The sequence below is a fragment of the Mesorhizobium sp. CNPSo 4689 genome, from assembly GCF_057784325.1.
This window is the reverse complement of the sequence record NZ_JBWLUZ010000017.1, coordinates 1-57,671: the sequence shown is the minus strand read 5'-3', so window position 1 is coordinate 57,671 and position 57,671 is coordinate 1. Positions and strand designations below refer to the sequence as shown.

At 64.6% G+C, this 57,671-nt stretch carries 48 protein-coding genes and 1 pseudogene (1 of these 49 running past the window's edge); 30 read left to right on the top strand and 19 right to left on the bottom strand.

Annotation, left to right across the window (positions count from 1 at the left end; translation table 11 throughout):
- A protein-coding gene (locus AC04SI_RS20790; RefSeq protein ID WP_404275916.1) for a hypothetical protein crosses the window boundary here: on the top strand, positions 1-769 show its 3' portion. The gene continues 245 nt to the left of window position 1, outside the view; 769 of the gene's 1,014 nt are visible here — the last part of the coding sequence; its start codon lies beyond the left edge, outside the window; its stop codon occupies positions 767-769.
- On the opposite strand, the gene AC04SI_RS20785 is transcribed toward AC04SI_RS20790, so the two are convergent.
- Complete coding sequence (locus AC04SI_RS20785) at positions 766-1,479, bottom strand: response regulator (protein WP_404275914.1); 714 nt, start codon at positions 1,477-1,479, stop codon at positions 766-768. The genes AC04SI_RS20790 and AC04SI_RS20785 overlap by 4 nt on opposite strands.
- Positions 1,476-4,028: a hybrid sensor histidine kinase/response regulator gene (locus AC04SI_RS20780; protein WP_404275912.1), complete on the bottom strand. Its 2,553-nt coding sequence runs from the start codon at positions 4,026-4,028 to the stop codon at positions 1,476-1,478. Before AC04SI_RS20780 ends, AC04SI_RS20785 begins: the two co-directional genes overlap by 4 nt.
- Here AC04SI_RS20780 and AC04SI_RS20775 point away from each other — a divergent pair.
- Both AC04SI_RS20775 and AC04SI_RS20770 read left to right on the top strand, forming a co-directional pair.
- The gene (locus AC04SI_RS20775; protein ID WP_404275911.1) at positions 4,027-4,329 is read left to right on the top strand and encodes a hypothetical protein; all 303 of its coding nucleotides are present in this window, start codon (positions 4,027-4,029) and stop codon (positions 4,327-4,329) included. The genes AC04SI_RS20780 and AC04SI_RS20775 overlap by 2 nt on opposite strands.
- A gap of 56 nt (positions 4,330-4,385) precedes the next feature.
- Positions 4,386-5,087: a response regulator transcription factor gene (locus AC04SI_RS20770; RefSeq protein ID WP_404275910.1), complete on the top strand. Its 702-nt coding sequence runs from the start codon at positions 4,386-4,388 to the stop codon at positions 5,085-5,087.
- 82 nt (positions 5,088-5,169) lie between these two features.
- Here the strand turns inward: AC04SI_RS20770 and AC04SI_RS20765 are convergent, their stop codons facing one another.
- Entirely contained in the window at positions 5,170-6,327 is a 1,158-nt protein-coding gene (locus AC04SI_RS20765; RefSeq protein ID WP_488474801.1) for an outer membrane protein, read from the bottom strand.
- Positions 6,328-6,781: 454 nt separating this feature from the next.
- Between AC04SI_RS20765 and AC04SI_RS20760 the strand changes: the two genes are divergently transcribed.
- The 6 genes from AC04SI_RS20760 to AC04SI_RS20735 all read left to right on the top strand — a co-directional run bounded on the left by AC04SI_RS20760 (position 6,782) and on the right by AC04SI_RS20735 (position 14,459).
- Complete coding sequence (locus AC04SI_RS20760; RefSeq protein WP_404275908.1) at positions 6,782-9,220, top strand: hybrid sensor histidine kinase/response regulator; 2,439 nt, start codon at positions 6,782-6,784, stop codon at positions 9,218-9,220.
- 5 nt (positions 9,221-9,225) lie between these two features.
- Entirely contained in the window at positions 9,226-9,606 is a 381-nt protein-coding gene (locus tag AC04SI_RS20755) for a response regulator (RefSeq protein ID WP_404275906.1), read from the top strand.
- A 254-nt stretch (positions 9,607-9,860) separates the two neighbouring features.
- Positions 9,861-10,253: a response regulator transcription factor gene (locus AC04SI_RS20750; RefSeq protein ID WP_404275904.1), complete on the top strand. Its 393-nt coding sequence runs from the start codon at positions 9,861-9,863 to the stop codon at positions 10,251-10,253.
- Positions 10,253-11,995 (top strand): YaiO family outer membrane beta-barrel protein, encoded by a 1,743-nt coding sequence (locus AC04SI_RS20745; protein ID WP_404275902.1) that lies wholly within the window; start codon positions 10,253-10,255, stop codon positions 11,993-11,995. Before AC04SI_RS20750 ends, AC04SI_RS20745 begins: the two co-directional genes overlap by 1 nt.
- A gap of 2 nt (positions 11,996-11,997) precedes the next feature.
- Positions 11,998-13,035 (top strand): HEAT repeat domain-containing protein, encoded by a 1,038-nt coding sequence (locus AC04SI_RS20740; protein ID WP_404275900.1) that lies wholly within the window; start codon positions 11,998-12,000, stop codon positions 13,033-13,035.
- Positions 13,035-14,459: a glycosyltransferase family 2 protein gene (locus AC04SI_RS20735; RefSeq protein WP_404275899.1), complete on the top strand. Its 1,425-nt coding sequence runs from the start codon at positions 13,035-13,037 to the stop codon at positions 14,457-14,459. Before AC04SI_RS20740 ends, AC04SI_RS20735 begins: the two co-directional genes overlap by 1 nt.
- A 23-nt stretch (positions 14,460-14,482) precedes the next feature.
- Here AC04SI_RS20735 and AC04SI_RS20730 read toward each other — a convergent pair whose 3' ends face one another.
- Positions 14,483-14,875, bottom strand: coding sequence for an Hpt domain-containing protein (locus AC04SI_RS20730; protein ID WP_404275897.1), 393 nt, complete (start codon positions 14,873-14,875; stop codon positions 14,483-14,485).
- Positions 14,872-15,414, bottom strand: a complete 543-nt coding sequence (locus tag AC04SI_RS20725) for a dihydrofolate reductase family protein (RefSeq protein ID WP_404275896.1) — start codon at positions 15,412-15,414, stop codon at positions 14,872-14,874. The genes AC04SI_RS20730 and AC04SI_RS20725 overlap by 4 nt, the downstream gene beginning before the upstream one ends.
- Positions 15,415-15,960: 546 nt before the next feature.
- Between AC04SI_RS20725 and AC04SI_RS20720 the strand changes: the two genes are divergently transcribed.
- The 6 genes from AC04SI_RS20720 (at position 15,961) to AC04SI_RS20695 (ending at position 26,303) form a co-directional block, all read left to right on the top strand.
- Positions 15,961-19,317, top strand: coding sequence for an adenylate/guanylate cyclase domain-containing protein (locus AC04SI_RS20720; protein ID WP_404275894.1), 3,357 nt, complete (start codon positions 15,961-15,963; stop codon positions 19,315-19,317).
- Positions 19,318-19,775: 458 nt separating this feature from the next.
- Positions 19,776-20,825 carry a LacI family DNA-binding transcriptional regulator gene (locus AC04SI_RS20715; RefSeq protein ID WP_488474800.1) on the top strand — a complete coding sequence of 350 codons (1,050 nt, stop codon included), beginning with the start codon at positions 19,776-19,778 and terminating at the stop codon, positions 20,823-20,825.
- A 73-nt stretch (positions 20,826-20,898) separates the two neighbouring features.
- Positions 20,899-22,140, top strand: coding sequence for an ABC transporter substrate-binding protein (locus tag AC04SI_RS20710; protein WP_488474799.1), 1,242 nt, complete (start codon positions 20,899-20,901; stop codon positions 22,138-22,140).
- Between the two features lie 347 nt (positions 22,141-22,487).
- The gene (locus AC04SI_RS20705; protein WP_404275890.1) at positions 22,488-23,414 is read left to right on the top strand and encodes a carbohydrate ABC transporter permease; all 927 of its coding nucleotides are present in this window, start codon (positions 22,488-22,490) and stop codon (positions 23,412-23,414) included.
- Complete coding sequence (locus tag AC04SI_RS20700) at positions 23,414-24,271, top strand: carbohydrate ABC transporter permease (protein ID WP_006205735.1); 858 nt, start codon at positions 23,414-23,416, stop codon at positions 24,269-24,271. The genes AC04SI_RS20705 and AC04SI_RS20700 overlap by 1 nt, the downstream gene beginning before the upstream one ends.
- Positions 24,272-24,299: 28 nt before the next feature.
- On the top strand, positions 24,300-26,303 hold the full coding sequence (locus AC04SI_RS20695; protein WP_488474798.1) for a glycoside hydrolase family 127 protein: 2,004 nt from the start codon (positions 24,300-24,302) through the stop codon (positions 26,301-26,303).
- A 9-nt stretch (positions 26,304-26,312) separates the two neighbouring features.
- Here the strand turns inward: AC04SI_RS20695 and AC04SI_RS20690 are convergent, their stop codons facing one another.
- The 4 genes from AC04SI_RS20690 to AC04SI_RS20675 all read right to left on the bottom strand — a co-directional run bounded on the left by AC04SI_RS20690 (position 26,313) and on the right by AC04SI_RS20675 (position 30,531).
- Positions 26,313-27,113: an endonuclease/exonuclease/phosphatase family protein gene (locus tag AC04SI_RS20690; protein WP_404275888.1), complete on the bottom strand. Its 801-nt coding sequence runs from the start codon at positions 27,111-27,113 to the stop codon at positions 26,313-26,315.
- A 37-nt stretch (positions 27,114-27,150) separates the two neighbouring features.
- Positions 27,151-28,611, bottom strand: coding sequence for a phospholipase D-like domain-containing protein (locus tag AC04SI_RS20685; protein WP_404275886.1), 1,461 nt, complete (start codon positions 28,609-28,611; stop codon positions 27,151-27,153).
- An 81-nt stretch (positions 28,612-28,692) separates the two neighbouring features.
- A complete protein-coding gene (locus tag AC04SI_RS20680) occupies positions 28,693-29,484 on the bottom strand; it encodes a DUF1194 domain-containing protein (RefSeq protein ID WP_404275885.1) in 792 nt (263 codons plus the stop codon).
- Between the two features lie 54 nt (positions 29,485-29,538).
- Positions 29,539-30,531: a DMT family transporter gene (locus AC04SI_RS20675; RefSeq protein WP_488474819.1), complete on the bottom strand. Its 993-nt coding sequence runs from the start codon at positions 30,529-30,531 to the stop codon at positions 29,539-29,541.
- Between the two features lie 161 nt (positions 30,532-30,692).
- On the opposite strand from AC04SI_RS20675, the gene AC04SI_RS20670 reads away from it, so the two are divergent.
- Positions 30,693-32,666, top strand: coding sequence for a BTAD domain-containing putative transcriptional regulator (locus tag AC04SI_RS20670; protein WP_404275883.1), 1,974 nt, complete (start codon positions 30,693-30,695; stop codon positions 32,664-32,666).
- 91 nt (positions 32,667-32,757) lie between these two features.
- Here the strand turns inward: AC04SI_RS20670 and efp are convergent, their stop codons facing one another.
- Complete coding sequence (gene efp / locus AC04SI_RS20665; RefSeq protein ID WP_404275882.1) at positions 32,758-33,327, bottom strand: elongation factor P; 570 nt, start codon at positions 33,325-33,327, stop codon at positions 32,758-32,760.
- A 140-nt stretch (positions 33,328-33,467) separates the two neighbouring features.
- On the opposite strand from efp, the gene epmA reads away from it, so the two are divergent.
- Positions 33,468-34,508 (top strand): EF-P lysine aminoacylase EpmA, encoded by a 1,041-nt coding sequence (epmA, locus tag AC04SI_RS20660; protein ID WP_404275880.1) that lies wholly within the window; start codon positions 33,468-33,470, stop codon positions 34,506-34,508.
- Between the two features lie 6 nt (positions 34,509-34,514).
- Here the strand turns inward: epmA and AC04SI_RS20655 are convergent, their stop codons facing one another.
- Genes AC04SI_RS20655 through AC04SI_RS20640 form a run of 4 tightly spaced genes read right to left on the bottom strand, consistent with a single transcriptional unit; the run spans position 34,515 to position 38,867 of the window.
- A complete protein-coding gene (locus AC04SI_RS20655) occupies positions 34,515-35,342 on the bottom strand; it encodes an ABC transporter permease (protein ID WP_404275879.1) in 828 nt (275 codons plus the stop codon).
- 12 nt (positions 35,343-35,354) lie between these two features.
- Entirely contained in the window at positions 35,355-36,635 is a 1,281-nt protein-coding gene (locus AC04SI_RS20650; protein WP_404275877.1) for an ABC transporter permease, read from the bottom strand.
- A gap of 6 nt (positions 36,636-36,641) precedes the next feature.
- Positions 36,642-37,694: an ABC transporter substrate-binding protein gene (locus AC04SI_RS20645; protein ID WP_006204043.1), complete on the bottom strand. Its 1,053-nt coding sequence runs from the start codon at positions 37,692-37,694 to the stop codon at positions 36,642-36,644.
- Positions 37,695-37,700: 6 nt separating this feature from the next.
- Positions 37,701-38,867 (bottom strand): ABC transporter ATP-binding protein, encoded by a 1,167-nt coding sequence (locus tag AC04SI_RS20640; RefSeq protein ID WP_404275875.1) that lies wholly within the window; start codon positions 38,865-38,867, stop codon positions 37,701-37,703.
- 305 nt (positions 38,868-39,172) lie between these two features.
- On the opposite strand from AC04SI_RS20640, the gene AC04SI_RS20635 reads away from it, so the two are divergent.
- The 8 genes from AC04SI_RS20635 (at position 39,173) to lpxK (ending at position 47,604) form a co-directional block, all read left to right on the top strand.
- The gene (locus AC04SI_RS20635; protein WP_488474797.1) at positions 39,173-40,561 is read left to right on the top strand and encodes an aminotransferase-like domain-containing protein; all 1,389 of its coding nucleotides are present in this window, start codon (positions 39,173-39,175) and stop codon (positions 40,559-40,561) included.
- 10 nt (positions 40,562-40,571) lie between these two features.
- Positions 40,572-41,816, top strand: coding sequence for an NAD(P)/FAD-dependent oxidoreductase (locus AC04SI_RS20630; protein ID WP_488474796.1), 1,245 nt, complete (start codon positions 40,572-40,574; stop codon positions 41,814-41,816).
- A gap of 192 nt (positions 41,817-42,008) precedes the next feature.
- Positions 42,009-43,352 carry a TldD/PmbA family protein gene (locus tag AC04SI_RS20625; protein WP_404275871.1) on the top strand — a complete coding sequence of 448 codons (1,344 nt, stop codon included), beginning with the start codon at positions 42,009-42,011 and terminating at the stop codon, positions 43,350-43,352.
- Positions 43,339-44,145, top strand: a complete 807-nt coding sequence (locus AC04SI_RS20620; protein WP_488474795.1) for a 3'(2'),5'-bisphosphate nucleotidase CysQ — start codon at positions 43,339-43,341, stop codon at positions 44,143-44,145. Before AC04SI_RS20625 ends, AC04SI_RS20620 begins: the two co-directional genes overlap by 14 nt.
- A gap of 73 nt (positions 44,146-44,218) precedes the next feature.
- On the top strand, positions 44,219-44,464 hold the full coding sequence (locus tag AC04SI_RS20615) for a DUF4170 domain-containing protein (RefSeq protein ID WP_064992210.1): 246 nt from the start codon (positions 44,219-44,221) through the stop codon (positions 44,462-44,464).
- Between the two features lie 5 nt (positions 44,465-44,469).
- Positions 44,470-45,261: a lysophospholipid acyltransferase family protein gene (locus AC04SI_RS20610; protein WP_404275868.1), complete on the top strand. Its 792-nt coding sequence runs from the start codon at positions 44,470-44,472 to the stop codon at positions 45,259-45,261.
- The gene (gene waaA, locus AC04SI_RS20605) at positions 45,258-46,574 is read left to right on the top strand and encodes a lipid IV(A) 3-deoxy-D-manno-octulosonic acid transferase (protein WP_404275867.1); all 1,317 of its coding nucleotides are present in this window, start codon (positions 45,258-45,260) and stop codon (positions 46,572-46,574) included. The genes AC04SI_RS20610 and waaA overlap by 4 nt, the downstream gene beginning before the upstream one ends.
- Position 46,575: 1 nt before the next feature.
- Complete coding sequence (gene lpxK / locus AC04SI_RS20600) at positions 46,576-47,604, top strand: tetraacyldisaccharide 4'-kinase (RefSeq protein ID WP_488474794.1); 1,029 nt, start codon at positions 46,576-46,578, stop codon at positions 47,602-47,604.
- On the opposite strand, the gene AC04SI_RS20595 is transcribed toward lpxK, so the two are convergent.
- Positions 47,605-47,838 (bottom strand): DUF2093 domain-containing protein, encoded by a 234-nt coding sequence (locus AC04SI_RS20595; protein WP_040584002.1) that lies wholly within the window; start codon positions 47,836-47,838, stop codon positions 47,605-47,607. It lies immediately after the preceding gene.
- Positions 47,839-48,054: 216 nt separating this feature from the next.
- Between AC04SI_RS20595 and AC04SI_RS20590 the strand changes: the two genes are divergently transcribed.
- Complete coding sequence (locus AC04SI_RS20590) at positions 48,055-48,651, top strand: hypothetical protein (protein ID WP_488474793.1); 597 nt, start codon at positions 48,055-48,057, stop codon at positions 48,649-48,651.
- Here the strand turns inward: AC04SI_RS20590 and AC04SI_RS20585 are convergent.
- Positions 48,648-49,574, bottom strand: a complete 927-nt coding sequence (locus AC04SI_RS20585; RefSeq protein WP_404275861.1) for a LysR substrate-binding domain-containing protein — start codon at positions 49,572-49,574, stop codon at positions 48,648-48,650. The genes AC04SI_RS20590 and AC04SI_RS20585 overlap by 4 nt on opposite strands.
- Positions 49,575-49,664: 90 nt before the next feature.
- Here AC04SI_RS20585 and AC04SI_RS20580 point away from each other — a divergent pair, with 90 nt between their 5' ends.
- A complete protein-coding gene (locus AC04SI_RS20580) occupies positions 49,665-50,558 on the top strand; it encodes a DMT family transporter (RefSeq protein WP_488474792.1) in 894 nt (297 codons plus the stop codon).
- Positions 50,559-50,585: 27 nt separating this feature from the next.
- Here AC04SI_RS20580 and AC04SI_RS20575 read toward each other — a convergent pair whose 3' ends face one another.
- From AC04SI_RS20575 to AC04SI_RS20565, 3 genes are all read right to left on the bottom strand, one after another.
- Positions 50,586-51,047, bottom strand: coding sequence for a P-loop NTPase family protein (locus tag AC04SI_RS20575; RefSeq protein WP_488474791.1), 462 nt, complete (start codon positions 51,045-51,047; stop codon positions 50,586-50,588).
- A 148-nt stretch (positions 51,048-51,195) separates the two neighbouring features.
- A complete protein-coding gene (gene mutL / locus AC04SI_RS20570) occupies positions 51,196-53,058 on the bottom strand; it encodes a DNA mismatch repair endonuclease MutL (RefSeq protein WP_488474790.1) in 1,863 nt (620 codons plus the stop codon).
- A 116-nt stretch (positions 53,059-53,174) separates the two neighbouring features.
- Positions 53,175-54,077, bottom strand: coding sequence for a LysR substrate-binding domain-containing protein (locus AC04SI_RS20565; RefSeq protein WP_192179531.1), 903 nt, complete (start codon positions 54,075-54,077; stop codon positions 53,175-53,177).
- 92 nt (positions 54,078-54,169) lie between these two features.
- On the opposite strand from AC04SI_RS20565, the gene AC04SI_RS20560 reads away from it, so the two are divergent.
- From AC04SI_RS20560 to AC04SI_RS20550, 3 genes and pseudogenes are all read left to right on the top strand, one after another.
- On the top strand, positions 54,170-55,720 hold the full coding sequence (locus AC04SI_RS20560; RefSeq protein WP_404275854.1) for a trimethylamine methyltransferase family protein: 1,551 nt from the start codon (positions 54,170-54,172) through the stop codon (positions 55,718-55,720).
- Between the two features lie 58 nt (positions 55,721-55,778).
- The gene (locus AC04SI_RS20555) at positions 55,779-57,428 is read left to right on the top strand and encodes an ABC transporter substrate-binding protein (protein ID WP_488474789.1); all 1,650 of its coding nucleotides are present in this window, start codon (positions 55,779-55,781) and stop codon (positions 57,426-57,428) included.
- 96 nt (positions 57,429-57,524) lie between these two features.
- Positions 57,525-57,671, top strand: a pseudogene (locus tag AC04SI_RS20550) (cobalamin-binding protein); the annotation flags it as partial.

Here is a 57,671-nt window from a genome sequence, read left to right as displayed (position 1 = left end):
TCATCGGTGGCGCCAGAACGGGGAGATTCTGGCGATGCAAGCTTTGCAGAAAACCAATGGCGGATCGGATGGCGACGCGGCGGCTGTCCGCACGGCACATCTGGCTGTCCTGGCGGGCACGCCCGGCCTGCTGCTGACGGCCTACGCGGCCGCCACGTCCACCTCGCTGACCATCCGCGCCGATCTCGCTCTGACGCTGATGGACATGCTGGTGCTGGTCGTTGTCGCGGTCGTGGCTGGCGGCAGGAAATCGGGCATCGGCAAGCGCCGGGCGGCCCTGGCGGAAACACTCGCCAATGCGCTTGCTGCCTCCGGCATGTGCCTTTCCATGGCTGTCGTCGCCGGCATCGCGGTCCAGCGCATTACGGCCGGCGGCGTCGAACCGCACGGCTCCGGCGTGGTCCTCGCCATGAACCTCAATCTCGTCTACGCCGCGATCAATTTCTGGATCCTGCGGCGCTGGAAGGCCCGCAACGCCCTTGCTGCATCCGCACTGGCGCGCGCGCAGATATGCCTGTTCTCCGACAAGCTCTCGTCGAACCTCTTGATCGCCGCATCGCTGGCAACAGCCATGGTCTGGGAAGGTACGGTGATTGCCCGTTTCGTCGATCCGGTCGCCGGGCTGTTGATCGCGACCGCAACCGCGCGCTGGACCATTCCCGTCGTGCGCGACACCGCGCGCAGCCTGCGCAGGGAAGTTCGCAAGCGGGTGGGACGGCGTGAGGCACTGCAACAGACGTCTGCACCAGGTCGCAAGTCGCAGCTCTAGCGGCTTCGCGCCTCATCGCGGGCGGGCTCGAAGACATAGCCTTCGCCGCGCACCGTCACCAGGACGGCCGGCGCCTCGGGTTCGGCCTCGACCTTCTTGCGCAATCGCGTGATGCGGATGTCGATGCTGCGGTCGCCCGGCTCGAGGTCGCGGTTGTGCGCCAGCCTGCAAAGCTGGTCGCGGGACAGGATCTGCCTTGGGTGGCGCGCGAACACGCAGAGCAGGTCGAATTCCATCGGCGTCAGCTCCACGTCGGCGCCGTCCGGATCGACCATCGTGCGGCCATCCATGTCGAGCACGCAGCGGCCGAAGCGGATGCGGTTTGCCGGCGCCTGCTCTTCCTCGCCCAAGCGCCTTATAACGCTTCTGACCCGCGCCAGAAGTTCACGCGGTTCGAAGGGTTTGGCCATATAGTCGTCGGCGCCGGCGGCGAGGCCTTCGAGCCGGTGCGGCAGGTCTCCGACGGCGGTCAGCATCAGGATCCCAATGCGGCTCCGTCCGGTGATTTCGCGAGCGAGATCGTAGCCGCTTTCGCCGATGAGATTGACGTCAAGAATGACCAGATCGGGGCTGAAGCGGTCGAGTTCGGCGCGCATGCCGGCTCCATCCGCGACGGCGCGGACGTCGAAGCCATGCACCGGCAGGTAGTCGCACAGCATCTCGCGCAGGGGCGCTTCGTCGTCGACGATGAGCAATTTCTGCCTGGTCATGGCTTGGCCTCTTCCATTGCGCTGAGGCGTTCCGTCACCAGCCTGCGAAAGCTTTGCGGATCGAGCGGCTTTTCGACCACGGGCGCGCCCGTCTCGCCGATGAAGCGATCGATCTCGGGGGCCAGCGTATCGCCGGTCACGAACAGCAGGCGGCCGGCGAGCCCCGGGCGCACCCCCTCCAAGGCGCGATAGAGGCCGGGCCCGTCGAGGCCGGGCATGCGTATGTCGCTGATCAAGAGGTCGACCCTTTCGTGGCGCACGGCCCTCAGGGCGGCATGCGCGTCGTCGGCGATGGTCACCTCGTGGCCATCGCGCCTGAGCAGTTCGGCGATCATCGCGGCAATATCGGCATCGTCGTCGACCACCAGAATGCGCGCGGCCGATGGCGCGGGCGGCGCCTTGCCGGCCGTCGCGGGCGCTGAAACCGTCTCGGCCTTGCCGCTCGGCAGCCGGATCGTGAAGCGCGCCCCGCCGCCCTCGGTCGAATCCAGCTCTATGCTGCCGTCATGGGCGGTTACGATGCCATGGCAGACGGACAGGCCGACGCCGGTGCCTTCGCCGGCCGATTTGGTCGTGTAGAAAGGCTCGAAGGCGCGCGCCCGCACAGTCTCCGCCATGCCCGGGCCGTTGTCGGCCACCACGATCTCGACGATGCCGTCTTGCCCGGTGGTTATGATCGTCAGCCGCCGCGGATGCGGCACCTGCAGCAAGGCCTGCTGTGCGTTCACCGCCAGATTGGTGATGACCTGATGCAGCTGGTCGCGGTCGCCCCAGATATTGGCAAGCCCATCCTCCAGTTCGGTGCGGACCTCGATCCCGGCCGAGCGCAGGCTGTAGGCGGCGAGTTCCAGCGAGGCGATGACGACCTCGTTGATGTCGACGGCGCCTCTCGTCGGCGGCTTCTTGCGCGCCATGGCCAGGAACGTGCGCACGATCCGCGAGCATCGTTCGGCCGCCGCGTGGATCTTGTCGGCGCGGCCCACTGTCGCGCTGTCGGTCGAAAACTCCTTCAGCATCGAGCTGTAGCCGATGACGACCGACAGCGGATTGTTGAGCTCATGCGCTACGCCCGCCAGCAGCGAACCAAGCGCGGAGAGCTTCTCGGACTGATAGAGCGTCTCGCGCTGGCGGGCGATTTCGGCTTCGGCTTCGCGCTGACGCGTGATGTCTGTGACGGCGGCAAGCATGGCCGGCCGGCCGCCGCGCGTGATCAGACGCGCCGAAACCAGCGTGTCGATCCTCGTCCCTTGCATGGTGGTCATGCCGGCCTCGAATGCGTCGACGAGGCCGTCGCGCAGCAGAAGCCGCATAAGATCGTCGCGCCGGGCGCGGCTTTCCCAGGTCGATATCGCCTCCGCGCCGACCTGGCCGATCTCGACGCCAAGTATCTTGCGCGCCGGCTCGTTGACGAACAGGATCTCGGGCCCGTCGATTGCCGAGATGGTGATCGGCAACGGCACGCCCTCGGCGATGGCGCGGAACTGCGCATCCCCTTCTCTCGACAATTTCTCTGCTTCAAGTCGCGCCTGTTCGGCGAAGACGCGGTCGGAGATGTCGCGGCCGACGGACTGCACCTCGATCAGGCGGCCTTCGCCATCGAAGATGCCGTGATCGTTCCAGGCCAGCCATCGGCTCACGCCATCGGGCATTGCGTTGAGAAGTTCTATGCTGGCATCCGGCGCCTGCGGGGTGAGGCGGCCGAGATGCTCGACGAACCGGCGCCGTTCGTCCGGGGGAAGCACGTCGAGTTCGCACCAGGATGGGCTGAGAAGCTGTTCCCGTGTCATCCGGCATGCCCGGCAATAGGCATCGTTGACGAAGGTCAGGTAGCCGTCCGGCGACATGCGGACGACGAACTCGGTCTGCAGTTCGACCACGCTGCGGTAGCGTTGCTCGCTGGCCTCCAGCGCCTCTAGGGCGCGTTTCTCCTCGGTGACGTCCCGCCCGACGGACTGGATTTCGGTGAGCTTGCCGTTTTCGTCGAAAATGCCGCGATCGGTCCAGGCTGCCCAGGTCGAGCCTCGCATTGGCCGTTCCACCTTCAATTCGATGGTTGCGACCGGGTTGTCCGGGGTGAGACGCGCCACATGGGCGAGAAACCGCGTGCGCTCGGCCTGCGTCAACTGGTCGAGGTCGCACCAGGCCGGATCGAGCAGTTTTTCACGCGGCATCTCGCAGTAGCGGCAATACGCTTCGTTGACGAAGGTCAGATGGCCGTTGGGCAGCATGCGCATGACGAATTCGGTCTGCGTTTCGACGACGCTGCGGTAGCGCTGTTCGCTGGCCTCCAATGCCTCGCGGGTCCGTCTTTGCTCGGCGTCCTCGGCGACGCCCGAAGCTCTGCCTGCCTGCTCAGAGCCATCGCCGGCGAAGCGCTCATCGCCGGCGTCCGGGCGTGAAAATTCGCGCAGGAGTATCCGGTGCGTTGCGAACAGGAAGGCCAGCAGGCCGGCCAGGATGATCGCGTAGGGAACAAGCGAGGCTTGCCGGCTGTGGAACTGATGCAGGCCGAGGCCGGCGACAAGCAAAACCAGAGGCAGGGCGGCCATGGCGAACGCGAAGTGCCGGGACAGGGGCGGATTCGAGGAGGTCGGCAAGGCGGGATCTCCACTGATGGATGCGCCGGTCGCGATGCTGCTGCTCCCGCGTGGCCAGTGGACTGAACGGCTCCCGACCTGTCAAGTCGGCCATCTCAAGCGGTGCCAAGGCATTGCTCCCTCTTTCATTGTGCTGTCCGATAAGCTGGCGCGGCCAGGTTTCACGACGATGCCGTGCGCCGGCTTTCTCGACGGTCCTTGTTTCAGTTGTGTCGATCAGCCGGGAATTGCCGCCAAGGCAGGGTGCGGTTGACCCCGGGCGAATGCTCTGTACGTTTCCGGTGGTGGCTCGCGGCATCGGGGGAACGCATGGCCGACATCATTGTCGTGGACGACGAGACCGACGTGGCGTTCATGATCGCCGACTATCTGCAGGCTAAAGGCCACAGTGTCCGTACTGCATCCGGCGGCGCCGAACTGCGCGAGGCGATCACGGCGGCGAAGGCCGACCTTGTCGTTCTCGACCTCAACATGCCCGGCGAGAACGGCTTCAGCCTCGCCCGCTGGCTGCGCGAGCATCACGATGCGGGCATCGTCATGCTGACCAGCGCCGATTCGGTCTTCGACAAGGTGGCGGGCCTCGAGGTCGGCGCCGACGATTATCTCGTAAAACCCTTCGCGCCGACCGAGCTGGAGGCACGCATCGCCGCGGTGCTGCGCAGGCGCAGGCCGAAGGCGGCTGATAGCGCCGATTCCTTGCCGGCCGGGCATTTCGCCTTCGGCGCCTATATCTTCGATGCAAACGCGCGGACGCTGAGCGACGCCGAGGGCAGGGCCATGTCGCTGACGCCGATGGAGCTCGACCTGGTTGCGGCTTTCGCCACGCGGCCCGGCCAGGTCATCGGTCGCGACGAACTGCTCGACCTTGCACCGCCGAGGGGCGACGAGCCGTTCGACCGCAGCATCGACAGCCGCATAACCCGGCTGCGTCGCCGGACCGAGAAGGACCCGGCCAAGCCGGAACTGATCAAGACGATCCGCGGCGTGGGGTATTTGTTTCCGCGGAGGTAACCTGCCCGCGGCAGCATTTCCACGCGGCAAAGAAAAAGCCCGCCAGCATTGCCGGCGGGCTTAGCTGTTTTGCCTGGAGGGCTTAGTTGAACTTGTACTTGGCGTCGATCCGCACGGTGTGGAAGGACGGCGTGGAGGTGAGGGAGCCGTCCGGTGCGCCCAGATCCGACGAGAAATCATGCTCTTCGAATTGCGAGTAGCGATATTCGAGACCGACCGTCATGTTGCTCGATACGGCCGTTTCCACACCGCCACCCACCGAGAAGCCGCTGGAGCCCCAGTCGAGGATGTCGCCGATGGGCGCCGAGGCATTCAGGTCGAAATGCTGCCAGGTGTAGCCGGCGAGCGCATAGGCGAGGGTTGATTCGTTGACCTTCATGCCGAGGCGGCCGAGCACGTCGAAGCCGTAGTCGGTGTCGAGGTTGATCTGCCCCCCGGGGACTTCCACCTTCGACGTCATCCCGGAATAGCGTGCGTCGACCATGACGCCTGCCACCCAGCTGCCGAAATCCTGGTCGTAGCCGATGCTCGCCTCGCCGAACACGCCTTCGCCGCCGATCCCGTTCAACGTCACACCGGCCGGCGGAACGTCGAGCTGATGCACGGACGCACCCGCGCCGAGCCCGCCACCGACATAAAAGCCGGTCCAGTTGTAGGCGGGAGCCTCGAAGGCGGCGTCGCCGCCGCCGTTCTGGGCGCCAAAGCGATAGTTGGCGGCTACCTGGAACGTATGCCGCGAAGTGTCGAGGTTGAGAAAGCCATCCGGTGCGCCGAACTCGGACAGCAGATCGTCATTGGTGGCGAAGCGCGTGTAGCGATACTCGCCCTTGATCGTCCAGTTGCCGGCGACGGCGGTCTCGACGCCGGCGCCGACGAAGTAGCCGCCCTGGTCCCAATCGAGGTCAAAGCCCGCGTTGGTGTCCAGCTTGTACTTCTGCCAGGAATAGCCGCCCAGCACATAGCCCAGCGTGTTCGGCGTGAAGAGATAGCCGGCGCGCAGGCCTGCATCGAAGCCGTAGGTTTCCTGGATCGAGGCGCTGAGCCCGAATGCATCAAGCGAGGTCTCGATATTGCCGAAATGGGCGTCGATCAGCCCGCCCAGCAGGAAGCGCTGCGAAACCATATAGTCGTAGCCGACGGTCACTTCGCCGTAGACGCCTTCGCCGCCAATGCCGTTCAGGGACAGGCCCGGGATGAAGTCGCTGCTGATCTCATGATGCGCGGCAGATATCAAAGCCACCGTCGAAACGGCGCACAAAAGGATTTCGCAGAAAAGCGCGTGAACATCGCCCGTACCCCCAATGAATAAGCCCAGCGTGTCTTAGCAGGGGGTGATTAAATTAGTGGTTGTATAAATGCCACGGTGATTGGCAAACTGCCCAAGTCATGGGCAGTTTGCGGAACTGCACCCAGGAAAAGTCATTCACCAGCGATTCGCTGTGTTTGGATCAGCGTCGTTCGACGCCGCACCGGGCCACTTCATCCACTGACATGCCGCCGGCACCCGCGAGATCGCTAAAAGGCGATCCACGCATCGCAGAGCATTGCGACTGGCGGTTCGGCCGTCACGAAGCCAGGCCGGGCGGCACCGTTTCTGCGTGGTTTCGACGTGCGCCGTTGCCGCAGAGCGCCGGCTCTTTTAGACCTCGGATAGGTTTTGCCGGTATCTATCGGAAAAAAGGAGCCGGAACGTCATGATCGAGATCTGGCACTCACTCCTCGCCAATCTTGCCCTGGTCTCCATCCTCGTGGTCGCCTGGGACCTTGTGGCGGATTTCACTGGGCGTCTCTCGCGGCGGATGCAGTCGCTGCTTCTCGGCGTGGTCATGTGCGTGGGCGCGATCATTTCTATGGCGACGGCCCTGTCCGTCTCCGGCTTCGTCGTCGATCTGCGTGCCGCCTTCATTGCTGCGGCCGCGTTCTTCGGCGGATGGCCGGCAATGCTCATCGCGACGGTCGGCTCCATTGCCTATCGCATCCATCTCGGCGGACAGGGAGCGAGCGTCGGGGTCATGGGCATCCTCATCACCGCCGTCGTTGGCATTGCGTGGCACCACATCATTGCGGCCCGGTCGCGCACCATGTACGACATATTCGGTCTCGGCGTATCGGTCGCCCTTGCCGGGCTGATCACGCTCCTGGTGATCCCCGCGCAAATTACCGGCCTGGTGCAACAGAGCACGTTCCCGTCCCTCGTGTTCCGTTTTCTCAGCACAATTATCATCGGCGTGCTGCTCGACCGCCAGCAGCGGCGGCGCGATCTCCTGATGTCCAACATGATCTACCGGGCCATGGTTCGCGAGCTGCCGGACTGCCTGAACATAAAGGATGTGGATGGCCGCTTCATCGCCGCCAATCCCGCCACCGCCGAAATGATTCGCGCCGCTTCGGTGGAGCAGCTCATCGGCAAGACGGATTTCGATTTCTATCCGAAGGAGGTGGCAGAGCGCTTCCGGCAGGATGAGATGGGCGCGCTGGAGGCCGGGCAGACGCTGCGGATCGATCAGCCGGCGCTTTTGCCGGATGGCAGGCAGGGCTGGCTCTACACGCTCAAGGCCCCGTTCCGCGACGAGTCCGGCAAGATCACCGGTGTCATCACCTACAATCGCGACATCACCGAGCAAAAGCGCACCGCCCAGCTCAAGAACGACTTCATTTCCACGGTCAGCCACGAATTGCGCACCCCGTTGACCTCCATCCGCGGCTCGCTGGGCCTGATCGCGGCCGGCGTGGCCGGCGAACTGCCGCCCAAGGCCGCCAACCTCGTCAACATCGCCCACAAAAACAGCGAAAGGCTGGTTCTCCTCATCAACGACATCCTCGACATGGAGAAGATCGAATCGGGCGTGATCCCCTTCAAGATCAAGCAGATGCCTGTCCGCCCCGTCCTGGAGCAGGCCATTGCCGCCAGTTCCAACTACATGGCCGATAGCCGGATACGCATCGTCCTGGTCGACGATGCCCCGCGCGCCGAAGCCAACATCGATCCGGACCGCCTGCATCAGGTGATGGCGAACCTGCTGTCGAATGCGATCAAGTTCTCTGACGCCGACGGAACCGTGACGGTGAAACTCGAGCGTCGCGATCGCGACATGCTGCGCATCTCGGTGATCGATCAGGGCGCCGGCATCCCCGAGGCCTTCCGCAGCCGCATATTCGGCAAGTTCGAGCAGGCGGACGCGTCCAGCACCCGCAGGATAGGCGGCACCGGCCTGGGCTTGAGCATCGTCAAGGCCATTGCGGAAAAGCTGGGCAGCGCCGTTTCCTTCGAAACCGAGGAAGGCAAGGGAACCTCGTTTCACGTCGACCTTGCCGAAGCGCACAGGCAGGCCGAGAAGCCGGTTTTGGTCGAGCGCCGGTCGCGGCCGCGCGATGGCCGCCTGCGTGTTCTCATCTGCGAGGACGAGGCCGACGTCGCGGCGGTGATCGCGGCACTTCTTGATGCGGAAGGCTTTTCCAGCGACGTCGCCCCTGGCATCGACACCGCCAAGGCGCTGCTGCGCTCCCGCGATTACGTGGCGCTGACGCTCGACATCAGGCTGGCGGGGGAATCCGGCATCAAGCTCTTCCACGACATCAGGGCGTCACCGGTGAATTCCGATATTTCGGTCATCGTCATCTCCGCCGTCGCCGATGAGGCCAAGCGCTCGCTGAACGGCACCGCCGTCGGCATCGTCGACTGGCTGGAGAAGCCGGTGGATTCGAGGCGGCTTCACGCCGCTCTTGCCAAGATCGTTGACGGCAAGGTCGACCGGAGGCCGAGGATCCTCCATGTCGAGGACGACGAGGGTGTGCTTGCCGTGATGTCCGCGGGGCTGGGTCCGAGCGTCTCGTTCACCTCGGCGAAAACGCTGCAGGAGGCACGCCGGGCGGTCGCGAAGCATCGCTTCGACCTGGTCATTCTGGACATCGCGCTTCCCGACGGATCGGGGCTGGATCTGCTCATCGATCTGCCGCTCGAGACCGGGGTCATCGTGTTCTCGGCGGCGGAGCTGGACGAGAAACTCGGCGACCGGGTGCAGGCGATGATGACCAAGACCAGGGCGTCGGAGATCGATGTCGCCAAGCTGGTCAGAAGCATGTTGGTCTCGTCCCGCAGGGGCACCCGGTCTGCCGCGCACGCCAACGAGTGATGCTGATGCCCGCAAGGATCCTGTATGTGGATGACGAGGACGATATCCGCGAAATTGCGCAGATGTCGCTGGAGCTCGAGCCGGATTTCGAGGTGCGGTCCTGTTCCTCGGGCATGCAGGCGCTGGCCGATGCCGCTGAATGGCAACCCGACCTCATTCTGCTCGATGTGATGATGCCGGACATGGACGGGCCGGAGACGCTGAAACGGCTGGCCGAATCCGGGCCGACGGCGTCGATACCCGTGGTGTTCATCACCGCGCGCACCCAGACGCATGAGGTCGAACGCTATCTGGCAATGGGGGCGGTAGGGGTGATCGCCAAGCCGTTCGACCCGCTTGCGCTTGCCGGTGAAGTCAAGAATTTGCTTGCGCTTAGCCGGAGATGACGGGCTGGCTTGTCCGCAGCCTGTGCGATGCCGTTCACGCTCCTATACCATGCGGCCTTATTCATCTACTGATTGTGCTGAGGCGCAGCCGTCTCGAATCAGGTTGTCTATGATCGCGCGGCATCGGCGGTCGTCGGCGAGAGATTCGAGAGGAATGTGTCTGTCTGCGTGAACCGCGTTGGCGGATGTCGGTTCATGGGATCAATCACTCCGGGGGGCTAGCGGCATACGAGGCGCGAACCGGAGCAAGGCTGGTGAACGGAGCGAAGGCAAGAGTTCTGATTTGCGATGATGATCCCTTGTTGCTCGAACTGATGGAATTCAGGCTCAGGGCGAAGGGATACGAGGTCATCAAGGCGGTAGACGGGGCCGAAGCGCTCTCTAAGGCGGAGCATGACGCGCCGGACATCATCGTGCTCGACGCGATGATGCCCAAGGCCGACGGCCTGGAAGTGCTTGCCCGCATCAAGGGCGATCCGGCTTTGTCCGAAACCCCGGTCGTCATGCTGACCGCCCGCAAGGGCGAAAAAGACATCGTCTCGGCCCTTGAGAAGGGAGCGGACGACTACCTTGTTAAGCCTTTCATTCCCGAGGAACTGCTGGCCCGGCTTGCGCGTCTGCTCGCGCGGAAGAGCGGGAGACGCTGATGCGGCGCGGCCGGCGCGCCACCATTGCCGCATGCGTATTCCTGGCGGTTGCCGCTGCGCCTGCCGCGGCGCTGGCCCAGACGGTCGACGAACTGTACGCTTCCGGCGTCAAGGCCAGGCAAGCCCAGAATTTCGACGAGGCGGCGGACCTGCTTCGGCGTGCGCTGGCGCTCAAGCCCGACAATGCCGACGCCCTGGTGCAACTCGGCTTCGCCGAGCTCGGCCGCAACGATCTGCCGGCGGCGCGCGAGGCCTTTTCCAAGGCGCTTTCACTGGCGCCGGCCTATCTGGACGCCAGCTTCGGCATGGCCCAGATCGAATTCCGCTCCGGCAATCTCGACGCCGCGCTGCCGCTGGCCGAAAAGGTCTCGCGTGCCGCACCCGGCAATACCGACGCGGCCGCGCTTGTCGCCAACATCCGCAAGGCCCAGCAGGCCAGCAGCAAGGCGAAGCCTGCAGCCGCGACCGCGGGGAAGCCACGCCTTCCGCGGCCGGATCCCGTTGCCGGCCTGATGGAGGAGGGCCGGAGATTGCGGGCGTCGGGAGAGTTGCCTGAGGCGGAGAAGGCTTATCGCCGCGCGCTCCGGCTGGCGCCAAAAAACACCGACATTCTCGTCGCCCTTGGCCTCGTCGCGGGTTCCCAGCAGAAATTCGACGAGGCCGGGCATTTCTTCGACCAGGCGCTGGCCATAGAGCCGGGCCTTCTCGACGCCCGTTTGGGTAAGGTCCGCCTGGCGATCTGGCAGGGCGACGTGCCGGGCGCCCTCGCGATGATCGACGACGTGCTCGGCACCGCGCCGGAAAATGTCGAGGCGCTCGGCCTCGACGCACGGATTTCCCTGCTCGAGCAGAATTACGCGCGGGCCGAGCAGTCGTTTCAGAGGGTGCTGGCGATCGATCCGCGCAATGCCGAGGCTCTGGTGGGGATCGGCGATGTGCGCCGCGCCCGTGGCGACGACGGCGCCGCGCGCGACGCCTACCGGCAGGCGCTTGCCCTCGAACCCGGCTCGCGCGACATCGAGCAGAGGCTGGCCGCGCCGCCGCCGCGCAAATGGCGGTTCGATCTCGGCAGCGAAGTGAGCGATCTCACCGACGGGCTTGGCGACTGGACCGACAGTTCGGCCGGCCTTGCCTATCGGCTCACCCCACGGACGACGATTTCGGGCCGCACCCGGGTGGCGACCCGCTACGGTCGCACCGACGTTCAGATCGAAGGCCGCATCGACCAGGCTTTCTCGCCCACGGTTTCCGCCTATGCGCTGGCGGCGGCGACGCCGGATGCCGACTTTTTGGCGCGCTATTCGATCGGTGCCGGCGCTTCGTGGCAGATCATGGCGCCGGCCAAGGCCTTCGGCCCGTTCTCGCTCAACATCGACACCCGCTACGACGATTTCGCCAACGCCGAGATCACCACGATCTCGCCCTGGGTGCAGGCCTATGTCCTGGATGGCCGGCTGGGACTTTCGGCCCGATGGGTGCACGCGGCCGACGATATCGGCACGCGCGCCGACGGCTATGTGCTGCGGGCCGATCTTGCGCTCACGCCGGGCGTCAATGTGTTCGGTGGCTACGCGGATGCCCCCGAAATCTCCGATGGCACGCTGGTCCCGACGCGCACCGTCTTTGGCGGCATCTCCTGGGACGTCACCGACCCGCTGACGCTGCGCGCCAGCCTCGCCCATGAGCAACGCCCGACATTCGACCGAACCATATTCGGGCTCGGCCTTACCACGCGGTTCTGATCATGTTGTACATCTGGCACCTGTCCATCCTGCTCAGTGTCCTTTCCCTGGCGATCATGCTTCTGCTGATCGTGCGCCGGGTGCTGCACGAGCGCCGGGGGACGGCGGACGCCGATCAGCGGCGCTCTCTTCTGACGGCGCTGATCGCCTTCACCGAAAACCGGGATCGCGAAGCATTGAAGGCGGCGCTGCTCGCGGTGCCGGCGAGGGTGGCGACCGATGCCGGCTTCGAGTTCATTTCCCTGTTGCGCGGCGAGGAACATGACGAACTCCTTGCAGCCTTCAACGAATGCGGGCTGCCGGCGCTTGTTGGCACCCAGCTGGAAAAAGGCAACGGCGCCGAACGCATCCACGCGGCCGAGATGCTGGCGGCGCTGCGTTCGGAGAACGCGGTGGCGAGCCTGCTTTCGGCGCTCGACCGCGACCGCTCGCGCGAGGTCAGGATCGCGGTGGCCATCGCGCTCTGCGATGTCGGCGCCTTGCCGCCGCTCGTCATAACGCTGCGCAAGATCGGCGTGGCGGGGCAGCGCTCGCGGCGCCTGATCGAGCTTTTCAGGCGCTTTCCGCCAAAGCGGTTCGACGAGCTCAGGGATTATGCCGGGCGTCAGGACGCGGTGCCTTTCATAAGGGCGGCCGCGATCGACGCACTTGCCCGCGCCGGCGGCTTCCAGTTCGGCGAGTTCTTTGCCCGCACGGCCGGCGATGGGTCGCCGGAGGTTGCCGCCGCCGCATTGCGGGCGCTCGGCCTGACCGGACATGCCAACGCACCGGCCATTCTGGTCAAGGCGATGGAAAACAATGGCTGGGACGTGCGTGCCGACGCCGCCGACGCCGCCGGCCGCCTCGGCCTGTCCGAACTCGCCGCGCCGCTCGCGCAACTGTTGGACGACGAGGCATGGATCGTGCGCTATGCCGCTGCCAACGCGCTGCGCTCGTTCGGCCAACAGGGAGAAGAGGTGCTGCGCGTGATTGCCGCCAGCGAGGTCTCGCGCAGCCAGCGCACGGCCTCCCTGATCCTTGCCGAGGGGCCGGCCGCCTGATGTTCGACTGGAGCCAAGAGATCGTCCTGGTTGCCTCCATCCTGTCCTGGTTCATCATCGTGACGGGACTGGCGCAGACGGCGGTTTACCTGCTGCAGCTCATCATCGCCGGCTATGCGCTGTCCAAGCGCCCGCCGGTCGCGCGTTCGGCGCTGCTGTGGCATCGCTATGGCGACGTCGCGCCGCCGATCGCGCTGCTGGTGCCCGCCTACAATGAGGAAGTGAACGTGGTCGAGAGCGTGCATTCGATGCTGGCGCTCGAATATCCGAATTTCGAGGTGATCGTCATCAACGACGGCTCCAAGGACCAGACGCTGCAGCGCCTTATCGAAGGCTTCAAGCTGGTGAAGTTCCACCGGCCCTATGAGGAGGCGCTCACACACAAGCCGATCCGCGGCCTCTATTCCTCGCCGATGACCGAACGGCTGTTCGTGGTCGACAAGGAAAATGGCGGCAAGGCCGATGCCCAGAATGCCGGCATCAATGTCTGCCGCGCGCCGCTGTTCTGCGTGATCGACGGCGATTCCATCCTCGAACCCGATGCGCTGATGCGCGCCGCCCAGCCCTTTATCGACGATCCCGAGCGCACCATCGCCGTGGGCGGCACGATCCGCATCGCCAACGGCTCGAGGATCGAAGGCGGCAGGGTGCGCGAGGTCCGGCTGCCGCACCGGCTGCTGCCGCTGCTGCAGGTGGTCGAATATTTGCGCGCCTTCCTCATGGCGCGGCTTGCCTGGAGCCGCATCAACACGCTGATGCTGGTGTCTGGCGCCTTCGGCCTGTTCCGGCGCGCGGAAGTGGTGGCGGTTGGCGGCTTCACCAGTGGTTCGATGGGTGAGGACCTGGACCTCGTGATCAAGCTGCACCGCCACATGATGGATACCAAACGCAAATACAGCATCCAGTTCATTCCGGAGCCGGTGTGCTGGACCGAAGCGCCGGAAACGCTGCGCGTTCTGGCAAGGCAGCGCACGCGCTGGCAGCGCGGCGCGCTCGAATGCTTCTTCCGCTACCGCTCCATGCTCTTCAACCCCCGCTATGGGCGTGTCGGCTTCCTCGGCTTTGGCCACATACTGGTCGTCGACGTGCTCGGGCCGATATCGGAGGTGCTGGGCTATGTGCTGATCCCGGCCTTCTGGCTGCTCGGCATCCTTTCGACCGAATATCTGCTGGCGTTCACGTCGCTGGTGTTCACCTATGGCGTTTGCGTGAGCGTGTGTTCGCTGGTCCTCGAAGAGGCCGAGCTTCGGCGTTTTCCGCGCGCGCGGGACCTCGCCGTGCTGACGGCCGTGGCCGTGTTCGAGAATTTCGGCTATCGCCAGCTCAACAATTTCTGGCGCGTGAAGGGCTGGTGGCAGTATCTGCGCGCCGACCAGAGCTGGGGCGAGATGACCAGGACCGGCCTGACCGGCCCGAAGAAGTGAACAGGGCAGGGCGTCGCCAATTTCTAATCTACGGCCCGCTCGATCTCGGCGATCAGCGCGTCGAGCGCCAGACCTGTCTCAGTGGCATCCGCTTGCGCGATCAGCAGCGTCTCCAGCGCGGACGCCCGCGCGCTGATATCCGGAAAGCCGAACGTCCCGCCCGCACCCGCCAGCGAGTGAGCGATCCTGACCAGAGGATCGTCGGCACTTCGCCCTGATAGCCGTTCATCCGCCATCACCTTCAGCTCAGCGAGCTGATCGGCGCACCGGGCCAGAAAACGAAGCCGCAAAGGGCCAAATGGATCGTTTGAAATGGGAACGCTACTCCACGCCGCAATGCCGCATTCAAACAGAAATCCGGACGGGTTGAAACACCAGCCGGCCTCGGGCACGGCTGCTGTTGCAGCGCGCGTCACGGCTTCGCCGTCACCGGCGCATATTCGAGCGCCACCACGCCGTTGCTGAATGGCGTGGCCGAGATCAGCGCGAGCGGCACTTTCTCGCCGGGCGGGAACAGCGGCTTGCCCTGGCCGACGGCGCCGGGATAGAGGAGCAGCCTGACGCGGTCGACCAGGCCATGGCGCAGCAATTCCTGCGCGACGCTGAGGCTGCCATGCACATAGATGTTGCCGCCGCTGCCCTGCTTCAGCGTGCTGACTGCTTCCGGCAGCTGGCCCTCGAGCAGTTCGGCCGGTTTCCAGTCGAGCGCCTTCAGGCTGGTGGAAGCGACATATTTCGGCAACGCGTTGAACCGCTCGGCAAAATCTCCGGTTTCGCTCGGCCAAGAGCCGGCAAAGATCTCATAGGTCGTGCGCCCCAAAAGCATGGCGCCGCTGTCGGCAAGCTCATCCTCCTTGAACCTTTGCATCTCGTCGTTCCAGGTCACGCCAGGCAGCTTCTCGACCTCGGCAATGCCATCGACGCTGATGAACTCGGTGACGATGAGTTTTCGCATGGCGCTCTCCTTTGGTCAGAGGACGGATGGCGCGGGCGTTTTGCGACACGCTCTGTGAAAGATAGCGCGGCGCTTTGGTTTTTTTGGCCGATGTCAGGCTCAAGCGTCGACCTCAGTCGACCTGGTGCTTAGCGTCACCTCCAAGTGGGCACGAGAAGCGCGTGGGGTGAGGGGAAGCATTGGTGGGTGGTCTGGGCTCGTTTGTCCGCTACCGCCGCTTTTGACCCAACGCCGACTTACGCAGCGCGCGACGTCAACGACCGCTTTGCGCCAGGGCGGCCGGTTTTGGCCGGAAGCGGACCGCCAGCTCCCAGCAGCGAGATCTATAAAAGCTGACATTCAGTTCTGCGCGAGCAGCGTCCTGATCTGACCCAAGGCTGCCGTTCAGTCTCGCGATCTTGAAGGTCCGGAAAAGCGGTGCGAGCCGACATTCGCCCAGGCCACCTTGGGTGTGTGTTTGCTCCGAAAGCGAAGATATGAATTGTAGAGTGTTGCTGTCCGGCGCGCGACGGTCGTGATAGATTTCCGGCCAGCGAGGTTAGCATCATGCCGGAGATCGCCTCTTGGCTGGCCCGCCTTGGGCTCGACAAGTACATTGAGGCGTTCACCGCGAACGAAGTTGATTTCGATGCACTTCGGCATCTCACGGAAGATGACCTGAGGGAGCTGGGCCTACCCGTCGGCCCGCGTCGCAAGGTTCTGGCGGCGATTTCCGCATTGGACGACGACACCATGTCGCCTGCGAGTTCCGTGTCCGCTCCGGTATCAGCGGCGCCTGTACGCGAGGCCGAGCGGCGGCACCTGACCGTGGTGTTCATCGACCTCGTGGGGTCGACCGAGCTGTCACAGCGGCTCGATCCGGAGGAAATGCGCGACGTCATCCGTGCCTACCAGAGTGCGGTGTCGGCCGAGATTGCACACTACGAGGGTTATGTTGCCAAGCTCATGGGCGATGGCGTGCTCGCCTATTTCGGCTGGCCCAGGGCGCATGAAGACGATGCTGAACGGGCAGTGCGCGCAAGCCTGGCGGCAGCAGCGGCGACCGCTAACCTGACGACGCCATCGGGCGAACCTCTTGCAGCCCGCATTGGCATCGCCACCGGCCTTGTCGTGGTCGGCGACCTGGTTGGCGAAGGGTCAGCGCAGGAAGAAGCCGTCGTCGGTGAAACGCCCAACCTTGCGGCACGCATGCAGGCCCTGGCCGAGCCGAACACCGTCGTGATTGCCGGCGGCACGCACAGGCTGGTCGTCGGGTTGTTCGACATGATCGATCTAGGCCGCCGCCAGCTCAAGGGCTTCGCAACTCCCATCCGCGCCTGGCGCATTATCGGCGAGGCCGACACGGAGGGGCGCTTTGATGCGCTGCATGGAGTTGCGACGCCTCTGGTGGGGCGATCCGAGGAACTCGAGCTTCTGCTTCAACGCTGGCAGCAGGCTCGGGCAGGAAACGGCCAGGCGGTATTGCTGTCTGGTGAACCGGGCATCGGCAAATCGCGACTGATAGCCGCGCTGGAAGAGCGATTGAGCGCCGAGCCGCACGCCCGGTTGCGCTATTTCTGTTCGCCCTACCACCTGAACACCGCGCTCTACCCGGTGATCAAGCAGCTCGAGCGTGCTGCGGGACTGGTGCGCAGCGACAGTTCGGAGACGAAGCTCGACAAGCTCCAGACTCTGTTGGGACAGGCTGTCCCCGACATTGCCGAAACGGTACCATTGTTGGCGGAGTTGCTGTCGATCGACACCCTTGGCCGCTATGCGCCCCTGAAGCTGACGCCGCAGGCGCGTAAATCACGTACGCTGACAACCCTGCTCCAACTACTCGAAGGATTCGCGGCGCGACAGCCGGTTCTGATGATTATCGAGGATGCCCATTGGATCGACCCGACGACCAGCGAATGGCTCGACATGCTGATCGACGGCCTACAAAGCGTGCCGGTTCTTCTCATCATAACCTTCCGCCCTGAGTTCAAGCCACGGTGGACGCCGCTATCGTACGTCACCGCGGTATCGCTCAGCCGCCTTGATCACGATCAGGGATCAGCGATCGTCGACCGGGTGGCTGGTGGCAAGATGCTGCCCACGGACGTTAGAAACCAAATTCTGGCCAAGACCGAGGGCGTGCCCCTATTCGTCGAAGAACTGACGAAGACTGTTCTCGAGTCCGGCCTCCTTACCGATGAAGGCGACCACTATGTCCTGTCGCGGACGTTGCCCTTCCTTGCGATCCCGTCGACGCTGCACGATTCGTTGATGGCTCGCCTCGACCGGCTCGCTCCGGTCAAGGAGGTGGCACAGATCGGCGCCTGCATCGGCCGTGTCTTCCAGCATCGTCTGCTGGCTGCTGTGACCGGCTACGATAATGCCCGGCTCGAGGGCATCCTGCAGCAACTTGAAAAGTCCGAACTCGTTTTTCGGCGCGGCGTCCCGCCCGAGGCGACCTACACGTTCAAGCATGCATTGGTCCAGGACACTGCCTATCAGAGCCTGCTGAAAAGCCGGCGGCAACACATCCACGCCAGCATCGCGTCAGAGCTGGAGGCGCAGTTCCGCGAGATCGTCGAGGCCGAACCTGAGACGCTGGCGTACCACTACGCTGCCGGCGGCCTTCCTCAGCAAGCCGTCGACTTTTGGCTGAAGGCTGGCCAACAAGCCCTGAAGCGATCGGCCCATCCTGAGGCGATTGCCAACTTAGGCAAGGGACTCGAACTGGTTGCGTCCTTGCCGGACGCAGAGAGTCGCCTGCGACAGGAGATTCATCTCCAGACGGCATTGGGCGTGACCATGATGGCAACCAGGGGCTTTGCAGCGACGGAGGTCCTGCAGGCCTTCTCCGAAGCCCGTACGCTTTCCGAGAAACTGGGTGATACGGACCAGTTGTTCGTCGCGCTCTGTGGTGAAGCCTCGTACCACATGATTTCCGGCAATTTGCCCGCCGCTGACGAACTCGGCGTTCAGTGCCTGGATCTCGCGCGGGCATCCGGCGACCAGACCCTACTCCTCGAGGCACATCATCGGCAATGGGCCACCAAATACTACATCGGAGACTATACTGCCGCCGAACACCATTTAGATTATGGTATCGCGACCTACGATCCCGATCGGGATCATCGCTTGACTTACATCTATACCGGACACGACCCAGGCGTCTGCTGCAGGAACTTTTCTGCGCTGATGCTTTGGCTTCGCGGTTATCCTGACCAAGCCCTTGTCCGTTGCCAAGAAGCCGTAACCTTGGCCGAACGAGTATCTCATCCCTTTACGATGGCGATGGCGCAGTCGATCTTCACCGACCTTCATCTCTTGCGGCGCGAACCCGCCGAAGGGCGCCGCTATCTAGAGAAATCAATCGCGCTGTCAAAGGAATTCGGCCTGCGGCGCGAGATGTCCGAGGGCAGATTCCAACTCGGCTGGGCGCTCGCTGAAGAGGGGCATTTGGTGGATGGCATCCGGGAGATGCGCGAGGGACTTGCAGCTATCACAGCGATGGGTGCGGAAGCTGGCTTGCAACACAACCTCTGTGTTCTGGCGCGGGCCTGCGGCGAGTGTGGTGGGGCAAGCGAAGGGCTGCCTCTATTGGATAGGGCGTTGAATATCGTCGCAGAGTTCGGTTCGAAACATCTTGTGCCTGAGCTGTTCCGCACCAAGGGTGAACTCCTGCTCCAGCAAAATCCCCAAGATGATACCGCCGAAAGCTGGTTCCGAAAGGCCCTGATCCTAGCCTGTGACCAAGGCACGAAATCGCTGGAGTTGCGGACGGCTCTTAGCCTCGCGCGGCTGTGCCACGCTCGGGACCGAGACGGAGAGGCTCGCGACCTGCTGACTCCTGTATATGCTTGGTTTACCGAAGGTTTCGATACGCGCGACCTCGTCGAAGCAAAGGAACTACTCGATCAATTTAGATAGATGCACTTTCAGAAGCACCAAGATCAAACTGAGAACGCCTCGTTGTTTGTATTGTCTCGACGATAAGAACTAATCTCCGGGGCGTCTGAATAGGGTCAAAATCACCTCACATCGCCTTCGGCGTCGAAGACCGCTCTGCATCAACGAGTGGCCGTTCCTTCCGCCACAAGCGAATGGCAAACTTTGGGCGCAACTGTGACCTCTACTATGGTCCCCAGCGATGGCTGCTTTCAGGCAGTGGCGAAGCTGACCTCTACGGCCGCCATCAGGCGCGAAGCGGTCGTCTCGGACACGCCCATACCCAAGTTATCCCCCTTGCCATCCCCAAATCCTTCCCCTAATCTCCCTCTGAGAAAACCTTTTCCCAAATCACCCCGCATCCGCTGACCTCACCAATCAGCACCTCGCAGGGCGATAAGAGAAAACCTTTTCCCAACTAAGGGAATTCGCCACCCACCATGTCCTCCGACGCCTCGCCAGCGCCCGCCAAGACACCGGTCACCTTGCGTCAGGTGGCCGCGTCCGCCGGCGTCAGCGTCGCGACCGCGTCGAAGGCGCTGAACGGGCAGGGGCGGATGACGGCCGAGACGCGCGAGCGTATTCGCGAGACGGCGCAGCGGCTGGGTTTTCGGCCGAACAGCCTGGCGCAGAGCCTGTTGCGCCGGCGCTCCTTCACCGTCGGGCTGCTCACCAACGATACCTATGGCCGCTTCTCGCTGCCGCTGATGTCCGGCGTTTCCGATGCGCTGGTCGATGCCGGCGTCTCGGTGTTCCTGTGCAATGTCGAGGACGACATGCGGCTCGCCCAGTTGCATGTCGAGGCCATGCTCGACAAGCGCGTCGACGGCATCATCGCCACCGGCAAGCGCATCGACCGCCATCTCCCGGTCGATCTCGCCAATCTGCGCATTCCGGTGATCTATGCCTTCACCCAGCCCGATCCCGACGCCGTCGGCTTCGAATCCGACGATGCCGGCGGCGCGCGGCTGGCGGTCGAGCATTTCTGCCGGCTGGGGCGCAGGCGCATTGCGCATGTCACCGGTCCGGCGAGCTTCGCCGTGGTGCATGAGCGTGCCCGGGCCTATCGCGAGGTGCTTGCCGAGCACGGCCTGCCGGTTGCCGAGCCGCTGCTCGGCGCCTGGTCGGAAGCATGGGGACATGAGGCGGTGGCAAAACTGTTCGACGGCAAGGCGGGCGGGGCAGGGACGCCAGACGCCGTCTTTTGCGGCAACGACCAGATCGCGCGCGGCGTCATCGATGCGCTGCGCGAGCGCGGCATAGGCGTGCCCGACGATGTCGGCGTCATCGGCTTCGACAATTGGGAGATCGTGGCCGAGGCAACGCGCCCGCCGCTGACCTCGGTCGACATGAACCTTTCAGCCCTTGGCCGCGAGGCCGGGCTCGCTCTGCTTTCGCTCGTCGGCGGCCAGGTGGCCGCGCCGGGCATCAGGAAACTGCCGTGCCGGCTGGTGGTGCGTCAGTCATGCGGCCGTCCACCGGGCGGCTGAGACAGGCCGCTGCTTGCCCCGTGAACCGGGCGGCGCGGCCGAACAGGGAGAAGAACCTATGAGGAGGAAGACCATGAAGACCATGATAGCCGGGCTCGCTCTTGCCGCGAGCATCTTTGCCTTGCCCGCAATGGCCGCCGACACCGCCAACATCTGGGTTCGCGCCGACGGCTCGAACTTCATGCCGCGCATCGTCGATGCCTTCAACAAGGCGCATGAGAACCAGATCAAGCTCGACATCATCCCCAATGCCGAGATCATCCCGAAATATGGCGCAGCGGCCGCCGGCGGCACCGCGCCCGACGCGCTGTCGCTCGACCTGATTTACACGCCGGCTTTTTCCGCCGCCGGCCAGTTGGAAGACATCACTGACTGGGCGAAGTCGCTGCCTTATTTCGCCAGCCTGTCGCCGGCCCATGTCAAGACCGGCACCTACAAGGGCCGCATCTACGGCCTGCCGTTCTCGGCCGACAGCTCGGTGCTGATCTGGAACAAAAAACTGTTCAAGCAGGCCGGGCTCGATCCCGAAAAGGGCCCGACCAACTGGGCCGAGATCGAAGCCGACGCCGAAAAGGTCAACGCGCTCGGCGGCGACATCAAGGGCTTCTATTTCTCCGGCAATTGCGGCGGCTGCAACATCTTCACCTTCACGCCGCTGATCTGGGCCTCGGGCGGCGATATCCTGAGCGAAGATGGCTCCAAGGCGACGCTGGACAGTCCGCAGCTGCGCGGCGCCATCGACCTCTACCGCTCGATGGTCAAGAAGGACCTGGTGCCGGCCGGCGCGCAGACCGACACCGGCTCCAATTTCTTTGCCGCCTTTGCCGCCGGCAATATCGGCATCACGCCGTCGGGCGCCTTCGCCATCGGCGCTTTGAACACGCAGTACCCGAATGTCGATTATGGCGTCACCTTCCTGCCGGGCAAGGATGGCGGCTGGTCGTCCTTTGCCGGCGGCGACAATTTCGTCGTCACCAAGGGCACCAAGAAACTCGCCGTGGTGAAGGAGTTTCTGGACTTCGCCTATTCGCTGGAAGGCCAGACCATTTTGGCGAAATACGGCAGCCTGCCGGTGCGCGGCGACATCGCCAAGGAGGCGCTCAAGGATCTCGATCCGCGCTACCAGATCGCCGCCGAAGCCATGGCCAAGGGCCGCACGCCCTATACGGTGGTGTTCAACGATCTGATCAACTCCGCCAACGGCCCGTGGACGCAGATGGTCAACGAGGTCTTCTTCGGCGACGATGTCGACGGCGCGATTTCGAACGCGCAGGAGACCATGCAGTCGATCATCGACCAGGCGCCGCAGAAATAAGGACTGGCTGGACGGCAGGGTGGCGCAACGCCCTGCCGTCCAAGGTCCTGACCCGGCCGCCCGCCCCGTCTCCCTGGCCGGGCGGCCGGACATCGCATCGCTAACGGTAGGATTGTCGCGTTGAGGAAGCTTACTTGCATTGCCGGCTCGAGGCGCCGCGCGGTTCGCCCTTCCTTCTCCCCTTGTGGGAGAAGGTGGCCGAGCGAAGCTCGGTCGGATGAGGGGTGCTCCAGCTTGGCGATACGTTCGAAATCGCCGCCGCCTCATTCCTTCCAGCACCCCTCATCCGTCTCGGCGCTGCGCGCCGATCCACCTTCTCCCACAGGGGGAGAAGGGAAGGCCCAGCCATGACCACCATCACCGCAACCTCCGCTCCAGCCCGCCCCAGGAAACTGGTCGGCGCCGGGCGTCGGCAATGGGTCGGCCTGCTCTATGTCGCGCCGGCGGTGGCGCTGGTCGTGGTGTTCTTCATCATCCCGCTCGGCATGACGGCGTGGATGTCGCTGCACAACTGGCCGCTGATGGGCGAGCACAGCTTCATCGGCCTTGCCAATTACTGGGCGATCCTGCGCGACACCAGGTTCTGGAACGCGCTGCGCTTCACCGGCTGGTACACGCTGGTGGTGACGATCGCGATCTTCGCGGTTGCCTTTCCGCTGGCGCTGTTCATCGAGCGTCCGCGGCGGCTCACCGGGTTCTACCGCACGTCCTTCTTCATGCCGGCCGTCATCGGCTTCGCTTCGGCGAGCCTGCTCTGGTCGTGGCTCTTGAATGTCGATTCCGGCCTGTTCAGCCCGGCCGCCTTCGACCTCGGCCTGACCGCAAAGAAGGTCAACCTTCTGGCCACCTTCCAGCCGGCCTTCTGGTCGATCATCGCCATGGTCGTGTGGAAGGTGGCGGGCTTCACAATGATCATCCTGATGACCGGCCTGCAGTCGATCCCGACCGACTTGCAGGAGGCGGCGATGATCGACGGGGCAGGGGCGTTCGCCCGCTTCCGGGCGATCACGCTGCCGCTGATGCGCCGCACGCTGGCACTGGCGCTGATCCTGTCGGTCGCAGGATCCATCCTCGCCTTCGACCAGTTCTACATCATCCTGCGCGGCGGCCCGCGCAACCAGACGCTGACCGCCGTCTACTGGATCTTCAACCAGTCGTTCGTCTCGTTCAAGCTGGGCTATGGCGCGGCACTGTCGATGATCCTGCTCGCCATCCTGGTCGCGCTCAGCACGATCCAGCTCTGGCTGCTGCGCAAACCCGAGGGGGTCGACTGATGGCGCAGGCACGCAGCCGCAGCAGCCGCTTGCGCCTCGGCATCGCCGAGCACGCCACCGGCATGATCGCCTCGGTGCTGTTCCTGGCGCCGATCGTCTGGACCGTGCTGTCGGCCTTCAAGCCCTCGCAGGAGGCGCGCCTGCCGCCGCTGCCGCCCTGGCCGACGACAGGCTTCTCGGTCGAGAACTACGGCACGCTCAACACCTTCGGCGACGGGCTCTGGCTGCCGGCGCAAAACAGCATCTATGTCTCGGTGATGACGGTGGTGTTCTCCGTCATCGTCAGCGTGCTCGCCGGCTACGGCTTCTCGCGCTTCCGCTTTCCGTTCAAGGACCTGCTCTTCGTCGTCATCCTGTCGACGATCATGATCCCGTTCCAGTCGATCCTGACGCCGATCTTTCTGGTGCTGACCAAGATCGGCCTGCACAACACGCTGACCGGGCTGGTCTGCGTCTATGTCACGCTGCAGCTGCCGTTCTCGATCTTCATGATGCGCAATGCCTTCGACGCGGTGCCGCGCGAGATCGAGGAAGCCGCGCGCATGGACGGCGCCAACAACGTCACCATGCTGATCAGGGTGATGCTGCCGCTGGTCTGGCCGGGCATCGTCACCATCGCGCTGTTCGCCTTCCTCGGCGCCTGGAACGAATTCCTGGCGGCCCTGGTGCTGATGACCGACCAGTCGAAATTTACGCTGCCGATCATGATGACGGCGCTGCAGTCCGGCCGCTTCGGCGCCATCGACTGGGGCGCGGTGCAGGCGGGCGTCACCGTGATGATGGTGCCGTGCCTGATCCTCTTCCTCTTGCTGCAGCGCTTCTACATCCGCGGCCTGATGGCAGGGGCCGTGAAATGACCAATCGCATTCGAACGGAGTTGAATTGATGACCGCAACGCAATCCGCCAAACAACCCGCCAGCAAGACCGTCACCTCGGGCAAGCCGATGCTCGCCTTCCGGCCGCTGCCGGTGCCGCAGGTCGATGTGCGCGGCTTCTGGGGCGACCGCGTCGATGCGGTGGCCTCGCGCACCGCCGACATCCTCTACGAGCGCTGCGTTGCCGCGCGCATGCTGGAGCAGATCGACCCCGACCGGCCATCGCCGGGTGTCGTCATCCCGTTCCACTCGCCGTCGCCCGACGAAGTCTCCTTCACCGGCAACGAGTTCACCGGCTCGACGGTGACCACCCAGATGTTCTGGGATTCCGATTGGGGCAAGACGATCGAGACCGCGGCCTACTCGCTCTACCGCCGCCGCAACGATGCGCTGGAGGCCAAGATCGACACCGTCATCGACATGTACGGCAAACTGCAGCAGCCCGACGGCTATCTGTCGAGCTGGTATCAGCGCATCCAGCCGGGCTTGCGCTGGACCAATTTGCGCGACTGCCACGAACTCTATTGCGCCGGTCATCTGATCGAGGGCGCCGTCGCCTATTATCAGGCCACGGGCAAGCGCAAGCTGCTCGACATCATGTGCCGCTATGTCGACCACATCGCCGACACCTTCGGTCCCGAGCCCGGCAAGAAGAAGGGCTATTGCGGCCATGAGGAGATCGAGCTGGCGCTGGTCAAGCTTTCGCGGGTCACCGGCGAGCAAAAGTACATGGATCTGGCAAAGTACTTCATCGACCAGCGTGGACAGCAGCCGCATTATTTCGACGAGGAGGCGCGCGCCCGCGGCGCCGACCCGAAGGCCTATCATTTCAAGACCTACGAATACAACCAGTCGCACAGGCCGGTGCGCGAGCAGGACAAGGTCGTCGGCCACGCGGTGCGGGCGATGTACCTTTTCTCCGGCATGGCCGATATCGCCACCGAATATGGCGACGACACGCTCAGGGTGGCGCTTGATCGTCTGTGGGACGACCTGACCACCAAGAACCTCTACATCACCGGCGGTATCGGGCCGTCGGCGCACAATGAGGGTTTTACCGCCGACTATGATCTCCCCAACGAGACCGCCTATGCCGAGACCTGCGCCTCGGTCGGGCTGGTGTTCTGGGCGAGCCGCATGCTCGGCATGGGGCCCAACGCGCGCTACGCCGACATGATGGAGCGGGCGCTCTACAACGGCTCGATCTCCGGCCTGTCGCTCGACGGCTCGCTGTTCTTCTACGAAAACCCGCTGGAAAGCCGCGGCAGGCACAACCGCTGGAAATGGCACCGCTGCCCGTGCTGCCCGCCCAATATCGGCCGCATGGTCGCTTCGATCGGCAGCTATTTCTACGGCCTCTCGGACGATGCCTTGGCCGTCCACCTCTATGGCGACTCGACCACCCGCTTCGAGATCAAGGGAGGGCAGGTCGAGCTCGTCCAGACCAGCAACTATCCCTGGGATGGCGCCGTCTCGATCCGCGTCGAGCCGGCGGCGCCGGTCGAGTTTACGCTTCACCTGCGCGTACCGTCCTGGTGCCGCAAGGCGGCGCTCAGGGTCAATGGCGCCGCTGTTGATCTGGGGAGCGTGACCAGGGACGGCTATGCCGCGATCCAGCGCGAATGGCAGCGCGGCGATCGCGTCGAGCTCGAGCTCGACATGTCGATCGCCCGGCTCTTCGCCAACCCCGAAGTTCGCCAGGATATCGGCCGCGTCGCACTTGCCCGCGGTCCGCTGATCTACTGCGTCGAGGCGACCGACAATGCCGGCCAGCTGCACCGCATCACCTTGCCGCGCACGGCCGAGATCGAGGCGCATACCGAGCCAAACGTGCTAGGCGGTGTCGTGACGCTTTCGGCCACCGGCAGCAGGGAGGCGGCCGAGAACTGGGACAGCGGCCTCTACCGCACCGATGCGCCTGCCGTGGAGGAGACAAAGCTTACGGCGGTTCCCTACTACGCCTGGGACAATCGCGAGCCCGGCGAGATGCTGGTCTGGCTGCGGGACGGATGAGGCGCTGCGTTAGAGGTGCACGAAAGCCGTAAGCGGCAGATGATCGGAGGCGACCCGTGACAGCGGCGTGTCATGGGCTTCCACCGACGAGATCATCCCGTGCCGGTTTGCCATGATCCGGTCGAGCGCGAGCAGCGGCAGGCTCGATGGAAAGGTGGGAACCGCCGGCGGCGACGGCCCGAAAGTCGTATGCAGCGTGTTCAGCGCGGAACGGTTGCCGAGCCGCCATTCGTTGAGGTCGCCGAGCAGCAGCGTCGGCTTTTCGTCCGGGCTGTTCATGATATCGAGCACGACGCGCGCCTGTTCGGAGCGTGAGCGGCGCAGCAAGCCGAGATGCGCGGCGATGACACGCAGCGTCCGTTTTTCGTCCATGTCGATTTCGGCTACCAGCGCCCCGCGCGGCTCGAGCCCCGGCAGCTTTATCTGGTGGACATCGCGAACCGTGCCGCGCTTGAACAAAAGGACGTTGCCGTGCCAGCCGTGCCCCTTGCCGTTTCCGGACACCGGCACGGGCACCAGGCCGGTCTCCATTTCGAGACGCCCAAGATCGAGAAGCCCGGCGCGGTCGCCGAAACGGTTGTCGGCCTCCTGCAGCGCCATGACATCAGGGCAGATTTCCCGGATGACGCGGACAATTCGTTCGGGGTCGAATTTTCTGTCGACGCCAACGCATTTGTGGACGTTGTAGGATGCGACCAGCGCACTGGCGCCGTCCACAGGCTCGCGCGGCTCGGTCCTCGTCGTCCGGGATTTTCGGCGGCGAATGGACAGGAGCATGTTCTCGGGAAGGCTGCGGCCGGTTCTCTTCATCGTGTCTGCTGCTCGTCTTCCCCAGATATAGGTCCGGCTAGAGATAAGGCGATCCCAACCACAGCACCCGGTCGAACAGGCGAACGATGAATGGCCGGGCCTTCAAGGCGTCGAGCGTCACTTGTGTCGCGGATTGAATTGCCGATCCGATACGCGCGTCGATCTCGGCGGCAAAGCCTGCATCCAGAACCTCCATGTCGATCTCGAAGTTCAGCCTGAGCGACCGGGCGTCGAGGTTGGAGGAACCTATATAGGCCCACACCCCATCGACCGACAGCAACTTCGAATGATCGAACGCCCCCGCGTGGCGCCACACGCGGCAATAGTGCTTCAGCACCTGGTCGAACTGCGCCGTCATGGCGCGGTCGACGAGGAAGAGGTTGTTCACCGCTGGCACGACGATGTCGATCTCGACGCCGCGCCGGGCTGCCGTGGTCAGCGCGCTGATCAGTTCCCGGTCCGGCAGGAAATAGGGCGACATGATGCGGATCGATTTGCGGGCGACGGAAAATGCCCCCATCAGCAATTTGTGGTTCGTCTCGATACTGGCATCCGGCCCCGACGCCACCGCCCGCACCAGCATAGGCTGATCGGGAGGCGGCAAGGGTTTTTCCACATGCCATGTCTCGCCCTTCAGCGCCTCGTTGCCGGCAAAACGCCAATCCTCGGCGGCAACCGAAAAGAGGTCGGCCACGACCGGTCCGGTGACCTGGAAATGCGTATCCCCAGCGCTGGTGGAACCCGCGAATTCGGCTGAGAATCCCTTTCGGATGTTCATGCCTCCCGTGAATGCCACCATGCCGTCGACAACCAGGATTTTCCTGTGCGTTCTCAGATTGGCATAGGGAAGTCGCAGGCCCATGACGATGTTGCCATTGAAGAGATCGACGGTGACGTTGGCCTCTCGCAGGAGCTTCAGGATGCTGGGGACCGAGTAGCGCACACCAACGGCATCGATCAACACGCGAACGCTGACGCCCCTGCGGACCGCTCCGGCCAGCGAGTCGACGAAAAGCCGCCCGACATCGTCATTGTCGAAGATGTAGGTCTCGAGAAGGATGCTGCGTTGCGCATCGTCGATCGCCCGGCACATCACGGCATAGGCTTCGTCACCGGTCTTCAAGATCGTGATTGTGTTTCCCGACGTCAGGGCGCGCCGCGCCACTCTGTCGCCCAATGTCTTCAGTCCGGCGAAACGCTGGCCGTAGCGCTCGAAGATCAGCTCTTCGCTGGCGATGTCGCGCTCGCGCTCTGCAGTTGCCGTCTCACCGGCGGTCGGCCGCTGCGCGCTGATCGTTGCACGACGGATACGGTTTATGCCGGCTACGGTGTAGATGATCGCGCCGAGGAATGGCGACAGCAGCATAACGCCCACCCAGCCGGTTGCCGCGCGCACGTCTTCCTTTGTCATGATGGCATGAGCGATGCCGACGGCCGCCATCGCCACCGAAATGATCAAGATAAGCTGAGGCCAGTGACTCACTATGGTCTGCAACATCGGCAGGACTATTGAGCGAGCGGCCTCAGAAGGCAATGCAGCGGATCAAATCCGGCTGCTGGGGCCGATGAGGGAGTAGGCTTAGTCTTGCATATGCGGAACCACGGGTGTGATGAGTCCCCATCCACTTGTGGCGGCAGGGGCTGCGTTCATGCTTACTTCCGTCACCAGCTTCCGGCGAAGGGCCTTGATGTAGTCGTTTGGCCCCGTCGGCGATATGACGAAGGCTTGGGAGCCGCCAATGACCGATCGGGCAAAGTAGGATGCCAACGGTTGCTCCGGGTTCTCGCCTTCCGTTGGAATGGCGATTGCATTGATCGTGTATCCCTTGGTGATGGCGTTCAGCCTGCTCGGCTGAACCGGAAGCCCGTCGTTGTTCTCGCCATTGGAAGAGATGTCGATCACTTTCTTCATCGCGTTTCCAGGAAACTGATCGAGCAGGAGACTTCCGACGTCGATGGCCGAGGAAACCGATGTTCCGCCTCGGCCTCTGCGGGTATAGCCGGTATCGCCCTTCTTGCTGATCACCGCCGCCGCTGCCTTGGCATCTTCGAGCCCGCAGATCCTTGTCCACGGCAGCACAATGCGCGTGTGCCCGGGGCTCGACCATTCAAAATAGGCCACCCCGATGCAGCCAAGATAATTTCGGGTGATGGCGGCAATGATCTCGGGCGAAGTAAGTGCCGCGGCATGTCCCTCGCGCTGCAGGTCGGCAATCTTCGGGTCAATCGAGGACGAGAAATCGACGGCGAACACGATCGCCACATCGACATTGGAGGCATGTGCCGGCAGCCCCCCAAACATCGACGCCGCAAGCAACGTTGCCAGTCTCAGGAATGAGGGACCGGCTTCCTCGGACACACGTTCGAACATGGTACTCTCCATTTCAACAACGGGCTGTTTTTCGAGGTGGTCAATGCACGGCAATCAAGACGAGCGCAGCGAGGAAGGGTCTCGGTAAGGAGCATGGCGTGCCTCCTCTTGACCGGGATTGGCGGCGGCGAAGGCTGGCACCGGAGCGTCGAATGGTTGAATCGGATCGGTCTGCAGGGGCGCACGTGCCTGCGGCGTTCGGTTCGACATTGCGACCGACAGGATCGCGCCGAGAATGATCGCGCCCCCCAATGCGCCTGCTGGCGAGGTCTGCTCCCCGAGGAAGATCGCCGCGCCTAGCGCGCCGAAGACGCTTTCGGCACTGACGATCACGGCGGCATGGCTGGCCGAGGTGTAGCGCAGGGCGACAATCTGTATGCCGAAAGCAAATGCGGTGGAGAATATACCGAGGACCGCCAGTTCCGGGCCGGCTGCAAATGCAGCGGCCATCGACAAATTGCCGTGCATTGCCCCGAGCGGCAGGGCGAAGGCGGCGGCGCCGAGGAACTGTGTCGCCGCGGCGGTGAATGGCCGCCCGTGGGTCTGCATATGCTGGCCAAGCTCGACCGTCCAGAGCGCATAACAGGCAGCCGACAGGACAGCGGTGAGATCGCCAGCGCTGAAACCGGCGATCCCGCCGGACAAGAGCAGGGCACCGACTACGGTCAATCCGGCGGCGAATGTCAGACTGGCTGTCGGACGTTCGCCGATAAGTAGCCACGCAGCCAGCGGCGTCATCACCGTTGCCGTGCTTATCAGAAAGCTTGCATTCGTGACGGTGGCGCCGAGATAGCAAAGCTGCTGAAGCATGATGGAGATGGCAAACAGCGCCCCCACTCTGGCCAGGCTGGCAAGATGGCCCGCCCCGACCGGCAGTCGCCTTTCAGTCAGGACAAAGGGCAGCACAAGCAGCCCGCCGATCAGGCAGCGCAGACCAACGGCACTCAGCGCATCGAGGTGGTCGAGCACCGTCTTTTGCGCGACATTTCCGAAGCCCCACAAGGCGGCGGCAAACAGGAGCAGCAAATTGGCTCTAAGCTTTGACATCCGCCGCCCCCTCGGGCCAAAGCCTGCCGCAGGCTCAGTCACCCCTAATTCAGCGAAGTCTAATCGACCGACCGTCACGAGAGCGCTTGAGGCGCGGCTCTACTGTTTGCGAAGCGTTAGTTTTGAGTTAGAATTTCGTCACGAGGGAAGCTGTTAAGCAAATGCAAGATGCGGATGGCGTCACTGCAAGTAGAATCTCGCTTTTCGGCGGTTTCCGGATTGAAAAGGAGGCTGTCGGCCCACTCTGGCTGACCGGGAAGCGAGGCCCCGCGATCATTGCCTATCTGGCCCGCTGTCCGGGTATGTCGGCGACAAGGGAAAGGCTTGCTGACCTGCTATGGGGCGATAGCGATAGCGAGCACTCACGCAACAGCCTGCGGCAAACCCTCAGCGTCCTGCGCCGGGATTTGTCACGAGCGGGGGTGGATCTCATTCATTCCCGCAAGGAGTTGATCGGCCTCAGGCCGGATGCGGTTCGCGTCGACGTCGGGGAGTTCGAATCCGGCCTCTCAGCCCGTTCCGCACCGGAACTCGAGACTGCTCTGGCGCTTTGCACCGGGCCATTTCTCGATGGCTTTTACCTGGGAAGCAACGCTTTCGATGAATGGGCGGCATCGGAACGCGAAAGACTTTTGAGCCGCGCGCTGGAGTCGATGGAAAAGCTTGCCCGGCTGGTGGACGCTGAAAGCGGACTGGCCGTGGCTGATCGAATTCTGGCCATGGAGCCGACGCGGGAGGAAGCCTATCGGCTGAAGATGGAACTGCTGGTCGCGTGCGGCCAACGTGACAAGGCGTCGCGAACATTCGAGGCTTGCAGAAGCATCCTGAAAAAGGAGTTTGGTGTCGACGTCAGCCCCGAGACGCGGGCGCTTTGGCAGTCTCTCTCTGCTGCCGACGTCTCATCAGGCCAGCAATCGGTCAATGGTGCTCCGGCCGTTCAGCACACCGGGCGTCCGTCCATCAGCGTCGCCGACTTCGTCAATCTGACCGGAGAGCGAGGCGACGATTTCTTCGCCAAGGGCCTCGTTCATGACATCACCACGGCGCTTTCGGAGGTGGCCAGCTACATCGTCATCTCAGGGCTATCGCCGCTCGAGAAGAGTGGCGAGGAATCCAGGGCGTCGGCTCCAAGGGCCCGTTACATGCTCAGCGGCAGTGTCCAGAGATCCGGGGACGAACTGAGGGTGAACGTCCAACTTGTCGACGCTGCCGGTGGTCACAATGTCTGGGCCCAAAAATTCGACGGTCACTTCGAGAATGCCCTCGCGTTCCAGGACAGGATCGCTCAATCGGTTGTGCTGGCCGTGATCCTCGAACTTCAACTGACCAACTGGAAAGTGCGCGACAAGAGCCCGCCCGGCCCGCCCGAAGTGCGCAGGTTGGTGAACGAAGCGCTCATGAAGTATTTCGAGATGACTCGAGACTCACTCCTGGCCGGGATAGAGCTCGCCGAGAAGGCACTTTCGCTTAGCCCCGACAATGCCCGTGCCAAGCGGACGCTCTCGATCTTGATCTCCATGGGCGTGGCTTTTGGCGCGTTGTCTCGGGAGCAGGGTCAAATCGAGCATGCGCTGGCACTTGCGGAAGATGCGGTGAGGGCGGTGCCGGACGACGAGATTGCCCGGTGCATCCTGTCTTTTGCTCTCGAAAGCGCCGGCCGTATCGACGAGGCGATCGCCGAATGCCGGCATGCGATTAGTCTCAACCCAAGCTATCCCAGCGGCCACGGTGATATTTCGATGCTCTTCGCCTTGCGCGGTCAGCTCAGCGAAGCCGTGCGCGAGGCCAACGAGGCGATCCGGCTCGGAACGCATGACGTCATCGACTTCTGGCGTCACCACGGCCTGGTTGTGGCGCTGTTCGCCGCTGGTGACGATCGGCGGGCGCTCGAAGTCGCCCGCAAGGTGGTCAGGACCAAGCCGGGCTTCGTTCGTGGCGCCCTTTATTGGGCCGCGGCCGCGTCGGCGACCGGTAACAACGAAGAGGCTTCCCGGGCCATCCATCATTGCCTGTCACAGCTTCCACATCTCAATCTGGGCAATGTCTGCCCTGGCTTTTTGCCGCGCTATATGAAGGACCATCATCACTCCCGGCTGCTTGAAATGCTGTCGAGAGCAGGTCTTCCGAGTTCCTAAATCCTCCAAGTGCAGCCGGTCGTGCCGACGCGCATTGGCTCGAATGAATGAGCGTCATCGAGAATTCATCGGGGGAGGGAGGCCTCGCGCCTCAGTCCTTGGCGCGCTCCACATAGGCACCGTCGGCCGTCATCACCACAACGCGTGTACCGGCGCTGATGTGCGGCGGCACCGCCGTGCGCACGCCGTTGGAGAGCATGGCGGGCTTGTAGGACGAGGAGGCCGTCTGGCCCTTGGTCACCGGTTCGGTCTCGACCACCTCGAAGGTGGCGCGCTGCGGCAGCACCAGCGAGATCGCGATGCCGTTGAACTGCGAGACCTGCACCGGCATGCCTTCCTGCAGATAGGGTGCGGCGTCGCCGACCACGCCCTCCGACACCGCCACCTGGTCGTAGGTTTCCGGGTTCATGAAATGATAGCCTTCGCCGTCGGCGTAAAGGAAGGTGTGCTCGCGCTCCTCGACATAGGCGCGCTCGACCTGCTCGGTGGTCCGGTAGCGCTCGGAAACCTTTACCCCGTCGCCGATGCGGCGCATGTCGAGCTGGGTCACGGGCGTACCCTTGCCAGGGTGGATGTTTTCGGCAAAGAGGATCACATAGAGCTTGCCGTCCTTATCGACGACGTTGCCTTTGCGTAGGGAACTGGCGATGACCTTCACCACGGGGAACAATCCTAAAGTTTGTTGGCCTGAAAGAGCCGATTGGCACAAATCGGCTGCGAGAGCCGTCCGCTGCGGCCTAGCGCATCTTGGTCCGAACCGCCAGCCCCCACTGCACGTCCATTGCCGATGAGCCTGGCCCGATGATCACCGCTTCGCCCTGGTGGACGCCCGACGTCCACGCCGACCGCCGGCCGCGGCTGATCCAGCGCAACGCGATCGCAGCCTCCATGCGCGACTGGTTCGCGCGGCGCGACTTCATCGAAGTCACCACCGCGGCGTTGCAGGTCTCGCCCGGCAACGAGGCGCATCTGTCGGCCTTCGCCACCGAGGTGATCGGGCCGGACGCCGTACGCTCGCCGCTCTATCTCCACACCTCGCCGGAATTCGCCTGCAAGAAGCTGCTTGCCGCCGGCGAGCAGCGCATCTTCAGCCTGGGTGCCGTCTGGCGCAACCGCGAGCGCGGCCCCTTGCACCATCCCGAATTCACCATGCTCGAATGGTACCGGGTCGGCGAGACCTATGAGAGCCTGATGGCCGACTGTGCTGCGCTGCTGGCGCTGGCGGCCGAGCGTGCCGGTGCAAAAACCTTCCGCTTTCGCGGCCGCGAGGCCGACCCGTTCGCCGAGCCGGAGCGCCTGAGCGTCGCCGACGCGTTTTCGCGTTATGCCGGCATCGACCTGCTCGCCACGGTCGCCGCGGATGGCAGCACCGACCGCGCCGCCCTGCATGACGCCCTGGTCAAGGCAGGCTTGCGCACCGCGTTCGACGACAACTGGGCCGACCTGTTCAGCCGGGTGATGGTGGAAAAGGTCGAGCCGGCGCTGGGGCAGGGACGGGCCACCATTCTTTACGGCTATCCGATCTCGGAGGCCGCGCTCGCCCGGCCGAGTGCCGCCGACCCGCGCGTTGCCGAACGCTTCGAGCTCTATTGCTGCGGCGTCGAACTCGCCAACGCTTTCGGCGAACTCACTGATCCGGCCGAGCAGCGTCGCCGCTTTGCCGCCGAAATGGACGAGAAGGAGCGCGTTTATGGCGAGCGCTATCCGCTGGACGAGGATTTTCTCTCGGCTCTCGCCATCATGCCGCAGGCGAGCGGTTCGGCCCTGGGCTTCGACCGGCTGGTCATGCTCGCCACCGGCGCGCTCAGGATCGACGACGTGATCTGGACGCCTGTCGCCTGAAACGGGCTATGCGCGCGTGCCTGGCCGCTTCTGGCCGCGCCGCGCCAGAATATTGGCCACGACCAGCAGCACGATCGACAGGCCCATCATCAGCGTCGCGGCGGCGGTGATCGCGGGCGAGAGTTTTTCGCGCAAGCCAATGAACATTTCGAGCGGCATGGTGCGCTGGTTGGCGCTGGCCAGGAACTGCACCACGACCACCTCGTCGAACGAGGTGACGAAGGCGAACGCCGCGCCCGAGAGTACGCCGGGCAGGATCAGCGGCAGCATCACCTTGAAGAACGACCGCACCGGCCTGGCTCCCGAGATCGCTGCGGCGCGCATCAGATTGCGGTCGAAGCCGGTCAGGCTCGCCGCCACGGTGACGACGACGAAGGGGCTGGCAAGTGCCGTATGCGCCAGGATGATACCGGCATAGGTGCTGGCCAGCCCGACGCGGGCGTAGAACAGATACGAGCCGACGGCGGTGATCACCACCGGCACGATCAGCGGCGACAAAAGCAGCGGCATGACGATGCGGCGTCCCGGGAATTTTTCGTCGGCCAGAGCGATCGCCGTCATTGTGCCGAGCGTCGTGGCGATCAGCGTCGTGCCGAAGGCGACCAGCAGGCTGTTGCCGATCGCCGACTGCCAGCGCTGGGTGCCGAGCACGACCTCGTACCAGCGCGTCGAAATGCCTTCGAGCGGAAAGATGAAGAAGGAGCCGCTGTTGAACGACAGCGGCACCGGAATGAGGATCGGCACCAGCAGGAACAGGATCACCAGCCCGCACCACAGCCACAACAGCCCGATGCGGATGCGCTCGCCGGTGGTCGGATAGGGAGACAGCATCATGGCGAGAAGCTCCTATACGAGTTTCACCCGGTCGAGGCCGAGGATGCGGGCGAAGATGCCGAACAGCGCCAGCGTGAACACCAGCAGGATGAAGCTGAGCGCCGCCGCCATCTCCCAGTTCAGCTCGACATTGACGTAGTTGGCGATGAAGTTGCTGATCAGCTGGTCGCTGGCGCCGCCGATCAGCGCCGGCGTGATGTAGTAGCCGAGGCACAGGATGAAGGTGAGCAGGCATCCGGCCATGACACCCGGAAAGACCTGCGGAAGGTAGATGCGGCGAAACGCTGTGAACGGCCGCCCGCCCAGCGAATAGGCGGCCTTCATTTGCGACGGCGGGATGGTCCGCATGACGCTGTAGATCGGCAGCAGCGTGAACGGCAGCTGGATATGGGTCATGGCGATGATCAGGCCGACGCGGCTGTACATCAGGTCGAGCCGGTCGTCGGCGACGCCGAGCCACAGGAGCATATGGTTGACCAGGCCGAACTTCTGCAGCAGCACCGTCCAAGCCGCCGTGCGCACCAGGATCGACGTCCAGAACGGCAGCAGCACAGCGACGATCAGGATGGCGGCCAGCCCCTTCGGCGCGCTGGCGATGAGATAGGCCAGTGGAAAGCCCAGCAAGAGTGTCGCCAGCGTCACCGCCGCCGCGACGAAGAAGGTGCGCATGAACACCTGCAGGAAGATCGCCTGTTCGGGCGGCACGCGTTCGATCGAACCATCGGCGTTCCAGCGCAAGTCGAGGGCGCTGAGCAGATAGAACGAGGTCACGGCGTGGGTGCCGCTGGCGATCGCCGGCCAGGTGCCCGGCTGCGACCAGAACGGCACGGATTTCACCACCTCCAGCGGCGGCCTGTCGCCGGCGCCTTCGAGCTGGCGCACCGTCTTCAGCACCTGGCTGCGCGCGCCAGGCAGGCGGGCGTTCAGGCTCTTGGCGAGCTCATAAGAGGTGCCCTTGGCCTGATTGTCCTTGAGGTCGGCGGCTAATGCCAGGAAGGCAGCATCGTCGGGCAGGCCGCTGCCGCTCCAGCCGCTGAGCGCCTGGGACGTCTGCGGCAAGGCATTGGCGATGGTCGGATCGTAGACGGCGCGCGACAGCAACAGCACGATCGGGATGCCGAAGCTCAGCGCCAGCAGCACCAACAGTGGTGCGGCCAGCGCCAGCGAGCGCAGCCGGTCGCCGAACTCGGCGCGGCGGATCGCCGCCGACACCGACTTGAGATCGGCATCGGCGGCTGACCGGCCGCGGGCCAGCGCGGGCCGGTCGAGTTCGCTGGGCGGGACCGCCGTCATCGACTTCTACTGCGCGAGCCAGGCGTTGAAGCGCTTGACCAGGTCCTCGCCATAGTCGCCCCAGAATTCGGTGTCGGCGACGAGATAGGCACCCTTCAGATGCTCGGGAGCGTTCGGCAGCTTAGGCAAGGCGTCGGCGGCGACGAAGGACGCCGCATCGATGCGCACCGGTCCGTAGGTGATGTAGCTGGCGAGCTTGGCGTTGTTCTCGGGCTGGCTGATATAGGCAAGGTATTTGTAGGCGAGATCCGGGTTTTTGGCGCCCTTCGGAATCGCGATCATGTCGTATTCCAGGATCTGGTTGTTCCAGACGATCTTGAACGGCGCGCCGTCCTTGTCGATGGCGTTCTGGATGCGGCCGTTCCAGGCGGTGGTCATAACCACTTCCTTGGAAGCCAGAAGCTGCGGCGGCTGCGCGCCGGCATCCCACCAGACGATGTCCTTCTTGATCGTGTCGAGCTTCTTGAAGGCGCGGTCGACGCCTTCGGGCGTGCCCAGCACCTTGTAGACGTCGGCGGGCGCGACGCCATCGGCCATCAGCGCCCATTCGAGGTTCTGCGCCGGGAACTTGCGCATGGCGCGCTTACCCGGGAATTTGGTGGTGTCGAAGAGGTCGAGCACCGAGGTCGGCGCTTCCTTCAGCACGGTCGGGTCATAGGCCAGCACGTCGCCATAGGCGTCGAGGCCGACGCCGCAATCGAGCGCGGAGCCTTCGAGGAATTTGTCGCGCGGCGCGATCTTGGAGTAGTCGAGACGCTCCAGGATGCCAGCGTCGCAGCCCTGCAGCACGGTCGCGGTTTCCACCGTCACAAGGTCGATCGGCACGTTGCCGGTGTCGACCATGGCTTTGACCTTGCCGAGATCACCGAGATATTCCTGCTCGACGATCTTGGTTCCGGTCTCCTTGGTGAACGGCTCGAACCACGCCTTGCGCTGCGCGTCCTGCCAGGCGCCGCCGCTGGCCATGATCGACAGCTCGTCGGCGACGGCGGCGTGGCCGATCGCCATCCAGGCGGTTGCCGCCGCAAGCGCGAGCAGCCGGGTCTTGGTGATTTTCATGTGATCTTACTCCCCTGTTGTTTTTGATATCGATCCGGCCGTTCCGGCATCGGCCGGGAAGGCGCGGCAATCACCGGGCGCACAGGAAACCATCACCGGCTCCCCATTCGCCATGGTCGCTTCGGGGCCGACCTTGACGGTCAGCACCTGTCCGTTTTCGAGCCTGGCCAGCAGGCGCTGGTGATCGCCGAGATAGATGCGGCCGTCGACCGTGGCAGTCAGCCTGTTGCCGGCCTGCGCTGCGGCCGCCAGGCCGAGCCGCTCGGGGCGGATGGCGACATGGCAGGCGCCACCTTCGGCGACGCCGATGGCCAAAGCGGTGATCGCGCCGCCGCCGTCCAGAGCGACGCGGCATTCCTTGCCGACCACGTGTTCGACCTTGCCGGCCAGCGTGTTGTTCTCACCGATGAAGCTCGCCACGAAAGAGCTTTGCGGCGTGTTGTAGAGATCGTCGGGCGAGCCGAGCTGGGCGATGCCGCCATTGTTGAACACGGCGACGCGGTCCGACATCGTCAGCGCCTCGCTCTGGTCGTGCGTGACATAGACGATGGTGACGCCGAGCATCGTGTGCAGCTGCTTGATCTCGAGCTGCATATGTTCGCGCAGCTTCTTGTCGAGCGCGCCGAGCGGCTCGTCCATCAGCACCAGACTCGGCTCGAACACCAGTGCGCGCGCCAGCGCCACGCGCTGCTGTTGGCCGCCGGAAAGCTGCGTCGGCCGGCGGTCGCCGAACTGCTTGAGCCGCACCATGTCCAGCGCGCGGCCGACACGGGTGGTGATGTCAGCCTTGTCGATCTTGCGCACCGAGAGCGGGAAGGCGACGTTCTCCTCCACCGTCATGTGCGGGAACAGCGCGTAGTTCTGAAACACCATGCCGATGTTGCGCTCATAGGGCGGCAGCCGGTCGACCGAGCGGCCTTCCAGCGTGATGACACCCCTGGTCGGCCGTTCGAACCCGGCAAGCATGTTGAGCGTCGTCGTCTTGCCTGAGCCGGAAGGGCCGAGAAGGGTCAGGAATTCGCCGCGCGCCACGCCGAGGTTCAGCCGCGTCACCGCAAAGGTGCGGCCGTCATAGGATTTCTCGACGTCGGTGAATTCGACAAACCCCTTGAGGTCGGCTGCTGGTGCCGAGGCGGCGTTGCCGGCTGGCCGGGCTGTCGCGACGGCGGTCACGGGTGGAAATCCGTCGTGCGGCCGCCAAGGCCGTTGGTCGAAACGAAAAGGGGCTTGCGTTGCATGTCTCGGTCTCGCGGGGCGCTGGCCGCACAAGGGCGGCAAACCAAACTTGTATGCTCACACAATCGATGGCTAAAGAACCATAGATGCAGACAAGTTTCCACGTCAAGCGACTTTTTTTACGATTGTGTGGGATTTTCGCGGTCGGATATTGAATTTATCAACCAGACAAGCGCTATTGTCCGGCGCATTGTCTTATGCTAGATGCCAATCGTCTCAACAGTCCGAATCCGCCAATCCGCATGCTTCAAGACCTGCAACTCGCCTCGGATGAAGGTCCGGTCTATCGCCGCCTTGCCGACGCAATTGCCGAACGGATCGCCGCCGGCACGCTTGCCGTGGGCGACAGGCTGCCGCCGCAGCGCGAGATCGCGCGAGCGCTGGGCATCAATGTCACCACGGTAACGCGGGCGCTGTCGACGCTGCAGGAGCGCGGTCTGCTCGAAGCACGGCCGGGGCGCGGCACGACCGTCGCCGCCCGCGATGCCGGCGAAAGGCCGGGCTTCGTCTCGGCGCCGAGCGACGACAGCGGCGTCGTCGACCTGTCCGTCAACCGGCCGGCGACGTCAGCCTATCTCGACGCGCTGGCATTGCTCTTGCCGCGCATGGCCAAGCACCGGCACTACGCCACGCTGCAGGACTACCATCCGCCGGAAGGACCGTTGTGGGCGAGATCGGCGATCGCCGAATGGATGCGGCCGGTGGCCGGCGACGGCGATGCTGGCCGCGTCGTGCTGGCGGCTGGCGCCCAGCACGGGCTGGATTGCGTGCTTGGCGCCGTGACCAAGCAGGGCGAGGTCATTCTCGCTGACGAGGTCACCTATCAGGGCATCAATGCGCTCTGCCGGGTGCATGGGCTCGATCTCAGGGGCGTCGCCATGGATCGCGGCGGTATGCGCCCGGACGCATTTGATGCCGCCTGCGGGCAACTTCGGCCCCGCGCGGTCTTCCTGGTGCCGACACTGCACAACCCGACGACGATCACGCTCAGCGCCGAACGCCGCAACGAACTGGTCGCAGTCGCCCGCCGCCACAATGTGCTGATCATCGAGGACGACGTCTATCGTCCGCTGGCCGACAATCCGCCGCCGTCGCTGGCCAGCCTCGAGCCGGAGCTGACGGTCCATATTGGCGGCCTGTCGAAATGCATCGCGCCGGGGCTGAGGCTCGGTTTCGTCATCGCGCCGCGCGCCATCGCCGGCCAGGTGGCGGCCGCACTTCGCATCAATTGCTGGAGCATCAGCCCGATGGCGGCGCTGATCGGTACGCAATTGCTGGAGGAGGGGACGGCAACGCGCATCATCGAGGCACAGAAGCAGGAACTGCGCCAGCGCCAGGCGGTGCTGAGCGACATCCTCGGCGGCTTCGATGTCCAGACCCATCCGACGTCGACCCATGCCTGGCTGCGGCTCCCCGAACCTTGGCGCGGCGCCGGCTTTGCCCGCACCTGCCAGCAACGCGGCGTTGCCGTGCTGCCGGGCGACGCCTTCGCTGTCGGCCGCGAGCCGGTACAGCATGGGGTGCGCATCAATGTCGGCGCCGCCCGTTCGCTCGACGATTTGCGGATGGCGCTGAGCACGATGGCCGAGCTGCTTGCGGCCGGCCATCTGCAACTGCCTGGCTTCGTCTGAGGGGTCAGTCGTGGCCGCATCCGAAACAGTCGAGATCGCCATCGTCGGCGCCGGTGTTGTCGGGTTGGCGACGGCGCTCAGGCTTGCCGGAGAGGGGCGCGAGGTTCTGCTCATCGATCCTAACGAGCCGGGCTCCGGCGCTTCCTTCGGCAATGCCGGGACGATCGCCGAATATGCCTGCATGCCGGTCGGCAACCCGGCCGTGCTGCACGCCTTGCCAAAGCTGCTGCTCGATCCCGACAGCCCGTTTGCGCTGCGCTGGACCGCGCTTTTCCAGCTGGCGCCATGGCTCGCCCGTTTCGTCAGGCAGTCGCTGCCCGGGGCCACCCGCGCCAATGCCTTGGCGCTTGCCGGGCTGCTGTCAGAAGCCTTGCCGGCCTGGGGAGAGATGGTGCAGGAGGCCGGCCTGCAGGACCTTATGCGCCGCAATGGCTGCCTCTATCTCTACCGCCGCGAGAGCGACTTTGCCGCTGCCGCCGGCGGCCGGGCGTTGCGTGCCGAATTTGGCGTCCACCAGGAGGTGCTGACGCCGCAGCAGGTCGCCGTGCTGGAGCCCGGCCTGCAGGCGATCGCGGCCCGTGGCCTGTACTTTCCGGACTCGCTGAACGTCACCGATCCGAGCATGGTGATGCGCCGCCTGCTCGAGGCGGCCGTCGCACGCGGCGCGTCGCTGGCCAGGGCCGAAGTGACCGGCCTGCGAGCCGGCGCCGGCGGCGTGGAACTCAGCGGCCCGGGTTTCCGGGTCAAAGCGAAGACGGTGGTCATCGCCGCCGGCGCACGCTCACGCGCCTTGGCCGCGCAAGCCGGCGACAGCGTTCCGCTCGAGACCGAGCGCGGCTATCACCTCGAATTTTCAACCGATGCGCCGCTGCTCAACCGGCCGGTCTGTTCCGTCGATCTCGGCTTCTACATGACGCCGATGGCCGGCCGGCTGCGTGTTGCCGGCACTGTCGAGCTTGGCGGGCTTGCCGCACCGCCCAATCCGCGCCGACTGGCGCTGCTCGACCGCGGCGTGAGGCAGATCTTTCCCCAGCTCGGCAAGCCGTCATCGGAATGGCTCGGCTTCCGGCCATCGCTGCCCGATTCGCGTCCGGTCATCGGGCTCTCGCGCCGCAGTCCCGGCGTCGTCCACGCGTTCGGCCATGGCCATCTCGGGCTGACATTGGCGCCGATCACGGCGCGGCTGGTCGCCGATCTTATCGCCGGACACGGCGATGCGGCGCGCGTCGCTCCTTTTGCCGCAGATCGCTTCTGACGGTCCTTTCCTCCTTAGGACGCGAAGCCTTCTCGGCGAGACCGGAAAGGCGAGATGGGCGTGGCTGGGGCTCTGAACCGGCTGCCTTGCCTTTTGATTGCCGCGTTTCCCATTGTACAAGCCACGGCGGACCAATAGATGGGTGCCAGTGGCTTCCTCCGAAGGCCGGCAGAAAAAGCAGGATTGATACGCATGACCGATACGCTCGACGCAGCGAAATTGACCGACCGCGTCGCGGCCCTGGTCGAGGCCGCCAGACGCGCCGGCGCCGATGCCGCGGATGCGGTCGCGGTGCGTGGCCGCTCGGCCGGCGTGTCGGTGCGGCTGGGCAAGGTCGAGGCCACCGAATCGTCCGAGAGCGAAGATGTCTCGCTGCGTGTGTTCGTCGGCCAGCGCGTGGCGAGCGTTTCGGCGACCGCCGCCTCCGACCCGAAGGCGCTGGCCGAGCGCGCGGTCGCCATGGCCAAGGTGTCGCCGGAGGATCGCTATCAGGGGCTCGCCGATCCGGCGCTGCTGGCCGGCAAGCCGCGCGACCTCGATCTGTTCGACCCGACCGAGGTTTCGGCCGATGAATTGAAGGAAGCGGCCCTTGCGGCGGAAGCGGCAGCACTTGCCGTCAAGGGCGTCACCAACTCGTCCGGCAGCAGCGCCGGCGCCGGGCTCGGCGGGCTGGTGCTCGCCACCTCGCACGGCTTCGTCGGCCAGTATGTCGCCTCGCGCTTTTCGCGCTCGGCCAGTGTCATTGCCGGCGAGGGCACCGGCATGGAGCGCGACTACGAGTACTCCTCGCACCAGCATTTTTCCGATCTCGACGCACCCGAAGATATCGGCCGCAAGGCCGGCGAGCGCGCCGTGCGCCGCCTCGGCGCCCGCAAGGCGGCGACCGGGTCGGTCGATGTCGTGTTGGATCCGCGCGTCGCGCGCGGCATTGCCGGCCATCTCGCCGGCGCCATCAATGGCGCCGCCGTGGCGCGCAAGACAAGCTTCCTGCGCGACATGATGGGCAAGCAGGTGGCGTCGGCAGCGATCACCGTCACCGACGAACCGCTGCGCCGCCGTGGCCAGGCCTCGCGCCCCTTTGACGGCGAGGGCATCGAGGGAAAGAGGCTGCTGATGGTCGAAAAGGGCGTGCTCAATCACTGGTTCCTGTCGACCTCTGCCGCGCGTGAACTCGGCTTGACCACCAATGGACGCGGGTCGCGCAGCGGCTCCTCCGTCTCGCCTTCCTCGACCAACCTCGCCATCGAGCCGGGCGAACGCACGCCGGAAGATTTGATCAAATCGCTGAAGAGCGGCTTCTACGTCACCGAAGTGTTCGGCCAGGGCGTCGACATGATCACCGGCGAGTACAGCCGCGGCGCGTCCGGCTTCTGGATCGAGAATGGCGAACTTGCCTATCCCGTCGCGGAAGTGACCATTGCCTCCAATTTGAAGACGATGTTCCTCAACATGGTCCCGGCCAGCGATCTCGACCGCGATTTCGGCACCGCGGCCCCGACGCTGATGATCGAAGGGATGACCCTTGCCGGCGCCTGATACGGTCATATCGGCCGGGGCCGGCGAGGACCTGGCCCTGCTGCGCGACGCCGCCCGCGAGGCCGGCATCATCGCCATGCGCTATTTCGGCAACAACCCGCAGGTCTGGATGAAGGGCGGCACCTCGCCGGTCAGCGAAGCCGACCACGCCGCCGACGCCTATCTGCGCGACACGTTGCTTTCCGCGCGGCCTGACTATGGCTGGCTGTCGGAGGAAACCGCCGACAATCCCGTCAGGCTTTCGGCGCGCCGTACCTTCGTTGTCGACCCGATCGACGGCACGCGCGGCTTCCTCGAAGGCCTGCGCTCCTGGTGCGTCAGCGTCGCGGTGGTCGAAGACGGTCGCACGCTGGCCGGCGTGCTCGAATGCCCGGCCATGGGAGAGACCTATTGGGCGCTGCCCAGCGAAGGCGCGTTCCTGAACGACCGTCGCATTGCCGTGCGCCAGCTCTCGGCCAAGGTCGAGATTGGCGGGCCGAAGCCGCTGGTCGACCTGATGCCGGCTAAATGGCAGGGCCGGCTGAACCGCGTGACCCATATTCCTTCGCTCGCCTACCGGCTGGCGATGGTGGCCAATGGCCGCCTCGATGCAACCTTCGTCAAGCCGAGCGCGCATGACTGGGACATCGCCGCCGCCGATCTCATCCTGCACGAGGCCGGCGGTGCCTTGCTCGACCGGAATGGCGAGCGGCCGCGCTATGCCGGCGAGGTGATTCGCCATGGCGCGCTCGCCGCCGGCAGCGGCGCGCTGCTTGCCGTGCTCGCCGGTGTCATTGCCGGGCTGGACAGTTAACCATCATCAAAGGTTCCAAAATCGGCGGCTTTGGTCTAGACCTCTGCAAACTCACGATATGTGAAGGACCGACATGACCGCGGAAGACGGAAAGAAGCAGCTTTTGCACCTGGTTTTCGGCGGCGAGCTGAAAAAGCTGGGCGGAACCGAATTCCGCGACCTCGACGGGCTCGACATCGTCGGCATCTACCCCGACTATCAATCCGCGCACACGGCCTGGAAGGCCAAGGCGCAAGCCAGTGTCGATAACGCCCATATGCGCTATTTCGTCGTTCACCTGCATCGGCTGCTCGACCCAGACAGCAAGGCCGTCGGTTGACTTCTATGCACCATGATGCGGCGAAAGCGCCGGCCGGCGAGGCCGCGCCCGCGGGCCGTGGCGGCAGCCGAGCCACCAAGGCCTTCTGGCGCAGGGTCCGCGAACCGCTGGCGCAGTCGCGAATCGTCAAGAACGTCATCGTCGGCCTGCTCGCCCAGTTCGTGCGTCTGGTGCGCCTGACCAATCGCCTGGTCGAGGGATCGGCGAAGGTTGCGGGCGGCGCCTATGCGCATCTGGAACCCGGCATCATCGCGCTCTGGCACGGCCAGCATCTTCTGACGCCGGCCTACTATCCCAAGGGGCGGCCGCTGGTCGCCATGGTCTCGCGCAGCGCCGATGCCGAGCTCAACGCGCTGATGCTCGAGAGATTCGGCATCGAGGCCGTGCGCGGCTCCGGCGGACGTGACAGCACCAGGCATCTCGACAAGGGTGGCGCCAAGGCGTTGATTGCCCTGAAAAAGTCGCTCACGGCCGGCAAGAACGTCGCCATGATCGCAGACATACCCCACGGCACGCCGCGCGACGCGGGGCTCGGCATCGTCCTTCTGGCGCGGCTCTCGGGCCGCCCGATCATGCCCGCGGCCATCGCCACCAGCCGCCGCAAAGTGCTGGAGAAGAGCTGGGACAAGACCACGATCAACCTGCCTTTCGGCCGAGCCTCGATCGTCCTCGGGACGCCGGTGCTGGTGCCGGCCAATGCCGACGACGCCGAGATGGAGCGCAAGCGCCAGGAACTGACCGCCTCGCTCAACGCCGCCACCGCCGAGGCCTACCGCCTCGTGGACGGCCCTAAGTGAGCGAGCGCTGGGCGCGCGCCATGCTGTCGGCCTACCGCTACGCGGGCGCCGCCGCCTATCCGCTGATCGGGCCCTACGTCGCCTGGCGCACCTCCCGTGGCAAGGAAGATCGAGTGCGCCGGCGCGAGCGCTACGGCGTCGCCGGCCGGCCACGCCCGGAAGGGCCGATGATCTGGATCCACGCAGCGAGTGTCGGCGAGACCCTCGCCGTCATTCCCCTGGTCGAGAGCATCCTCGACTACGGCGTCAACATCGTGCTGACCACCGGCACCGTCACTTCCGCGCAAGTCGCCGACGAGCGGCTTGGCGCCCGCATCATCCACCAATATGTGCCGCTCGACCTGAAGCCGGCGGTCAGCCGCTTCCTCGACCATTGGCGGCCGGACCTGGCGATCATCGCCGAATCGGAAATCTGGCCGATGACCATGCTGGAACTCGGCGCCCGGCGCGTGCCGCAGGTGCTGGTCAACGGCAGGCTGTCCGACCGCTCCTTCACCTCCTGGAAGAAGCGCGCCAACATCGCCGAGGCATTGTTCGAGAACCTTGCGCATGTCGTCGCCCAGTCGGATGTCGACGGTGAGCGCTTCCGCTCGCTGGGCGCCCGGCCGGTCACCGTGTCGGGCAATCTCAAGGTCGACACCGCGCCGCCGCCGTTTGACGAACGGGCGCTGTCCTCGCTGAAGCGGCAGATCGGCGAGCGGCCGACCTGGGCGGCGATCTCGACCCATGACGGCGAGGAAGTGGTGGCGGCGGAAGTCCACGCCATGCTGCACAGGCGCCATCACGGCCTGCTGACGATCATCGTTCCGCGCCATCCCGACCGCGCCGAGGCGCTGGCCGCGCAGATTTCCGGCATGGGCCTGAAGCTCGCCCGGCGCAGCAAGGGCGACAGGATCACCGCCGACACCGACATCCTGCTCGGCGACACGATCGGCGAGATGGGGCTTTACCTCAGGCTGACGGAGATCGCCTTCGTCGGCCGTTCGCTGACCTCCGAGGGTGGCCAGAACCCGCTGGAACCGGCGATGCTGGAGACGGCGGTACTCGCCGGCCGCAACGTTCAGAATTTCCGCGAGGCCTATCAGCGGCTGCTCGACAGTGGCGGCGCGAGACTCGTGCGCGACCGCGACATGCTGGCCGGCGCCGTCAATTTCCTTCTGACCAACGAGGCGGCGCGCTATGAGATGATGGCCGCCGGTGTGGCGACCGTCGACGAGATGCGCGGCGCGTTGGCGCGCACGCTGAAGTCGCTGGAGCCCTATATCCAGCCGCTGGTCGTCAAGTCGCGCCTGAAGGGCGCCAACGGGAGGTAGCGTGACCTCCGAGGCGCCGCCCTTCTGGTGGGAAAAGCCGGACTGGCGCGTGCTGGCGCTGTCGCCGCTGTCGGCCGCCTATGCAATTGTCGCCGGTCGCCGCATGCGCCGTGCACCGCGCGAAAAGGTCGAGGCACCGGTGCTGTGCGTCGGCAATTTCACCGTCGGCGGCACCGGCAAGACGCCGGTGGCGATTGCGCTGGCCAGGCAGGCCAAACGCATGCAGCTCAATCCCGGTTTCCTGTCGCGTGGCCATGGCGGCTCGTTCGCGCAGCCGCATCTCGTTGATCCGCACCATGACGCCGCCAAACATGTCGGCGACGAGCCGCTGCTTCTGGCCGAACATGCGCCGGTCGCGGTGACGCCGAACCGTGCGGCGGGCGCCAGACTGCTCATCGAGAAGCATGGCTGCGACTTCCTCATCATGGACGACGGCTTCCAGAGCGCGCGCATCCATATCGACTTTGCGCTGGTCGTCGTCGACACGCGCTATGGCATCGGCAACGGCCGCGTCATCCCCGGCGGGCCGCTCAGGGCAAACATCGTCGACCAGCTGGTCTTCACCAGTGCGTTGCTGAAGATGGGCGAGGGCACAGCGGCCGATGCGGTGGTCCGCCAGGCGGCGCGCGCCGGCCGGCCGATCTTCGAGGCGCATACCTTACCTCGGGGTAAGGAGCGCTTTGCCGGCAAAAGGTTCCTGGCCTTCGCCGGCATCGGCCATCCCGAAAAATTCTTCGACACGCTTCGCGCCGCCGGCGGCGAGGTCGCGCTCTCGAGGGCCTTTCCGGATCATCATTTCTACGGTGAGGACGAGCTTGCCGAACTCGCCGGCACCGCGCGCCGCGAAGGGCTTCGCCTCGTCACCACCGCCAAGGATGCGGCCCGGCTACGCCACGGCACTGCACTCGCCGGGTTCCTGGATCAGCTCGACGTGCTGGAAATCGACACCGTGTTCGAGCTCGACCACGTGCCGGAGCGGATCATCGACGAAACGCTGGATGCGTGGCAGCAGCGGAAGTTGCGGGGGTGACTAGCGCCGGCTGCGCAGATCCGGATTCGCTTCCATCTCACGCCGCAGCGAGGCAGTGGCGTTCGCATAAGGCTCTTGCCTGGCGACGCTCCAATATTTGAGCTCGTCGAGCGGTATGCTCTCGCCGGTCACCGCGCAGCGCACGAACGTGCCGGGGCTGGTGACCTGGAAATCGCCATCGAGATAGCGAATCCGGGCTTCCTTGCCGCCAGGGCCTTCGAAGCGGTTCATCATGAGGTGGCGCCAAGGTTCATGAGAATGTCATCGCCATAAATTGCCAGCGAGGTCAAGCTTGACGCAATGCTGATGGCCTATTGTCCGATTTGATACTGCTAGAGCAATTCCAGGAAAAGTGTGAAACGGGTTTTCCGTCCGGGATTGCGTCAAGACAAAGAGATAGAGTGGTTCGGCGTTTCCGTGAAACGATGAACCGCTCTTGCGGGGACCGGCATGGACATTTCCTCTGCCCGCCTGACATCGTTGTTGCGGCAAGCCTTCACGCCGGAGGCTTTGCCGTCGGCGAAGGCCGATCCAGCGAGGACGGCGCTCATCAAGGCTTTGGTTGCGCCGCCGGCACCGGCGGTAGGGCCGTCGCAGCCGATGGCGGCTGTGCTGCCGACCCTGCTGCCGGCCGGCGCTGCCGGAATGCCGCAGCAATTGTCCTCGTCCGAGATCGAGCATGCCTACCGGCTCCTGATCGACCCGGGCGCGGATGCGGCAAGCGATGCCACACCGGTCACAACCGCCGCGAGGAGACAGGCGCCGGAAGCCGACACCGCGCAACGTGGCTTGGCGTTGGCCCAGGTGACCGCAGATGAGGGCGGCAAGCCAATTGTCATGGCTTGGTTGGCGCTTCTCACAGCAGAGGTCTCGCCGCTTCGCCGTGCTCCCGCCATTGGCTCGGAAGCGAGACAAGGGCAGCGCGGCTCTCGGCCGGGCGACATGGCGGAGCCCGAACCCAGGCAGATGAGCGTCGGACTGATGTCGTTTGGCGCCGGGTTGCTTGCCTGCGCGATCGTCGGATTTCTGCTGACGGTGCTTCGCTAGCCCTCGGCCTCGATAAACGCCTCGATCTTTTCCGGCGCCAGCCCGGCCTGCGCAGCGATGCGGCGGGCAAGGTCGGCGGCGGCGGCGCGCGGGCGGCCGGCGGGCCGGTCGAGCCAATAGGAGATCGGATTGAGCGCGACGCGGTCGTCGACGGCGACGATACGCCCCGACTTCAGCTGATCCTGCGTCAGCGGCGGCCGTGCAAGCGCGATGCCTAGACCGTGCGCGGCGGCGTCGAGCACCAGATTATAGTCCTCGAAGCGGCGGTCGTGCGGGCGCGGGCGGTAGTCCATGCCCTGCGCCGCGAACCAGGCGCGCCAGGTGGACGCATCGGAATCGTTGATCAGCGGGAATTTGAGCAGCCGGGCAGGATCGCCACGGCCGATCTCGTTCGCCAGTTCCGGCGAGGCGACCGGAAAGACATGTTCCTCGAACAGCTGCACCGAAACGCGGCCGGGAATGCGGCCGCGTCCGCAGCGGACCGAAAGATCGATGCCCTCATCGGCGAGATCGGCCTGACGGTTGTCGACGTCGAGCACGATGCGCAATTTGGTCGGGTTGTTCTCGAGTGCGGCCATGCGCGGCATCAGCCACAGTCCTCCCACCGAGGGAATGGAGGCGAGCCGCACCACGGCGGTGCCGCGCGGCTCCACCCAGCGGTCGGAATTGCTCGCGATCAGCGCGAAGGCTTCGGTGGTCCTGAGATGCAGACGATTACCCTCGATGGTCAGCGACACGCCGCGAGCGCCGCGATCGAACACTTTCAGCCCCAGCCAGTCCTCCAGCTTGGCGATCTGCCGGCTGACGGCGCCATGGGTGAGGTTGAGCTTTTCGGCGGCGGCTGAAAAACTCCCGGTGCGCGCCGCCGCGTCGAAGGCGCGCAAGGTCTCGAGCGGCAGCATCGGTTCTAAGCTGTGATCCATGCTCACAGGTGACCCTCGATTTGCTCGTTTGTCAACCGGCCGGCAATGGCATTTCTATACATCATGCAATTGAATCGCGAGGACGGTCAGATGAGCGCTTACACCGGCACGTTGAATTCGACACAGCGCATGGACACCACGGCGGTCATCGCGGTGACCCTCACCGTGGTCGGTTGGGCCTCCGCCTTTCCGGCCATCCGCGCCGGCCTCGCTGCCTTCGATCCGCTGGAACTCGGTGCGCTGCGCTTCGCCATCGCCGCCGTGCCGGCCGCGATCTTCCTCGCCGTCAAGCGCCCGGCGCTGCCCAGGATCGACGAATTGTGGCGCTTCGCCTTCGGTGGCGCCATCTTCGTCGCGCTCTACACGGCGATGCTCAATTTCGGCGAGCTGACGGTTTCGGCCGGTGCCGCCGGCTTCATCATCAATGTCAGCCCGATCTTCACCGCCATCATGGCCATGGCGCTGCTTGGCGAACGCTTCTCCGGCCTGGCCTGGCTCGGCACGGCGATCTCTTTCGCTGGCATCGGCATCATCGCCATGGGCGAGGGGCAAGGCCTGCATTTCAACACCGGCGCGCTGCTGGTCTTGGGCTCCGCTCTGTGCTCAGCCGTCAACACCATCGTCCAGAAGCCGCTTTTCGCCCACCACCACCCGCTGACCATAGCCGCTTCGAACATGGTGCTCGGCGCGCTCTGCCTGGCACCCTTCCTGCCCAACGCGCTCTCGCAGGCCGCGGTCGCCGACGCCGCCGGTATTGGCGCCGTCGTCTTCCTCGGCATCGTGCCGAGCCTGATCGCCTACGCCGCCTGGGCAACCGCGCTGTCGCGCCTGCCGGCCGCGCGCGCCTCGAACTTCCTCTATCTGGTGTCGCCGGTGGCCACCCTGATCGGCTTCTTCTGGCTCGGCGAAGTGCCGACCCTGCTCGGCATCATCGGCGGCGCACTGGCGCTTGGCGGCGTCGTCGTGGTGAATTTGAAGAGGTGAATCAGAGGGTTGTAGCGGTTGGCTGCATTAGGGCTGGCGAGCAAGCGAGCTTACGAAGTCGGATATCTGACGGCTGCCACGCAAGTTGATCACCGGCACCAGTGCTCCCCTCGCCAGACGCTCCTGCTCGATGAGCGGTAGACTGTCACGGTCGAAATTCCAGATGTAGCGAAGAAACTCCAAAAACTCTTTGTCCAGTCTCTCCCGGCATCCGGCCGCAAGATCAGGCCGAGGCCGGTTCAATGCGCTACGCAATATGACCCGGCTCAGGCAGGTTACGCGAGGGGTGTCGAGCCAGACAACGAGATTGGCGCGGGGCAGCCTTAGGTCGAAAGTCTGCCGATAATAGTTTCCCTCGCACACCCAGCCGTTACCAGAGATGGCTTGGCTGACGCTTGCACGAAAGACCGCATTTTGAGGTTTGGTCCAACCCGGCCCCCAGAACAGTCTGTCCAAATGCACGACCGGCAATTTCAGCCGTTCGCCCACTTCCCTCGCCAGGGTTGATTTGCCGCTTCCAGCATTTCCGAGAATTACGATCCGTTGCACGAGGCGACCTCGGAAAGCTTGGGTTCTCACCCCCACGATGCGAGGGAGAGGTGGCCGCAAACGCCGACGGAACTGGTAAGCGTGTTCGTCACCGCCGCCCGAACAGCCGTTCGATATCCGCGAGCTTGAGCTCGATATAGGTCGGGCGGCCATGGTTGCAGGTGCCGGAGCCCGGCGTCGCCTCCATCTGGCGCAGCAACGCGTTCATCTCCTCGGCCTTCAGCAGACGGCCGGAGCGCACCGAGCCGTGGCAGGCCATGGTCGCGGCGATCCTGTCCAGTCGGCCTTTCAGCGTCTCGACCGTGTCGTTGTCGGCGATCTCGTCGGCGAGGTCGCGCACCAGCTGCTGCACATTGGTTTCGCCGAGCATCGACGGCGTCTCGCGCACCGCGACGGCACCCGGCCCGAAGCGCTCGATGCCGAGGCCGAAGCGGGCCAAGGTCTCGGAATGCATGGCAAGCCGCTCGGCATCCTCCTCCGGCAGGTCGACGATCTCCGGCAGAAGCAGCATCTGCGAGGGCACCGCGCGGGCGTGCAGCGCATTCTTCAAAGCTTCGTAGACCAGCCGCTCATGCGCGGCATGCTGGTCGACGATGACGAGCGAATCCCTGGTTTGGGCGACGATGTAGTTCTCATGCACCTGCGCCCGCGCTGCACCCAGCACTGTGCCGAGCAGCGTCTCGGCCGCCTCGTCCTGGCCGGCGCGCGCATCGGCGCTGGCCAGCGACCCGGCATCGAAGGCGGCCTGATCGTTCTCGCGGAAGCCGCCACTACCGGATCCACCGCCTTCCATGTCGAGCGGCCGCTGCGCTGAGCGGTCGAACCCGGAAAAGCCCGAGGCGCGATAGGCCGCATCGTAGCTGCGGTGTCCATGGGCCGGGCCGGGATGCGCGTAGCTGGCAGCACCCGGCCGGAACGCCGCCATCATGCCGGCCGCACCTGTGGTCGCGGCGCGGATGCCGGCATCGGCCAGCGCCTCGCGGATGGCGCCGACGATCAGCCCGCGCACCAGTCCGGGGTCGCGGAAGCGCACATCGGCCTTGGCCGGGTGGACATTGACGTCGACGGTTCCCGGATCGAGCGTCAGGAACAGCACGGTCACGGCGTGGCGGTCGCGCGGCAGCACGTCGGCGAAAGCGCCACGAATGGCGCCGGCGATCAGCTTGTCGCGCACCGGCCTGCCATTGACATAGGCATATTGCTGCAGCGCGTTGGCGCGGCTGAACGACGGGATCGAGACATGGCCGGCAAGCTGCACGCCGTCGCGGGTCGCATCGATGGCGATCGCATTGTCCGGAAAGTCGGCGCCCATCACTTGTGCGACACGGGCAAGGCGGCCCTCGGAGCTGTCGTCGGTCGCCGGCAATTCCAGTGTCGAGCGGTCGGAGCCGGCCAGCGTGAAGCGCACGGCAGGGAAGGCGATGGCAATCCGCTTGACCACGTCGCTGGTTGCCGAGCTTTCGGCGCGTTCGCCCTTCATGAATTTGAGCCGGGCAGGCGTGGCGAAGAATAGGTCGCGCACCTCGACCGTCGTACCGCGATTGGCCGCCGCCGGCTTGACGGCGGATATACGGCCGCCCTCGATGCCGATCTCGGCGGCGCTGTCGCCGGATGCGGTGCGCGAGCGGATCGACAGCCGCGCCACCGAACCGATCGACGGCAGCGCCTCGCCGCGGAACCCGAGCGAGCGGATGTCGTGGATGTTGTCGCCAAGCTTGGACGTGCAGTGGCGGGCAATCGCCAGCACCAGCTCCTGTTCGGGGATGCCGTAGCCGTCGTCGGTGACGCGGATCAGGTTCAGCCCGCCACCGGCGGTAACGATCTCGACGCGGGAAGCACCGGCATCGAGCGCGTTTTCGACCAGTTCCTTGACCACGCTCGCCGGACGCTCGATGACTTCGCCGGCGGCGATCTGGTTGATCATCGTTTCGGAAAGCTGGCGGATGGGCATGGGAGCACTATAGGCGGATTCGTAACGGATGCGGAAGTTTTCGATGCGGCGGAATAGCGGACAAGACGGCGGGGCAGCACCCCCTCGCTGCGATCCCAGCTATGCGGCTTGCCTCGTCACGCCTGCGCCGCCAGCCAGTCCCGCACCTTGCGGGCATTGTCGCTGAGCTCGCGGTTCTTCGGCCAGATGACGTAGAATCCGACGCCGGTCCTCAGCACATGATCCGTCACCGGCACCAACAGTCCAGATGCCACGAGGCGCGCGACCAGATGCCGCCAGCCGAGCGAGATGCCTTGTCCCTCCATGACCGCCTGAATCACCAAGGCATAGTCATTGATGCGCAAGCCGCGCTCGGCATTACGGAGGCTGGTTCCTGCGGACGCGAACCATTCGTCCCAGTTCGGGGCCTCGCGGTAGGGCTCCTCGAGATGGATGAGTCGGTGCGTTGCCAGTTCCTCGACGGTCTTCGGCAGCCCAAACTTCGCCAGATAGTTGGGGCCTGCGACCGGGAAGATCTCCTCGTCAGAGAGCGACAGCGAATGATAGTCCGGCCAATCGCGCGGCACGCCGCCGCGCACGCCGAGCGGGATGCCCTCGGCGATGATGTCGAGGTCGCGGTCGGCGGTCTGGATGCGTAGATCAACGCCCGGCAATTCGTCGCGGAACTGCTGCAGGCGCGGCATCATCCAGAACGAGCCGAAGGCGGTCGACGCGGCAAGCGTCACATGGCCGCCGGTCACCTGCAGGCGCAGGTCTTCCGCCGATTTTCGGATGTGGGACAGGCCGAGTGAGACATCGGCGTGGAAGCGCTCGCCGGCCTCGGTCAGGCTGACCTGCCGGTGGCGGCGTTGGAACAGCTTGGCACCGAGCTGTTCCTCCAACCCGCGCACAGCATAGGAGACGGCGGCCTGCGTCATGCCGAGCTCGCGCCCGGCGGCGGTGAAGCTCGACAGCCGCCCGGCCGCCTCGAAGACGATCAGGCTGCCGGCCGAGGGCAGGAGGTGGCGCAAGCTTCGCATAAGCAGAGCTTATACAAGAGATCAGGTTTTTCCAGCGTCACAGTCATATTTCGTCTCGCTAAGTTGACGGGCTCAGGGAGGATTGACTTGCCATGAACGCACCGGCCGTTGAAGTGACCGAAACTGCCCACCGCCGCAGCGGTGGCCGTCTGGGGCGCAAGGCGATGCGGGGCGTGCCCATGGCGTCGTTTCCAACCCTGGTCCGCCAGATCCCCGCCTATCAGATGGTCCCAGACGAGGCGGTGGAGCTGATCCACCAGGAGTCGCTCTCGATCCTTGAAGAGGTGGGCTGCGAGTTCCGCGACGACGAGGCGATCGCCCTGTGGAAGGCCGCCGGAGCCGATGTCTCCGAGACGCGCGTCCGTATCGACCGTGCGCTCTTGATGGAACTGGTCTCGAAGGTCCCGCCAGAGTTCACCCTCAATGCCCGCAACCCCGAGCGTACCGTGCGCGTCGGCGGCAAGAATTCCATCTTCGTTCCGATGTATGGCGCGCCTTACGTGCGCGACCTCGACAACAACAGGCGCTACGGCTCGCTTGCCGACCTCAACAATTTCCATAAGCTCGCCTACATGGCGCCGGCGCTGCACTCGTCGAGCTCGGTCATCTGCGAGCCGATGGAAATTGCGGTGCCCAAGCGCCATCTGCACATCATCCACTCAGCGCTGAAGCACTCCGACAAGCCGTTCATGGGCATTGTGACGTCGAAGGAGCGGGCGGAAGACACCATGGCGATGGCCGGCATCGTGTTCGGCGAGGATTTTGTCCGCGACAATTCGGTGCTTGTGGCGATCACCAACTGCAACTCGCCGCTGGTCTGGGACGCCACCATGCTGGACGCCATGAAGGTCTACGCGCGCAGCAACCAGCCGTTGATCCTGGCGCCCTTCGCGCTGTGCGGCGCCTCGACCTCGGCATCCGCCGTCGGCGCGGTCGCGCAGGTCAATGCGGAAGCGCTGGCCGGCGTCGCGTTCACGCAGCTGCTGCGTCCGGGTTCGCCGCAGATCTACGGACAGTTCATGGTCACGGTCGACATGAAGACCGGCGCGCCCATGGGTGGCACGCCGGAAGCCGCCCAGATGATGTATCTGATGGGCGCGCTGGCCAGGAAATACCGGCTGCCGTGGCGCACGTCGGGCTTCCATGTCGGCTCGAAGCTCAACGACGCCCAGGCCGGCTACGAGGCGAACATGCTGATGCATGCCGCCATCCTGGCCGGCGCCAACTACATCTGGCACTCCGCCGGCTGGCTCGAGGCCGGCCTGACCTGCGGCTATTCGAAATTCGCGACCGACTGCGAGCAGCTTGTCGGCTGGTACAAATATGCCGGCGGGCTGCCGTTCGACGATTTCAAGGAAGCCATGGCGGCGATCCGCGAGGTCGGGCCGCAGGGTCATTTCCTCGGCACCCAGCACACGCTCGAACATTTCGAGTCCGCTTTCTTCATGCCCAGCATCATGGACTTCAATTCGTTCGAACAGTGGAAGGCTGAAGGCGCAAAGGACCACGACACCCGCGGTCGCGAGAAAGCGCGCAACATGCTCGCGGACTATGAGGAGCCGAAGCTCGATGAGGGCATCGCCGATGGTCTCAAGGATTTGATCGCGCGGCGCGAGGAAAAGCTACCGGACAGCGTCAGCTGATAGAACAACAGCACTAGTTGATGGCGAAAACCTGACGGAACCACCCAGGGAGGAAAAAATGACGCTCTTCAGAAGCGATGGCGACCGCGTGCCGGGCGCTATCGAGGCAATGGCGAAAAAGACACGTGCGGGCCATATGGACCGGCGCGAATTCCTGGCGCTGGCCAGCGCATTCGGTGCATCGACGGCTTTCGCCTATGGCATGATCGGCCTTGCCGCGCCGACAAAAGCCCTGGCCGATGAACCGAAAAAGGGCGGAACGCTGCATGTCGCCATGTCGGTCAAGGCACAGAAGGATCCGCGCACCTATGACTGGACCGAGATGGCAAACGTCACCCGTTGTTGGCTGGAACCGCTCGTCCGCTACACGCACCAGTTCACTTTCGAGCCGGTCCTGCTCGAAAGCTGGGACGTCAATGATGACGCCACCGAATACACACTGCATCTGCGCAAGGGCGTCACCTGGAACAATGGCGATGCCTTCAACGCCGATGACGTGGTCTTCAATCTGAACCGCTGGTGCGAGAAGGGTGCTTCCGGCAATTCCATGGCGGCACGCGTCGGTGCGCTGATCGACACAAAGACCGGTAAGGCGAAGGATGGCGCGATCACTAAGGTCGACGACCTCACGGTCAAGCTGAAGCTCAACGAACCGGACATCGCGATCATACCGGGCCTCACCGACTATCCGGCGCTGGTCATGCATCGCGACTTCGACAAGGATGGCGCCGACCCGATCAAGAAGCCAATCGGTACCGGAGCTTTCGAGCTGGTCTCTTACGACGTCGGCCAGAAGGCGGTCGTGAAGCGTCGCGAGAACGGCAAGTGGTGGGGTGGCGAAACGCCGCTCGACGGTGTCGAGTTCATCGACTACGGCACTGACTTCAACGCCACGCTGAATGCCTTCGAGTCCGGCGAGATAGACCTCGATTTCGAAACGCCGGCCGACTTCATCGACGCCCTCGACAAGATGGATCTGGTGAAATCGGAGGTCGCAACGGCGACCACGCTGGTTGCCCGCACCAACATCACGCACAAGCCCTACGACGACCAGCGGGTGCGCAACGCGCTGCAGATGGCCGTCGACAACAATGCCGTCATGCAGCTCGGCTACGCTGGGCGCGGCACGGTCGGCGAGAACCACCACGTCGCCCCGATCCATCCCGAATATTATCCGCTGCCCAAGAAGACACGCGATGCCGCCGCAGCCAAGAAGCTGATGGCGGATGCCGGGCAGGCCGACTTCGAGCATGAACTGATCACCGTCGAGGACGAATGGCAGAAGAACACCGGCGATGCGATCGCCGGCCAGTTGCGCGATGCCGGCATCAAGGTGAAGCGCACGGTGCTGCCGGGCTCGACCTTCTGGAACGACTGGACGAAGTATCCATACTCGATGACCATCTGGTACATGCGGCCGCTAGGCGTCCAGGTGCTGGCGCTCGGTTATCGCTCGGGCGAGGCCTGGAACGAAACGGCCTATGCCAACCCGGATTTCGACGCCAAGCTGAAACAGGCGCTCTCGCTGGCCGATCCTGCCAAGCGCAAGGAGGTGATGAAAGACGTCGAGCAGATCCTGCAGGATGCCGGCGTCATCATCCAGCCGTTCTGGCAGAAGCTGTACTGCCACATGAGCAAGAAGGTGAAAAACTACGGAATGCACCAGACCTACGAAATGGACTTCCAGAACGTCTGGCTGGACGCCTGATATAACTCCCGAGGCTGCAAGCAACCGCCGCCGGCACCTATGACAAAGGTGCCGGCGGCCCGTAGATCACTGACAAGCAATTGGCGCAGGCAACAAATGGCCGACGACGAGATCATCCTTTCCGAGCTTTCCGACGACGAGTTGGTGCAGCAGATGCACGACGACCTTTATGACGGGTTGAAGGAAGAGATCGAGGAAGGCACACAGATCCTGCTCGAGCGCGGCTGGGCACCCTACAAGGTG

Excerpts from the sequence above, each read along its gene's own strand:
- AC04SI_RS20785 (WP_404275914.1), bottom strand. The coding sequence starts at position 1,479 with ATGACCAGGCAGAAATTGCTCATCGTCGACGACGAAGCGCCCCTGCGC.
- AC04SI_RS20775 (WP_404275911.1), top strand. The coding sequence starts at position 4,027 with ATGGCGAACGCGAAGTGCCGGGACAGGGGCGGATTCGAGGAGGTCGGC.
- AC04SI_RS20780 (WP_404275912.1), bottom strand. The coding sequence starts at position 4,028 with ATGGCCGCCCTGCCTCTGGTTTTGCTTGTCGCCGGCCTCGGCCTGCAT.
- AC04SI_RS20770 (WP_404275910.1), top strand. The coding sequence starts at position 4,386 with ATGGCCGACATCATTGTCGTGGACGACGAGACCGACGTGGCGTTCATG.
- AC04SI_RS20760 (WP_404275908.1), top strand. The coding sequence starts at position 6,782 with ATGATCGAGATCTGGCACTCACTCCTCGCCAATCTTGCCCTGGTCTCC.
- AC04SI_RS20755 (WP_404275906.1), top strand. The coding sequence starts at position 9,226 with ATGCCCGCAAGGATCCTGTATGTGGATGACGAGGACGATATCCGCGAA.
- AC04SI_RS20745 (WP_404275902.1), top strand. The coding sequence starts at position 10,253 with ATGCGGCGCGGCCGGCGCGCCACCATTGCCGCATGCGTATTCCTGGCG.
- AC04SI_RS20740 (WP_404275900.1), top strand. The coding sequence starts at position 11,998 with ATGTTGTACATCTGGCACCTGTCCATCCTGCTCAGTGTCCTTTCCCTG.
- AC04SI_RS20735 (WP_404275899.1), top strand. The coding sequence starts at position 13,035 with ATGTTCGACTGGAGCCAAGAGATCGTCCTGGTTGCCTCCATCCTGTCC.
- AC04SI_RS20725 (WP_404275896.1), bottom strand. The coding sequence starts at position 15,414 with ATGCGAAAACTCATCGTCACCGAGTTCATCAGCGTCGATGGCATTGCC.
- AC04SI_RS20720 (WP_404275894.1), top strand. The coding sequence starts at position 15,961 with ATGCCGGAGATCGCCTCTTGGCTGGCCCGCCTTGGGCTCGACAAGTAC.
- AC04SI_RS20715 (WP_488474800.1), top strand. The coding sequence starts at position 19,776 with ATGTCCTCCGACGCCTCGCCAGCGCCCGCCAAGACACCGGTCACCTTG.
- AC04SI_RS20710 (WP_488474799.1), top strand. The coding sequence starts at position 20,899 with ATGAAGACCATGATAGCCGGGCTCGCTCTTGCCGCGAGCATCTTTGCC.
- AC04SI_RS20705 (WP_404275890.1), top strand. The coding sequence starts at position 22,488 with ATGACCACCATCACCGCAACCTCCGCTCCAGCCCGCCCCAGGAAACTG.
- AC04SI_RS20700 (WP_006205735.1), top strand. The coding sequence starts at position 23,414 with ATGGCGCAGGCACGCAGCCGCAGCAGCCGCTTGCGCCTCGGCATCGCC.
- AC04SI_RS20695 (WP_488474798.1), top strand. The coding sequence starts at position 24,300 with ATGACCGCAACGCAATCCGCCAAACAACCCGCCAGCAAGACCGTCACC.
- AC04SI_RS20690 (WP_404275888.1), bottom strand. The coding sequence starts at position 27,113 with ATGAAGAGAACCGGCCGCAGCCTTCCCGAGAACATGCTCCTGTCCATT.
- AC04SI_RS20685 (WP_404275886.1), bottom strand. The coding sequence starts at position 28,611 with ATGTTGCAGACCATAGTGAGTCACTGGCCTCAGCTTATCTTGATCATT.
- AC04SI_RS20680 (WP_404275885.1), bottom strand. The coding sequence starts at position 29,484 with ATGTTCGAACGTGTGTCCGAGGAAGCCGGTCCCTCATTCCTGAGACTG.
- AC04SI_RS20675 (WP_488474819.1), bottom strand. The coding sequence starts at position 30,531 with ATGTCAAAGCTTAGAGCCAATTTGCTGCTCCTGTTTGCCGCCGCCTTG.
- AC04SI_RS20670 (WP_404275883.1), top strand. The coding sequence starts at position 30,693 with ATGCAAGATGCGGATGGCGTCACTGCAAGTAGAATCTCGCTTTTCGGC.
- epmA (WP_404275880.1), top strand. The coding sequence starts at position 33,468 with ATGATCACCGCTTCGCCCTGGTGGACGCCCGACGTCCACGCCGACCGC.
- AC04SI_RS20655 (WP_404275879.1), bottom strand. The coding sequence starts at position 35,342 with ATGATGCTGTCTCCCTATCCGACCACCGGCGAGCGCATCCGCATCGGG.
- AC04SI_RS20650 (WP_404275877.1), bottom strand. The coding sequence starts at position 36,635 with ATGACGGCGGTCCCGCCCAGCGAACTCGACCGGCCCGCGCTGGCCCGC.
- AC04SI_RS20645 (WP_006204043.1), bottom strand. The coding sequence starts at position 37,694 with ATGAAAATCACCAAGACCCGGCTGCTCGCGCTTGCGGCGGCAACCGCC.
- AC04SI_RS20635 (WP_488474797.1), top strand. The coding sequence starts at position 39,173 with ATGCTTCAAGACCTGCAACTCGCCTCGGATGAAGGTCCGGTCTATCGC.
- AC04SI_RS20625 (WP_404275871.1), top strand. The coding sequence starts at position 42,009 with ATGACCGATACGCTCGACGCAGCGAAATTGACCGACCGCGTCGCGGCC.
- AC04SI_RS20615 (WP_064992210.1), top strand. The coding sequence starts at position 44,219 with ATGACCGCGGAAGACGGAAAGAAGCAGCTTTTGCACCTGGTTTTCGGC.
- AC04SI_RS20610 (WP_404275868.1), top strand. The coding sequence starts at position 44,470 with ATGCACCATGATGCGGCGAAAGCGCCGGCCGGCGAGGCCGCGCCCGCG.
- AC04SI_RS20595 (WP_040584002.1), bottom strand. The coding sequence starts at position 47,838 with ATGATGAACCGCTTCGAAGGCCCTGGCGGCAAGGAAGCCCGGATTCGC.
- AC04SI_RS20590 (WP_488474793.1), top strand. The coding sequence starts at position 48,055 with ATGGACATTTCCTCTGCCCGCCTGACATCGTTGTTGCGGCAAGCCTTC.
- AC04SI_RS20585 (WP_404275861.1), bottom strand. The coding sequence starts at position 49,574 with ATGGATCACAGCTTAGAACCGATGCTGCCGCTCGAGACCTTGCGCGCC.
- AC04SI_RS20580 (WP_488474792.1), top strand. The coding sequence starts at position 49,665 with ATGAGCGCTTACACCGGCACGTTGAATTCGACACAGCGCATGGACACC.
- mutL (WP_488474790.1), bottom strand. The coding sequence starts at position 53,058 with ATGCCCATCCGCCAGCTTTCCGAAACGATGATCAACCAGATCGCCGCC.
- AC04SI_RS20565 (WP_192179531.1), bottom strand. The coding sequence starts at position 54,077 with ATGCGAAGCTTGCGCCACCTCCTGCCCTCGGCCGGCAGCCTGATCGTC.
- AC04SI_RS20560 (WP_404275854.1), top strand. The coding sequence starts at position 54,170 with ATGAACGCACCGGCCGTTGAAGTGACCGAAACTGCCCACCGCCGCAGC.
- AC04SI_RS20555 (WP_488474789.1), top strand. The coding sequence starts at position 55,779 with ATGACGCTCTTCAGAAGCGATGGCGACCGCGTGCCGGGCGCTATCGAG.